The following is a 57,671-nucleotide window of genomic DNA, read 5'->3' on the forward strand; positions in this document are numbered from 1 at the left end:
GCTTTCGTAGACGCCGCGCCCCTTGGCGCCGGCCACCAGCGGACCGATGCGGTCGATGCCCGCGCCGGCGCGCTCCAGCGCCACCACCTCGGCCGACAGCTGGTTGGCCCAGACGCGGCTGGTGTTGCGCAGGCTGCGCAGGATCAGCCGGGTGTCGGTTTCGGTGGAGCGGGTGATGGCTTGCTTGATCGACTCGTGCACCGGCGACTCCCGGGTGCACATGAAGCGCGTGCCCATGTTGATGCCCTCGGCGCCCAGGGCCAGCGCGGCCACCAGGCCGCGCGCGTCGCCGAAGCCGCCCGAGGCGATCACCGGTATCGACACCTGCGCCACCGTGGCCGGAATCAGGATCAGGCCCGGAATGTCGTTCTCGCCCACGTGGCCGGCGCACTCATAGCCGTCGATGGACACGATGTCCACGCCGATCTCCTGCGCCTTGCGGGCATGGCGCGGGGTGGTGCATTTGTGGATCACGCGCACGCCGGCGGCCTTCAGGGCCGGCATGTGTTCGCCGGGATTGTTGCCGGCCGTCTCCACGATCTTGACGCCCGATTCGATGATGGCGTCGCGGTACTCGGCGTACGGCACCGGCTTGAGCGTGGGCAGGAAGGTCAGGTTCACGCCGAAGGGGCGGTCCGTCATCTCGCGCATGCGGGCGATTTCCCGGCGCAGGTGCTCGGGGCTGGGCTGGGTCAGCGCGGTCAGTATGCCCAGCGCGCCGGCGTTGGAGACGGCCGCGGCGAGTTCGGCGCGGGCCACCCACTGCATGCCGCCCTGGACGATGGGATGCTCGATGCCGAGCATGCGGGTTACTGCGGTCTGCACATTGTGCTCCTTGTCTTCTCTATAGGTCGGCGCGGTAGGGCGAGCAGTCCGGCGCCAGCGTCAGCGGGGCGCCGGTAAGCGCCTGCAGCGCCTCCAGCGTCCAGCCTTCGGCCAGGCGGCGCACGACCAGTCCCGCGGCGGTGACGTCGATCACCGCCAGATCGGTGTAGATGCGGTCCACGCAGTCCGGCGCGGTGAGGGGATAGCTGCATTGCTCCAGGATGCGCGGCGCGCCGTCGCGGGTGCAGTGTTCCATCAGCACCCAGACCTGTTCGGCGCCGGCCGCCAGGTCCATGGCCCCGCCCACGCCCGGGATCTGGCCGGGGGCGTCCACGGTCCAGTTGGCCAGGTCGCCATTGGCCGCCACCTGGAACGCGCCCAGGCAGGCGATGTCGATATGGCCGCCGCGGATCATCAGGAACGATTCGCTGTGGCTGAACACCGAGGCGCCGGGCAGCAGCGTCACCGGCAGCTTGCCGGCGTTGATCACGTCGTAGTCTTCCTCGCCCGGGGCCGGCGCCGGCCCCAGGCCCAGCAGGCCCTGTTCGCTGTGCAGCATTAGCTCGCGGCCGGGCGGCACGTGGTCGGCGATCAGGGTCGGCAGGCCGATGCCGAGGTTGACGCAGGCGCCGTCCGGTATGTCCCGGGCGGCGACGCGGGCGATATCCTGGCGGCTAAGCCTTGCGCTCATTGGGCACCTCCACTAAACGATCCACGAAAACGCCCGGCGTGACGATGTGTTCCGGGTCCAGCGCGCCCAGCGGCACGATGCCGCGCACCTGGGCGACGACCAGCCTGGCCGCGCCGGCCATGACCGGGTTGTTGATGCGCGCGCCGCGGTGATAGACCAGATTGCCCCAGCGGTCGCCGTGCAGGCCCTTGAGCAGCGCCACGTCGCCTTTGATGGGGTGCTCCAGCACGTAGGTCTGCCCGTCTATGACGCGGGTTTCCTTGCCCTCGGCCAGGCGGGTGCCGGCCGCGGTGCGCGTGAAGAAACCGCCGATGCCGGCCGCGCCGGCGCGGATGCGCTCGGCCAGCGTGCCCTGCGGCACCAGCTCCAGTTCGATCTTGCCCGCGCCGTACAGCTCGTCGAAGATCGTGCGGCCCTTGAGGCCGCGCGGAAACGAACACACCACCTTGCGGATGCGGCCGGCGGCCATCAGCTCGCTGACGATGTCGTCGCCGACGGTGGCGTTGTTGGCCACGATGGTCAGGCCCCGGACGCCCAGGTCCAGCAGGCCCTCCATCAGATCGGCCGGACGGCCGGAGGAACCGAAGCCGCCGACCAGGATGACCGAGTCATCCTTGATGCCGGCCACGGCTTCGGCTATGGAACTCACTTGCTTGTCGATCACGGCAGGCTCTCCCGGGTCAGTCCAGATCGTGGCCTTTCATATCGACGTTGCGGCGGGCGCGCTGCGCCAGGTCGCGCAGCACCGGCCCGATCCGCGCGGCGTCGTCGACCGGCTCGGCCGCGGGGCCGCGGCGCCAGCCTTCCATCGCCGCCAGATGGCCGCCGCCCAGCTCGAAGATGCGGCCGGTCACGTCGCTGCTCTCGGCGCTGACCAGCCAGGCCACCGCCGGGGCGATCCAGCGCGGATGGCGCGCCTCGATCTCTGCGGCGCTGCGCTCGCGCAGGCCTTCGGTCATGCGGGTCTGGGCATGGGGATTGATCGCGTTGACCGTCACGCCGTAGCGCTTGAGCTCGCGCGCGGCGATGATGGTCATGGCGGCGATGCCCGCCTTGGCCGCGCCGTAGTTGATCTGGCCGATATTGCCGTACAGCCCCGAGGACGAAGAGGTGTTCACGATGCGCCCGCCGACCGGCTCGCCGGTCTTCTTGTACAGGTCGCGCCAGTGGGCGGCCGCGTGGCGCGACGGCGCGAACGTGCCTTTCAGGTGCACCTCGATGACGGCGTCCCATTCCTCTTCGCTCATATTGCACAGCGTGCGGTCGCGCAGGATGCCGGCGTTGTTGACCAGGCCGTGCAGCGCGCCGTAGTGGTCCAGCGCCGCCTCGATCATGCGCCTGGCGCCGGCGAAGTCGGCCACGTTCTCGTGGTTGGCGATGGCCTGGCCGCCGCCTTCGACGATCTCGCGCACGACGGCCGCGGCGGTGCTCTCGCCGGTGTCCTCGCCCGAGCGCGACACGCTCAGGTCGTTGACCACGACGCGCGCGCCCAGCCGCGCCAGCTGCAGCGCGTATTCGCGGCCGATGCCGCGGCCGGCGCCGGTCACGATCACGACCCGGTCTTTGCATAGTGTGGACATCGAAACTCCTTACTTGGATGGTCGGGAAACTTGTTGCGAGGCCGGACGGATCAGGCCGCCCCCTGGAACACGGGCGCGCGCTTCTGCGTGAACGCCAGCACCGCCTCGCGGTGATCGGGGCTGTCGACGCATTCGACGTGGCGCTCGCATTCGCGATCGAGCAGGGCGGCCAGGTCCAGCGCCAGGCCGTCATTGAGGTTTTCCTTCATGCGGGCCACGGCCGGCTGCGGGCCGCGGGCCAGGGCGCCGGCGATGGCGGCCACCTCCGGTTCGAGCCGGTCCGGGTCGTAGACCGCATTGAGCAGGCCCAGGCGCTCGGCCTGCGCGGCCGACAGCATCGGCGAGCGCAGGTAGAGTTCGCGCGCCTTGGCCGGGCCGACGATGCGCGGCAGGAAATAATGGCCGCCGAAATCGCCCGGCACGCCCGCGCCGATAAAGCCGGTGCGCAGCCTGGCGCTGGCATCCCCATAACGCAGGTCGCAGGCCAGCGCCAGCGACAGCCCCGCGCCCACGGCCGCGCCGCGGATCATGGCGATGGCGGGCTTGGGCATGCCGTGCAGGTATTCGACGATGCGGGTGCGCCCGCGCATGGCGGCGATGCGCTGGGCGGGCGAGGGCGGCGCGGACTCGGCCTGGCGGCGCATGCGGTCCATGTCGCCGCCCGCGCAAAAGGCGCCGCCCGCGCCGGCCAGCACCACGGCGCCGACCGCCGGATCGCGCCCGGCGGCCTCCAGCGCGTCCCGCAGCGCCTCATACAGGGCAGGGCTGAGCGCGTTGCGGCGGTCGGGCCGGTTCAGCGTCAGCCACAGCACGCCCGCCTCCAGGCGGACGATCAGTTCTTGCTCCAGTGCCATGGCCTTCCAGTTCGGTTGCGGAGATAACAGGCCCCTATGTTGCGGCGTTTTGGCCCGCGGGCCGCGCCCGGGCCCGGCCGGCCGCCGCAAAAAGAGTCCGTATCGTGAACTCGCGCTTCAACCGGCGCGGGGCAGGGGGCACAATGACGGCAAAACAAGCGTCCGCAATGTAGACCATTAAAAACACGCCCCGCGGCCCGGCCGCGGGCGAGGAGACCATCATGAACCAGGCCAGCACCGGCGGCGCCATCGGCGCCGCGGGCACCCAGTCATTGCAGCGCGCCATCGCATTGCTGCGCATCATCGCGGTCAACAACCGCAGCGGCAGCCGGCTGGTGGAGCTGTATCGGCGCACCGGGCTGGAACGTCCCACCGCGCACCGGCTGCTGCAGGGCATGGTGGCCGAAAAGCTGATCCGCCAGGACCTGCAGAGCAAGCGCTATTACCTGGGCGCGCTGGCCTACGAGCTGGGCCTGGCCGCCGCGCCCAAGCTGGCGGTGCGCGACATCTGCCTGCCTTATGTGGAAGCGGTGGCCGAGCACACCGGCGACACGGTGTTCCTGACCGTGCGCTCGGGTTTCGACGGCATCTGCGTGGCGCGCGCCGACGGCGCTTTCCCCATAAAGATGTTCGTGCACGACGTGGGCCGGCACCGGCCGCTGAACGTCGGCGCCAGCGGCCTGGCGCTGCTGAGCGCGCTGCCCGACGACGAGATCGACCGCATCTGCCGCATCAACGTCGAGCGCACGCGCCGCAAGAGCCCGCGCTTTACCGAGGCGGCCCTGCGGGCCAGTATCGAAAGCACCCGCCGCCGCGGCTACGCCACCAACAAGGTCATGGACGAGCCGCCGGTGCATTCGGTCGGCATGGCGATCCGCGCGCCCGACGGCACGCCGGCCGCCGGCATCAGCGTGTCCACGCTGGCCTCGCGCCTGGGGCACGACCGGCTGGAGATGGTGGTGCGCTGCCTGGACGATACCGTGCGCTCGATCGAGGCCGAGCTGCGCGGCTACGTGGACCGCGACCGCGTCCCGTACGCCATGCCCACGCTGGCGCTGGCCTGAACGGGCGCCGGAATTCCACACAGTGGACCCGAATCTGCGCGGCGCGCGCCAGCGGGCGGCGCACGGCCGCCGCCCGCCTCTTAGACTGCGGACGACGTGAACCGAAGGGCAAGCCGGTTCCGGTATTCCAAAAATCCACGCACAGTCTGAGGAGACACCCTATGCTGAACTTTCGTCCATTCGGATTGCGGCTGGCCGGCCGCATCGGAGCAGGGCTGCTGGCCGCGGGCCTGGCCCTGCCTGCGCTCGCGGAATATCCCGCGGACCGGCCCGTGCAGTTCATTTCGCCCTACGCGGCCGGCGGAGCGAACGATTACCTGACGCGCCTGATGGCCCGCTACATGGGCGAGTCGCTGAAGGCCAATATCGTGGTCGACAACAAAAGCGGCGCCAACGGCATGATAGGCGCGTCGGCCGTGGCCAAGTCCACGCCGGACGGCTACACCATCCTCATGGGCAACAGCGCCACGCACGGCACCAATCCCACGCTGTACAAGAAACAGCCCTACGACGCCAGCAAGGACTTCACGCCCGTGGCCATGGTGGCGTCGGTGCCCATCGTGATGGTGGTCAACGCCGGGCTGGGCATCGACAGCGTGCAGGACCTGCTGGCCTACGGCAAGACCCACCGCCTGTCCTTCGGCAGCAGCGGCGTGGGCGGCACGGGCCACCTCACCGGCGAGGCCTTCAAGGCCGCCACCGGCCTGGACATGGTGCACGTGCCGTACAAGGGCGACAGCCCGGCCGTCACGGACGCGATGGGCGGCCAGGTCGACCTGGCCTTCGTGGGCACGGCCTCGGCCACTACGCAGCAGGCGTCCGGCCGCATCAAGATCCTGGCGGTCGCCCATCCGCAGCGCACGCGCGCGCTGCCCGACGTGCCCACCATGGCCGAGGCCGGCTATCCGGGGCTGGAGTTCTCGCAGTGGTATGCGCTGTTCGCGCCGGCCGGCACGCCCGAGGCCGTGGTGCAGAAACTGAACGCGGCCAACAAGGCCGCGCTGGCCAATCCCGAGGTGCAGAAAAGCCTGGACGCGCAATCGGCCGAAGGCGCCTACCGCACGCCGCAGGAGCTGGGCGCGTTCTACCAGTCGGAAATCGCGCGCTTCGGCGACTGGATCAGGAAACTGAAACTGTCTGCGGAATAAGCGCAGGATGGCGGGCGGCGCTGTCGGCCGCCCGCAAGGCCGTCAGGCCTGGGCTTCGGCGCGGGCGCGCTGCACGGCCGGGCGCGCCTCGACGCGCTCCAGGTAGTCGGTCAGCTTGGGAAACTTGGCCATGTCCACGCCGTCGGCTTCCAGCCAGCTGCCGATGGTGTACAGGTAGCCGTCGGACACGCTGTAGCGCTCGCCGGCGATCCAGGGGCCGGCGATCTGCGTTTCGAGGTAGGCCGCGCAGGCGGTCATGGCCTGCGGCACCTTGGCGCGCATGGCCTCGTGCGCGGCCGGATCGTCGGCCCAGCGCGCCCCGCGCCGCTTGTGCGCGTGCGCCACGTGGGCGGTGGAGGCCAGATAGCTGTTCAGTTCCTGCATGCGCGCGAACGCATACGGATCGTCCAGCGGCGCCAGCCCGGCCTCGGGAAAGCGCTGCGCCACGAAGGCCAGCAGCGCCGGGGTCTCGGTCAGCACGCCGTGTTCGGTGGCCAGCGCGGGCACGCGGCCCTTGGGGTTGACGCGCAGGTACTCGGGGCTTTGCTGCTGCCCGGCGCTGAAATCCAGCTTGACCAGATCGAAGTCGGCGCCGGCTTCATGCAGGGCGATATGGGTGGCAAGCGCGCAAGTGCCAGGGGCGGAGTAAAAGGTCCAGCGGGACATCGGCATCCTCTTTCGGCAGGGTGAAAAAACCATTATCCCCCCATCGCGGCGGCCCTCCAAGACCGCGCCCGCCGACCGGGAATTCAGGCCGCCGGCAGGTTGGACCAGCCCAGCAGGCCCACATAAATGCCCACGGCTATGATCAGCACCCCGGACAGGTACGGCGCCCGCCGCGCCAGCGCGCCCAGCCAGGGCGCATGCCGCGCCGCGTGGCGCACGCCCAGCGCCGCGACCGCGCCCACCGTCACCAGCGTGATGGCCAGCCCGATGGAAAAACACAGCACCAGCACCGCGCCCAGCGTGAACTCCTTCAATTGCAGACACAGCAGCAGCACCGTGATGGCGGCCGGACAGGGAATCAGGCCGCCGGTCAGGCCGAACAGCGCGATCTGCCAGTTGGTGACGCGCCGGTTGGCGAAGCGGCGCTGGATGTCGCTGGCGTGCGCGCGCTGGTGCGCGTCCTGGTATTGCCCATCGTCGTCGTGATGATGGTGGTGGTGATCGTGGTCGTGATGATGGTGGTGGTGATGATGGTGGCCGTGCGCCGCCTGCTGTTCGCGCCAGGTGCGCCAGCACATCCAGATCGCGATCAGCACGATGACCACGCCCGAGGCCAGCTGGAAGTAGGGCTCTATGGCCTCGGCGTCCACGCCTTGCCACAGCAGCATGCCGCCCAGGCCGATGCCCCAGACCACCAGGGTATGCGACACCGTCGCCGTCAGCCCCAGCAGCACCGCCTGCCACACCGTGCCGCGGATCGCGACGATGAAGGCGGCCATCATGGTCTTGGAGTGGCCGGGCTCCAACCCGTGCAGGGCGCCCAGCAGGATGGCGCTGGGAATGAACAGCCAGGCGTGCGCGGCGCCCTGGGCAAGCAATTCGGAGAAGGACAGCATCAGGGGGGGCGCCTACAGTTGCAAGGCGGCAATCTTATTCCCCCCCGGCGGGATTTGCGGACAATACCCATGACGCCCGCCGGGGCGTCATGGGCCCGCTTCAGTCGGCGTGCAGGTTGGTGCCCGGACGGTCCTTGACCAGCGTCACCGCGATGAACGATATCGCCGCCATCACGATGAGGTAGACGCCCACCATCCAGGACAGGCCGGTGGCCGTGATGATGGCCTGGGCGATCATGGCGGCGAAGGCGCCGCCGAAGATGGAGCCCAGCGCATAGCCCGTGGACACGCCCGAATAGCGCACGTCCGCCGGGAACATCTCGGCATACAGCGCCGCCTGCGGGCCGTAGGTCAGGCCCAGCGGCACGGCCAGCACCACCAGGGCGAACGCGAACTTGGTGACGTCGCCCGAGTCGATGAAGCTCCACATCGGAATGGCCCACAGCGCCAGCAGCACGTAGCCCAGCTGGAAGGTGCGCACGCGGCCGATGCGGTCGCCCAGCCAGCCGCCCAGCAGCGTGGAGCCCAGCCAGCAGACCGCCGCCAGCGTGCAGATCATCAGCACTTCCTGGGCCGGCATGTGCAGCGCCCGGCTGCCGTAGCTGATGAAGAAGCCCACCAGCAGGTAACCGCCCGTGCTGTTGCCCACGAAGATCAGCGTCGTCAGCAGGATCTCGCGCGGATGCTTGCGCAGCAGCGTGCCCAGCGGCGCCGAGGAATGGCTGCGGCGCGAGCGCATCTCCAGGAACACCGGCGATTCCTCCACCGCGCGGCGGATGATCACCCCGACGATGATGAGCGCGATGGACAGCAGGAACGAAATGCGCCAGCCCCAGGCCATGAAGTTGTCCGAACCGATCGCCGCCGTGATGCACCACAGCACGCCGGTGGCCACGATCATGCCCAGCGGCACGCCGATCTGCGGAAAGGCGCCGAACAGCGCGCGGCGGTTGCCGGGCGCGTGCTCCACCGCCATCAGGGCCGCGCCGCCCCATTCGCCGCCGGCCGAGAAGCCCTGCAGCACCCGCAGCGCCACCAGCATGATGGGCGCCCAGATGCCGATCTGCGCGTAAGTGGGCAGCACGCCGATCAGCGACGTGGACACGCCCATCAGGATGAGCGTGGCGGCCAGCACCCGCTTGCGGCCGTAGCGGTCGCCCATGTAGCCGCAGAATATCGCGCCCAGCGGCCGGAACAGAAAGGCCACGCCCACCGTCGCGAACGACAGGATCAGCGACAGCTCGGGGTTTTCTTTGGCGAAGGGGGAAAAGAACAGCGACCCCAGCACCAGGCCGGCGGCCTGGACGTAGATGAAATAGTCGTACCACTCGATGGCCGAACCGACCAGCGTGGCCGCCAGCACCTTGCGGTCTTCGGCGCTGACCAGTGCGCCGGGCGCAGCGGGAGCGCCCGCGGCGCCGGCGGCGGAAAGTTCTGTCTGCATGGATGTCTCCTTGGGGGGCTTGCAGCGGGTCCTGTTTTTGTGTGTTCTTCAGAGAGGGCGCCGCCGCGCCGGGTGGGCGCGGCGGCGCAGCTTGCCTTGCCCGTTCAGGCCGTGGCCGTTTCGGCCGCCGGCGCGGTCTGGGGCAGGGGGCGGGTGCCCGGGATACGCACGGCCTGCTCGATGTCGCCGAACAAGCTCTGGCCCGCGTCGTCGCGCATGCCGATGCGGACTCGGTCGCCATGCTTGAGGAAGGGCGTGCTGACCGCGCCGTCGCGCAGCTTTTCGCGCACCTGGGCCTCCACCAGGCAACAGACGCCGGCGGCGTCGCTGGCGTTGGAGATGGTGCCGCTGCCCAGCAGCGTGCCGGCGCCCAGGCGGCGGGTGCGGGCCGCATGCGCGATCAGTTCGCCGAAATGGAACTGCATTTCCTCGCCGGCCTGGGGCTGGCCGATCTGTTTGTCGTTGAGCCAGACGTGCATGGCGCGGTGCAGCTTGCCGCCGCGCCAGTAGGGCGACAGCTCGTCGGGCGTGACCAGCACGGGCGACAGCGCCGAGGCCGGCTTACCCTGCACGAAGCCGAAGCCCTTGGCCAGTTCCGGCAGCACGATGTTGCGCAGCGTCACGTCGTTGATGAGGCCCAGCAGCACCACGTGATCCAGCGCCTTGTCCGCGTCCACGCCCAGCGGCACGTCGTCGGTGACCACGATGACCTCGGCTTCCAGGTCCACGCCCAGGTCCTCGCTGGCGGCCGTGATGTCTTCGCGCGGCCCCATGAAGTCGTCCGAGCCGCCCTGATACATCACCGGATCGGTCAGGAACGAGGGCGGCATTTCGCCGCCGCGGGCGCGGCGCGTCAGGTCCACGTGGTTCAGGTAGGCCGAGGCGTCCAGCCATTGGTAGGCGCGCGGCAGCGGGGCGGCGCAGCGCGCCGGGTCGAAGGACTGGCTGGGGCCGGCGCCGGAATCCAGCGATTCGTATTCGGCCTGCAGCAGCGGGGCCTTGCGGGCCCAGTCGTCCAGCGCCTGCTGCAGGGTCGCGGCGATGTGCGGAACGGCGCGCATGCGCGTCAGGTTGCGGTTCACGACGACCAGTTCGCCATCGCGGGTGCCGTTCGTCAGGGTGGCGAGTTTCATATTCAGATTGCTCCGTAGATAGAGGGCGGCCCCCGCCAGGGGGGCCGCAGGATCAGGCGGTGAGCGCGGCCCACATCTCGCGATCGCGCTCGGCGGTCCAGACGCGCGGCACCGAAATGCCGCTGGCCTCGTCGAAGGCGCGGGAGATGTCGAACGGAATGCAGTGCTCGTAGATGAAGACGTGGCCGAACTTCGGATCCATCACGCGGCGCGTGTCTTCGTAGACCTGCTTCAGGCTCTTGCCCTTGGCCACGCCGTCCTGGGCGCAGCCGTACAGGGTCTGCACCCAGCTGCGCGTGTAGTCGATGGCTTCGCGGCAGCCTTCCGGCGTGGTCAGCGCGGGGCCGCGGCCCGGCACCATCTGGCGCGGCTGCAGCGCCTGCAGCTTGTCCAGCGTGGACGGCCAGTCGGCCAGGTGGGCGTCGCCGGTGTAGACGCCGGCGTTGAACTCCACCAGGTCCCCGGAGAAACAGATGCCCTGCGACGGAATCCACACCACCGAGTCGCCGCGCGTATGGGCGGACCCGAGGTGCAGCATGCGCACTTCCAGGCTGCCCAGGAAGATGGTCAGCTCGCGTTCGAACACCACCGTGGGCCAGGTCAGCCCGGGGATGGTCTCGACGGACTGGAACAGGCGCGGGAAGCGGCCGATCTCCGAATCCATGTCGGCCTGGCCGCGTTCCACGATCAGGTCATGGGTGCCGCGGCTGGCGAACACGTTGACCGCGCCCTCGGCGGCGAAGGCCGAGGCCCCCAGTACGCGCACGGCATGGTAGTGGGTGAGGGCGACGTGGCGGATGGGCTTGTCGGTCACGCCGCGGATCGCGCGGATCAGGCCCTGCGCCATGGCCGGCGTGGCGGTCACGTCGACCACCATCACGCAATCGTCGCCGATGATCACGCCCGAATTGGGATCGCCGTCGGCCACATAGGCGTAGGCGTTCTCGGACAGGCGCTGGAAGGAGACCTTTTTTTCCGTCAGGTCGGCCTGGGAGGCGAAGGGTTTGCTCATGGTGTTCCTTTACTTTTGGATGGGGGGTGGCGGGCGGCCTCAGCCGGCGTGTTCACGGCGGCGCTCGGCGCTGCTGGTGCCGGTGGCGCCGGGCTTGAGGCCGGCGGCCTTGTCCAGGGTCCAGGCGGCCAGCTCGTCATGCGCGCTGCGGCGCTTGCGGCTGACGTATTCGTCCTTGGGCACGCGCACGGTCAGTTCCAGCCGGATGCCGTTGGGGTCGAAGAAATAGATCGAGCGGATGAAGTGGTGGTCCGTCGGGCCCACGACTTCGATGCCGTGTTCGACGAGCCGCCGGCGCATGCGCTCCAGTTCGGCCTCGCTGTCGATCTCCATGGCGAAGTGGTTGACCCAGCGCGGGGTGTCCGGATCGAACTCGCTCAGCCGGTTGTCGCCCAGGTCGAAGAAGGCGATGTAGGAGTGGTCCGCGAACTCGAAGAACAGGTGCACGTAGGGACACAGTTCTCCGGTCGAGGGCACGCGCTCCTCCTTGATGACGTGGACCAGCGGCAGGCCCAGCACGTCTTCGTAGAAGCGGCGGGTCTCCTCGGCGTCGCGGCAGCGCCAGGCGAAGTGGTGCAGGCCCTTGATGGACTGGTTGGACTGCGATGGATTGAGCGTCATTGCGCCGTCTCCTTCAGGGTAGGGTCAGCGCCGGCGCATCCGGATGGTCCGCCAGCGTTTGGTCCAGGATCGCCTGGGCCCGGGGGCCGTCGTCCAGGGCTTCGATCAGGCACAGCGACAGCCGCGCGAGGCGGTCGCGTTGGGCCACGGGGTCGGGCACGTCCGTCAGCGCCACCAGGCGCTCGAGCAGATCGTCAAGCTGTTGCTGAGAAAGCGACATGGCTGGCATCTCCGAATTTGGGGAGGCTGCTGGCCTCCGGGAAGGATTGGAACGAGGAGGAGAGGGCGGAGGCCCGGCCGAGCGCCTCGGCCACCCAGGCCAGCAGCGCGTCGGGGTCCTGCACCTCGGGCGCGCTGGCGGCCATGACGTGCTGGTCGGGACGCAGCAGCCAGGCCTGGCCGTCCATCGCGACGCCGAGCTGGTGCGCCAGCGCGGCGCGCCCGCGTTCGTCGCACAGCGGGCCGACGGCCACCCATTTCACGAGGGCGTCCTCGTCCTGCCCGGCGGGCGCGCCAGCCGGCAGCGCGTCGCCGAACACCAGCACCGTGAACCACGGTCCGGCCACGTCGTACAGCGTCAGGCCATCGGCGCGGCGCAGCACGATGTTGGGCAGCGCGCGCCCGGCATGGGCGTGCGCGCCGCGCACCAGCGACGAGGGGGGATAGACGGCGGGCATGCACAGGCGGCCGGTATTGACCATGCGGGCCACGGTTTCGTGCGTCGGGGCCAGCGCGATGATGGCGTCGCGCCACATGGCGGCCGAGCTGCCCGGGGCCGGATAGACGAAGCGGGCGGAGCGGCGCGCCTGGCGGATGTTTTCCATCGCCGCGTGCCGGCGTTCCACGCTATAGGTGTCCAGCAGCGACTCGTCGGCCTTGCCGGCCAGCACCAGCGCGAGCTTCCAGCCCAGGTTGTCCGCGTCCTGGATGCCGCCGTTGCCGCCGCGCGCGCCGAAGGGCGCGAGCAGGTGGGCCGAGTCGCCGGCGAACAGCACATGGTGGTGGCGCAGGTTGTCCAGGCATTCGTGGCGGTAGGCCCAGACGCCGTGCCAGGCGATGTCGAACTCCACTTTCTCGCCCAGCAGGTCCCAGACGCGCTGGCGCATGGATGCTTCGGTGACCGCCTGCGCGGCGTCCTCTTCGGGACGCAGCTGGAAGTCCAGCCGCCAGGTGTCGTCGGCCATCTTGTGGCGCCAGACCGCGCGGCCGTGGTTGCTCTGGGCGTCCAGCCAGGTCCAGCGCTCTTCGGGCCAGGTGGTGTTGCGCAGGACGATGTCGATGATGACCCAGCGGTCCTCGGTGCGGTCGTGCACCCGCGGGCGCAGGCCCAGCATGCCGCAGATCGGGCTGTTGGCGCCGTCACAGGCAATCACCCATTGCGCGCTGACGCGGTAGGGGCCGTCCGGGGTCTCGACCTCCAGCGTGGCGGGGCCGTTCTTGCCCGGCTCGATGCCGGTGACCCGGTTCAGCCAGCGCAGCTCGGCCAGCGGTTCTTGCACCAGCGCATCGACCAGAAAGGACTCCAGGTAATACTGTTGCAGGTTCACGAAGCCGTTGTGGCGCATGTCGGGCTGGTCCTGCAGCGTGAAAGACGCCACGGCCTGGTCCTTGCACAGCACGCGGCCGACGTTCCAGTGCACGCCGGTGCCGACGATGTCGCCGACCGCGCGCAGCCGGTCCAGGATGTCCAGCGAGCGCTGGGCCCAGACCATGCCGCGCGAGGCCAGGCCGCGCACGCCGACCGTGTTGTCGTCATCCAGCACCACCACGGGCACGCCGCGGCGCGCCAGGTCCAGCGCCATCGTCAGGCCGGTCACGCCGGCCCCCACGACGACCACCGGATGCGGCTCGGCGCAAGGGTGGTCCATCTCCTCGGGTCGCTTGTAAGCGTAGATGGGAAGCTCTTTCATGGTTTTCCCTGATAGTTTGATTAATCTCATGGCACTGCGTTGCGGTTACCACTCTAGGAGCGTGTAATGGCTTCGTCATGTCCTCACGGACGAGGACACGCATCGGTCCTGGATGACCGTAGAATGGGAAAAAACACGCGCAAGCGGGGAATGACAGAACCATGGAAGAGACAAGCAATCCGCTACCCGCGGCGGCGGAGCCGGACCGATGGGTGGAGTCCGCCGTGATGGACCTGGGCGGTCCGATGTTCCATGCCGCGCTGCTGCTGTCCCTGCGCGAGGGCGTCGCCGCCGATCATGTGTCGCACGTGCTGTACGGCCATGACGGGCAGGTGCGGTACTCGTCGTCGGCCAGCCTGCTGAACCAGTCGCTCATCGAATGGACCACCAATGTCTATGTGGACGACGGCTTTTACCGCCGCGACCCCAATTACGCGCTGCTGCGCGACATGGCGTGCCAGCCCGAGCGCCATCCGGAGCCGATCATCCGCCCGGAGTCGCCCGAGCACATTTCGGACACGCAGTACCGGCGCGTGCTCTTCGAGCGGCCGGGATTCGCCAGCAAGATTTCGCTCATCGGCGCGCGCGGCGACGGCATCAGCTACGTGAACCTGTACTTTTCGCGCATGCACAGGCCCGAAGTCACCGAGCTGCTGCGCGTGCGCGCGCCGCTGCTGCTCGCGCTGGCGCGGCGCCACCACCAGTTGTGCGGCGCGCACGCCGAACCGGCGCGCGCGGCGAACTGGGCCTGTGGCCTGTCCTGGCGCGAGATCCAGGTGGCCGAACTGCTGCGCCAGGGCCATACCGCCAAGGAAGTGGGGCGCGAACTGGGCCTGTCGCCCACTACCGTGATCACCTACAAGAACCGCATCTTCAAGAAGAACAACGTGGCCAGCCTGAAGGAATTCCTGGTCAAGGCGCCGGCGGCGGCCGGCGGCATCGAAAAATCGTCCTGAACATTCCGCGCGCCGGCTCCGAACAATATCGGACGGATGGAAGGGGATAGCCCCGCGCTATGATGCCCCCCTCCGAACAGAGGCCCATCCCCCCGATATGCCGTTGGCGCGCTTGAAAGATTTCCTGGAAGAGCGGCAGGTCGCCTGCTATCTGTCCGCAGTCGCGGCCGCAGCGCTCCTGGCCTGGCGCGTGCCGGCATCGACGCAACTGGCGCCCGCCATCGAACCGCTGCTGGGCTTCATGCTGTTCGTGACCTTTCTGCAGGTGCCGCTCACGGAACTGCGGCGCGCGGCCGGCAATCTGCGGTTTTTGGCCGCGCTGCTCGCGGCGAACTTCATCGCCATCCCGCTGCTGGTCGCGGGCCTGCTGCCCTGGCTGCCGGGCGAACCGCTGGCCCGCGCCGGCATGCTGCTGGTGCTGCTCACGCCCTGCATAGACTACGTCGTGACCTTCGCCCACCTGGGCCGGGCCGACGCGCGCGCGCTGCTGGCCGCCACGCCGGCGCTGCTGGGCGCGCAGATGCTGCTGTTGCCTGTCTATCTGGGCGTGTTCCTGGACGGGCAGGGCGCGGCGCTGGTCCAGTGGGAACCGTTCGTGCGCGCCTTCGTCTGGCTGATCGCGCTGCCGCTGGCGCTGGCCGCGGCCTGCCAGGCCGCCGCCGCCCGCAGCCGGCAGGCCGACGCCACGGTGCGCCTGCTGGGCCTGTTGCCGGTTCCAGCCACGGCGCTGCTGCTTTTCGTGGTGGTCGCGGCGGTGGCGCCGCGGCTGGGGCTGGCGCGTGACGCGGTGGTCGCGGCCGTTCCGGTCTACGCGGCATACGCCGTGCTGGCGCCGGCCATCGGCTGGGGCATGGGGCGGCTGTGGCGCCTGCCCGCCGGCCAGGCCCGCGCCATTTCGTTCAGCGCAGCCACCCGCAACTCGCTGGTGGTGCTGCCGCTGGGCCTGGCGATCCCGGGCGCCGTGCCCGTGGTGCCGGCCGTGATCCTGGCGCAGACCCTGGTGGAGCTGCTATGCGAACTGCTCTACGTCCGGCTGCTGCCGCGCCTGGGCGCGGCATCGTCATAGCCGCCGCCCAGCGCGCGATGCAGCGCCACGTCGATCGCGAAGCGTCGGCTGTCCAGCGCCGCCACCGCCCGTTTCTGCGTGGCCAGGCGGTCCTCCACGATCAGCACCGACTGGAAGTCGGCCGCGCCGCCGGCGTAGCGCGCGCGCCAGTTCCCAGGCGCGCTGCTGCATGTCCAGCGCCTCGCGCGCATGGCGGATCTGTTCGTCCAGCGAGCGGCCATTGAGCACGATGCCGGCGATCTCGTTGAGCGCTTGCGCCAGCGCCGCGTCGTAGTTGGCGACCGCGGCGTCGTAATCCGCGCGCGCCACGCCGTAGGCGGCGCGGCGCCGGCCGGCGTCGAATATCGGCAGGCTGAAGGCCGCGCCGACCGAGCCGTAGTCCGCGCCGGACCGGAACAGGTTGCCCACGCCCAGGGCCTGCAGGCCCAGCGCCGCGCTCAGGTTGATATTCGGATAGAAGTCCGCCTCGCGCGCGTCGATCCGGCTGGACAGCGACTCCACGCGCCAACGCGCCGCGGTCAGGTCGGGCCGCCTGCCCAGCAGGTCGGCCGGCAGGTTGGCGGGCATCCCGGCGGCGCGCAGCACCGGTCTGGCCGGCCGCCGGATCTCCAGCGCGGCGTCGGGGCCCAGGCCCAGCAGCGCCGCCAGGCGAAACCGCGCAAGCCCGATCTGTTCGTCCGACGCCGCCAGTTCGGCCTGCACCGCGGGCGGGCCGGCCTGGGCCTGGCGCAGATCGGCCTCGGAATCGTAGCCCGCGCGATAACGCATCCGCACCAGGCGCTCGCTTTCCTGCCGGATGCGCAGCACTTCCTCCAGCATGTCGCGGTCGTTGTACAGGCGCAGCAGGTCCGCGTAGACCGTGGCCACGCCGCCCGTCAGCCCCAGCTGCGGATACAACGCGGCGCCGGCGCCTTGCACGCCGGCCTGCGGCACACCAAAAAAGCCGATTAATACACGGCGTCAATATTTCCGTTCGATATTGTTTCGATATACATATAAGGTTGCATCGTTAAAACCGCCGATATCGCGGCCGGGCGTGATTATCCAGCGCGCTGCAACGCATACCCGGCGGCTGTGACGCGCGCATTACTATTAATCCAACAAACCCTTCCGAACGCCCCCGAGATTTCGCTTTTCGGATAGCGTATTTGCGCGATACGCATTATCTTCTCTACTCGCACGGAAAATACCGCGCTGCGGCGAGCGCCGCTTTCGCACCGCTGCCTGCACGCCATTAAAAGGCGTTTTCTTTCCGGGTTTTCCCTTGCGGGTTTTCCCGGCACTAACAAGAAATAAAAACAGCATTACCGCACCATGCGTGGCATTCGGCTTTGACTTACCAGGATGGAGAAGCAAGTGAAGCAAGGGCTGAAGATCGGTTTGGCAATGGCTGCGATTCTCGGTGCTGCGGCCGCGTTCGGCGCGTATCTGGCGGGCTCCGCGGACGCCTCCGCGCCTCAGGCGCCGGTGGTCAAGCTGGGCGACGGCAAGAACGGCCCGGCCGGCATGGCATGGATACCCGGCAACGCATTCCTCATGGGCAACGACCACAAGATGTCGCAGCCCAACGAACGTCCCGCGCACAAGGTCCGCGTCAGCGGTTTCTGGATGGACGTGAACGACGTGACCAACGCGCAATTCCGGCGTTTCGTCGAAGCCACCGGCTACGTCACCACGGCGGAAAGAAAACCCCGCTGGGAAGACCTGCAGCCGCAGTTGCCCGCCGGCACGCCGCGTCCGCCGGAGAGCGCGCTGGTGCCCGGCGCCATGGTGTTCGTCGGCACCGAAACCGAGGTGTCGCTGCGCGATTATTCGCGCTGGTGGCGTTTCGTGCCGGGCGCCAACTGGCGCCATCCGCAAGGCCCCAACAGCAATATCGACGGCAAGGACGACCATCCCGTGGTCCAGGTGTCGTACGAGGACGCGCAGGCCTACGCCAAGTGGGCCGGCAAGCGCCTGCCCACCGAGGCCGAATGGGAGTACGCCGCCCGCGGCGGCCTGGAGCAGGCCACCTATAGCTGGGGCAACGAATTGCTGCCGCAGGGGCAGGCCATGGCCAACATCTGGGACACCCGGCAGGCGCAGCCGTTCCCGGTGGTGAAGGACGAAAAAGTGCAGGTCGGCACGACGCCGGTGGGCAGCTACACGCCCAATGGCTACGGCCTCTACGACATGGCCGGCAACGTCTGGCAGTGGACGGCCGACTGGTACCGCGCCGACGCCTTCCAGATCCAGTCGCAGTTCCGCCAGCCCCCCAAGGACCCGGCCGGCCCGTCCGACAGCTTCGATCCGGACGACGGCATCGTGCCGCCCTCGGCGCCCAAGCGCGTGACGCGCGGCGGCTCCTTCCTGTGCAGCGACACCTATTGCATCAGCTACCGCGCCAGCGCGCGGCGCGGCACCGATCCGCTCAATCCCATGTCGCACCTCGGCTTCCGGACCGTCATGACGCCGGAGCAATGGAAAACGGCCCAGGCCAGACAGGCAAGCGTCGCAAGCCGCTGAGCAACGCGTTTCAGTTTTGATGTCTACGGGGGAGGGGCATGGCGAACCGCGACGGCATTCTCGCGCTCGAAAAAGCAGTGTCCGGCTCGGTGCTGGGCCAGGAGCGGGTGATCCGCGAAATCATTATCGCGCTGCTGGCCGACGGCCACGTGTTGCTCGAAAGCCTGCCGGGCCTGGCCAAGACGCGCACCGTCAAGACGCTGGCCGCGCACCTGGCGGCGGACATGAGCCGCATCCAGTTCACGCCGGACCTGCTGCCGTCGGACATCACCGGCGCCGACGTGCTGCAGCAGGATGCCGAAGGGCGCAACCGGGTGACGTTCCAGCAAGGACCGCTGTTCGGCAACCTGATCCTGGCCGATGAGGTCAACCGCGCGCCGGCCAAGGTGCAGTCGGCCTTGCTGGAAGCGATGGAGGAACGCCAGATCACGGTGGGCGGCGTGACGCGCGCCATGCCCGAACTGTTCATGGTGCTGGCCACGCAAAACCCCATAGAGCAGGAAGGCACCTATCCCTTGCCGGAGGCGCAGATGGACCGCTTCCTGATGAAGATCTGCTTCGGCTATCCCGCGGCGGCCGACGAGGCGGCGATGCTGGCGCTGCTGCGCCAGCCGTCCGATTCCCATGCGGGCGCCGACAGGCTGTCGCAGGAAGACCTGTTCGCCTGCCGCGCCGAAGCGGCGGCGGTGCACGTGGCCGCCGCGGTCGACCGCTATATCGTGGACCTGGTCAACGCCACGCGCAGCCCGGCCGACACGGAGCTGGCGCGCTGGATACAGGTCGGCGCCAGCCCGCGCGGCGCCATCGCGCTGGACCGGGCCGCGCGCGTGCACGCCTGGCTGGCCGGCGCCGATTTCAGCTCGCCGGACGACGTGCGCGAAGTCGCCCATCCGATCCTGCGCCATCGCCTGCATCTGTCCTACGACGCCGTCGCCGACGGCGTGACCGCCGACGCGGTGATCGACCGGCTGCTCGACAGCGTCGCGGTGCCCGCCTGAGGATGGCCCATGCAGCCGCATCCCGTGCATCCTCCGCTGGCCGAGCTGGTCGCCCTCGAAGGCGCCGTGGCGGGGCTGTCGTTCCTGGCGCGCCAGCCGCTGAGCAGCGTGCTGGCCGGCCTGCATAGCTCGCGGCTGCGCGGACGGGGCCTGGATTTCGCGGAATTGCGCCGCTATGTGGCCGGCGACGACCTGCGCCAGCTGGACCTGCGGGCCTCGCTGCGCTATGGCAAGCCCTACGTGCGCGCCTATACCGAGGAACGCGACCGGCCCACGCTGGTGCTGGCGGACCAGCGCATGAACATGTATTTCGGTTCGGTGCGAGCCTTCAAGTGCGCGGTGGGCGCAAGACTGTCCGCCGCGGCCGCGTGGATGGCGCTGCGCGCCGGCGACCGGGTCGGCGGCATCGTGTTCGACGACGAGGGCCAGCGCGGCGTCAAGCCGCTGCGCAGCCGCGACCGCGTGCGCGGTTTCCTGGCGGAGATCGTGCGCGCCAATCGCGGCCTGTCGGCCGAACGCCCCGGGCCGCCGCGCCCCGAAGGCCTGAACGCTGCGCTGCGCGCGGCCCTGGCCCAGGCGCCGCACGACTGCCTGGTCTGCATCGTCAGCGATTTCGCGGGCGCAGACGACGAGACGCTGCGCCGCCTGCGGCAACTGGCCGCCCACAACGACGTGATCGCGGTGCTGGTGTTCGACCCCATGGCGCAGAACATTCCGCGGCGCGGCCGCCTGCTGGTGACCCAGGGCGAACTGCAGCTGGAGATCGCGGTGGGGCGGCAGCGCGAACGCCAGCCGCTGGCGGATTTCTTCAGCGGCCGGCTGCGCGAAGTGGCCGACCTGCTGCGGCGCAGCCGCGTGCCGCTGCTGACCATAGACACGGCGCAGGACGAGCTGATGCAGCTGCGCCGCGAACTGGGCCGCCTGCGGCCGGGGGGAGGGCGGACATGAGCGCCGCGCCGCCCGGCCTGGACCAATTGCGCGAGCTGCCGCTGCCGCCGCCGGTTTCCTATTGGCCGCAGACCTGGGGCTGGGCCGCGGTGGCCCTGGCCGCCGCCGCCGCGGCCATCTGGTTTGGCGCGCGCGCCTGGCGCCGGCATCGCGACAACCGCTACCGGCGCGAGGCGCTGGCCGAACTCGGACGCCTGGAAACCGCGGCCGCCGCCGATCCGCTGGCGCTGCGCCGCCTGCCGGATCTGCTCAAGCGCACCGCGCTGGCCGCAAGTCCGCGCGACGACGCGCTGCCGTCGCTGGCCGGCCCGGCCTGGCTGGCCTGGATGGGGCGCTGCGGCCCGGCCATGCCGGACGACGGCGCGCGCCTGCTGGCGACGCTGGCCTATGCCCCCGACGCGGCGGTGCGCGGACTCGATCCGGCGGCGCTGCGCGCGCTGCTGGCCGCCAGCCGCCTGTGGATGGAAAAGCACCGGACGGAGCACGGCCATGTGGCGGCTTGAATACCTCTGGCTGCTGGCCGCCGCGCCGCTGGCATGGCTGGCCTACCGCTATCTGCCTCCCTACGTGCAGGCGCGCAGCGCCTTGCGCACGCCGTTCTTCGACGCCATGGCGCGGCTTACCGGCAAATCGCCGTCGCGCCCGGGCGTCCAGGCCGGCCGCGGCCAGCTGTGGCTCAACGTCGCGGTGTGGCTGCTGGTGCTGCTGGCGCTGGCGCGCCCGCAATGGGTGGAGCCGCCGCTGACCCATACGGAACCGGTGCGCGACATCCTGCTGGCCGTGGACATTTCCCAATCCATGGACAGCGCCGACTTCCGCGACGCGCAGGGCCGGCCAGCGACGCGCTGGCAGGCCGTCAAGGCGGTGGTGGCCGACTTCATCGCCAAGCGCAAGAACGACAGGCTGGGCCTGATCGTGTTCGGCACCGGCGCCTATCCGCAGGCCTCGCTGACGCGCGACCACGCCACGCTGCAGCTGCTGCTGGACCAGACCGCCGTCGGCATGGCGGGGCCGAACACCGCCATCGGCGACGCGATCGGGCTGGGCATCCGCATGCTGGACGCGGCCGACGAGCGCGACAAGGTGATGATCCTGCTGACCGACGGTAACGACACCGGCAGCGCCGTGCCGCCGCCGCGCGCGGCCGAGCTGGCCGCCGCGCACCACATCACCGTGCACACCATCGGCATCGGCGATCCCAGGGCCAGCGGCGAGGACCGCGTGGATTTCGGCGCGCTGCAGGCGATCGCGCGCGCCACCGGCGGCAGCTTTTTCCAGGCCGCCGACCTGGCCGCGCTGCAGGCGGTGTACGACACACTCGACCGTCTCACGCCGCAGGAGGTCAAGACGCTGCGCCACCAGCCCACGCGCGAATACTTCTGGGTGCCGCTGCTGGCGGCCATCGGCCTGCTGGCGCTATGGCACGTGGCGGGCGCTTTGCGCGGCTGGCTCGGCGCCCGCGGGGACGCGGGCCGGGAAAAGCGCAGGGAGGACGCATGGACCTGAGCGCCTTCCATTTCCTGCGGCCGTGGTTCCTGCTGGGCGTGGCGCTGGCGGCCGCGCTGTGGTGGGCCGGGCGCGCCGGCCAGGCCGGCATCGGCCGCGGCCACGGCATCGCCCCGCATCTGCTGCCTTACCTGACCGTGCGCGTGGCCGGCGCGCGCGGTCCGCGTCCGCTCGATCTGCTGGCGCTGTTCCTGGCGCTGGCGTCGGTGGCCGCCGCCGGGCCGGCATGGCAGCGCGACGAGCCCGGCTTCCTCGACAACACGGCGCCGCTGGTGGTCGCGGTGGACCTGTCGGCCTCGATGGACGCCACCGACGTGCCGCCGTCGCGGCTGGAGGCCGCCAAGCAGACCGTGCGCGACCTGGCGGCGCGCCGCGCCGGGGCCAGGACCGGGCTGATCGCCTACGCGGGCAGCAGCCACCTGGTGCTGCCGCCCACCGATGACCGCGACCTGCTGGACCTGTTCGTGCAGGCCCTGTCCACCGGACTGATCCAGAGCGAAGGGCGCGACGTGGCCGGCGCCATCGACCAGGCGGCGCAAGTGCTGGCGGCCGAGCGCGCAGGCGGGACGCTGCTGCTGATGACCGACGGCGCCGCGCCCGCGGACGCGGTGCGCCAGCGCGCCCAGGCCGCCGCCAACCTGCAGGTATTGATCATGGCCGTTGGCCGCAGCCAGCCGCAGGGCGGCATCGACGAGGCGGCGCTGCGCGATATGGCCCGCGCCGCCGGCGCGCCGCTGGGCAGCCTGACGGCCAGCGCCGACGATCTGGACTGGATCACGCTGCACGCGCAGCAGCACTTCGAAGCGGTGCAGGACGCGCTTTCCGGACCGCCGCACTGGAAGGACGCCGGCTACTGGCTGTGCTGGCCCCTGGCGCTGCTGGCGCTGGTCGCGGTCCGGCGCGGCTGGCGCGTGAGCTGGCAGGCTTGCCTGGTGGCGGGCGTGCTGGCGCTGGGCGCGCCGCCCGATACGCGCGCCGGCGGCCTGGCCGACGCTTTCCTGACGCCCGACCAGCAGGGCCGGCTCGCATTCGAACGCGGCGATTACCAGGCGGCCGCCGCCCACTACACCGACCCCTACTGGAAGGGACGCGCGGCCTACGCCGCCGGCGACTACGCCGCCGCGCTGAAGGCGTTTTCGCAACTGACCAGCGCCGACGCCTATTTCTACGTGGGCAACACCCAGGTCCGGCTGCGGCGCTACGACGCCGCGCTCGCCGCCTATGACCGCGCGCTGGCGCTCAAGCCCGGCTGGGAGCCGGCCGTGGTCAATCGCGGCATCGTGACGCGGCTGCTGGCGGCCATGAGCCAGGAGCAGCAGGGCGAACAGGCCGAACCGCCGGACCAGACCATCGCCGACCGCAGCGCCAAGGCCGGCCAGCTCGCCACGGTGCAGGTGCAGCAGGCCGCCTCGGCGGAAGTGTGGCTGCGCAATCTGACCCTGTCGCCGGCGCGCTTTTTGCGCGGCAAGTTCGCGGCCCAGGACGCGGGGGTGCGGCCATGATGCGCGCATTGACCCGCTGGCTGCTGTTGCTGCTGCTGATCCTGGCCGCGCCCGCCCGGGCCCAGGACACGCCGCAGCTGTACGTCACGGCGCGCGCGCCCGCGCAGGCGCAGACCGGCGCCACGCTGCAGCTGCAACTGGACGTGATGACCACGACCTGGTTCACCCAGCCGCCGCAACTGCCCACGCTGGAAGTGAACGGCCTGATGGTGACGCCGCCTTCCGGCCAGGCCGAACTGATCCGCGACACCCGCGACGGCGTGCCGCTGAACGGCCTGCGCTACACCTTCCTGCTGAGCGCGGCCGCGCCCGGCACGATCGCCATCCCCGCGCTGAGCGTGAGCGCGCAGCTCGGCCCCTCGGGCGCGGCCGCGACGGCCGCCAGCGCGCCCCTGCAGATCGAGTTCGCCGGGCAGGCGCAGCCCGGTGAAGTCGCGGGCGCACTCACCGTCACCCAGGACTACACGCTCGCCCCCGACCCGCTGGTGCAGGGCGGACGCATCACGCGCAGCATCACCCAGCGCGCCGACGGCGTGCAGGCCATGCTGCTGCAGCCCGCGCCGCTGGACGAGGTGCCGAACTTCAAGCGCTATCCGCGCGAACCCGAGGTCACGACGCTGACCGACGGACGCGGCCGCTTCAAGGGCGGCCAGCGCATCGACCGGGCCGATTACGTGGCCCGGGAGCCTGGCCATTACGCCTTGCCGCCCATCACGCTGCACTGGACCGATGGCGCCAGCGGCGAACCCCGCGCGCAGACGCTGCCCGGCCGCGAAGTCGAAGTGGCCGCCGCGCCTGCGGCCGCGGTGCCGTTCTCGCTGGCCGACGACCTGGCGCAGCTGCGCCATGGCCTGCGCTGGGCGCTGCCCGCCGGCGCCATGCAGGCGCTGCTGGCCGCGGCCGTCGCCGCGCTGGCGCTGTGGCTGGGCTGGCCCTGGTGGCGCCGGCTCGCGCGCGCGCTGCGGGCCGGCCTGCGACGCGCGCAGGCGCGCTGGCGCGCCAGCGAACCCTATTACTGGCGCGCCTGGCGGCGCGAGGCGCGCGGCGCCGAGCCGGGCCTGAGCGCGTGCTATCGCTGGCTGCGGCGCATCCGCGGCGCCGTCGGGCTGCGCGGCGCGCTGGCGCGGATGTCGCCGGCCGATCGCAGCCTGGCGGAAAACGCGCTGCGCCAGGCGTATGGCGCAGGCGCCGGGCATGCCGGCTGGCGCGGGCAGCTCGCCTCCGCCAGCCGCGGCTGGCGCAAGGCCTGGCGCCGCCGCGCCCCGGACCGCCACGCCTTGCCGGCGGAACTGAATTCCGTACAACCGCGACGAGCAACACGCATGGGGAGACAATGATGCGGCGTATCGATCCACTTCAAAGCCTGCGGCGCCTGACCGCCTGGACCTGGCTGCTGGCGCTGGGCCTGCTGGCCGGCTGCGCGGCCACCGAACCGCAATCGCGGCCGCAGGCTGCGCTGCCTTCCTGGAACGACGGGCCTTCGCGCAGCGCCATCGTCGAGTTCGTGCAGGCCGTGGCCACGCCCGGCAGCCCCGACTTCGTCGCGCCGGAGGAGCGCATCGCCGTGTTCGACAACGACGGCACGCTGTGGAGCGAGCAGCCCATGTATTTCGAGCTGCAATTCTCGCTGGACCGGGTGCAGGCCCTGGCGCCATCCCATCCCGAATGGCGCAGCCGCCAGCCGTTCAAGGCCGTGCTGGAGGGCGACCGCGCCGCGCTGGCCAAGAGCGGCCAACGCGGCATGCTGGAGATCGTGGCCGCGACCCACGGCGGCATGACCACGGCCGATTTCACCCAGAGCGTGCAGGACTGGCTCAAGACCGCGCGCCATCCGCGCACCGGCCTGCCGTACACCAGCATGACCTACGCCCCCATGCGCGAACTGCTGGACTATCTGCGCGCGCACGATTTCAAGACCTACATCGTTTCCGGCGGCGAGGTCGAATTCATGCGGCCATGGACGCAGGCCGCCTACGGCATTCCGCCCGAACAGGTGATCGGCAGCAGCGTGACCACGGTCTACCAGCTCGACCAGGGCCAGCCGCGGCTGATGCGCCAGGCCAAGCTGGCGTTCAACGACGACGGCCCCGGCAAGCCGGTGGCGATCCAGCACGGCATCGGGCGCCGCCCGATCCTGGCCTTCGGCAACTCCGACGGCGACCTGCAGATGCTGCAGTGGACCATGGCCGGCCCCGGCAAGCGCTTCGCCGGACTGGTTCATCACACCGACGCCAAGCGCGAATGGGCCTATGACCGGCAGTCGAGCTTCGGCCGCCTGGACAAGGCGCTGGACGAGGCCCGCGCCCGCGGCTGGACGGTCGTCGACATGCAGCAGGAGTGGAAGCAGGTCTACGGCTTCGAGAAGCCTTGATCTTTTTGTTGACCCAGGGGCCCGAGCACGGGCAAGGAGAGCGGTAATGAAAGCAACACGATGGTTGGGAGCGGCGCTCATCGCCGCAGGAGGGCTGGCGATGGCCGGGGCGGCGCATGCCCAGGGCGCGCAGGCCAAGGGCCAGGATTCCGGCAAGAAGCCGAACATACTCGTCATCTTCGGCGACGACATCGGCCAGACGAACATCAGCGCCTACTCCAGGGGCGTGGTCGGCTACACCACGCCGAACATCGACCGGATCGCCAAGGAAGGGCTGATCTTCACCGACTACTACGCCGAAAACAGCTGCACGGCGGGGCGGTCGACCTTCATCACCGGGCAGGTGCCGCGCCGCACCGGCCTGTCCAAGGTCGGCATGCCCGGCGTGCCGGTCGGCCTGCAGGACCGCGACATCACCATCGCCCAGGCGCTGAAGTCGCACGGCTACGTGACCGCGCAGTTCGGCAAGAACCACCTCGGCGACCGTGACGAGTACCTGCCCACCAAGCACGGCTTCGACGAATTCTTCGGCAACCTGTATCACCTGAACGCCGAGGAAGAACCGGAGCGTCCGTACTGGCCCAAGGGCGCCGACGATTCGTTCGTGAAGAACTTCACGCCGCGCGGCGTGATCAAGGCTTCGGCCGACGGCAAGGTGGAAGACACCGGGGCGCTGACGAAAAAGCGCATGGAAACCATCGACGACGAGACGGTCGGCGCGGCGCTCGACTACCTCGACAAGCACGGCAAGGGCGACAAGCCGTTCTTCGTGTGGATGAACACCACGCGCATGCACGTCTACACCCACATCCGCGACGCGCACCGCGGCAAGAGCGGCATGCCGGGCAACGACTACGCCGACGGCATGTGGGAGCATGACCAGGACGTGGGCAAGCTGCTCAAGAAGCTCGACGACCTGGGCATCGCCGACAACACCATCGTGATCTACACCACCGACAACGGTCCCAACCAGTTCAGTTGGCCGGACGCGGCGACCACGCCGTTCCGCAACGAAAAGAACTCCAACTGGGAAGGCGCATACCGCGTGCCGGCGATGGTGCGCTGGCCGGGCCATATCCCGGCGGGCGAGGTCAAGACGGGCATCGTGTCGGGCCTGGACTGGTTCCCCACGCTGCTGGCCGCGGTGGGCGACACGGACGTCAAGCAACGCCTGCTCAAGGGCTGGACGCCGAACGGCGCGAGCAAGAGCTACAAGGTCCACCTGGACGGCTACAACCAGCTCGACTACCTGACCGGCAAGGACCCGGAAAGCGCGCGTAACGACTTCTATTACTTCAACGACGACGGCATGCTGGTGGCCATGCGCTACCAGAACTGGAAGGCCGTGTTCTGCGAACAGCAGGCGCCCGGCGGCTTCGATGTCTGGAAGGATCCGTTCGTGTGCCTGCGCGTGCCCAAGCTGTTCAACCTGCGCATGGACCCGTATGAACGCGCCGACGTGGTTTCCAACCAGTACTACGACTGGCTGGTGAAGAACGACTATCTGGTGCTGATGGCCTCGATGAAGGCCGCGCAGTTCCTGCAGACGTTCATCGAGTATCCGCCCAGCCAGCGCCCGGCCACCTTCAGCGTGGACCAGGTGCAGGCCGAAGTGGACCGCGCGATCGAAAAGCAGTTCGAAGAAGCCGCCAAGAAGCAAGGCAAGTAGGGCAGGGCGGCGGCGGGTCCGGACACCTTCGGCCCGCCGCCTGACTGCGTAAACCCGGGATAGCAGGACTTTATGAATTCAGCGCTGCGAGAAATGCCGGCTTCGGCCACGACCGACGCGCGTGCCGGCGCCGCCGGCGGCCTGTGGGCCGCGGCCGGCCTGCTGGCGCTTTCCGGCACGGCCGCATTGATATTCCAGATCGTGTGGATCAAGCAGCTGTCGCTGATCGTGGGCGTGGAAGTCCACGCCATCGCGATCGCCGTCAGCGGTTTTTTCTTCGGCCTGGCCGTGGGCAGCGCCTGGCTGGGCCGGCTGGCCGACCGCAGCTTGCGGCCCATGCGCCTGTACGCCGGCATCGAGCTCTGCGTGGCTTTGCTGGCCCTGGCGGTGACCTGGGCGCTGGCCCGCGGCGCGCTGCCGTTCGCGCGCGCGGAACAGGCCATGCCGTGGCTGGCCTGGGTGGCGATACTGGCGCTGGTGGCCGTGCCGCCGATGCTGATGGGCGGAACCCTGCCGGTATTGCTGCGGGCCTGCGGCGCCGGCCGGGTCGGACGGGCCGGCGGCGTGCTGTACGCCGCCAACACCGCCGGCGCCATCGCCGGCGCCTTGCTGCCGGCCTTCGTGCTGATCCCGGCCTACGGCGTATTCGGCACGGCCTGCGCGGCGGCGGGCCTGAATCTCGCCGCCGCGGCCGGCGCCTGGGCGCTGCAACGCCGCGCCCAGGCCGCCCCGGTCGGCGAGCAGGCGGCAATCCCGGCCGCGCAGCCGGAAGGCGCATGGCTGGCCATCGGCCTGTACAGCGCCGCCGGCGCGGTCGCGATGGGCTACGAAGTGCTGTGGTCGCAGATGGTGGTTCCTTTCATGAGCACGCGGGCGTTCGCCTTTTCCGTGGTGCTCGCCGTCTATCTTGGCGGGCTGGCCCTGGGCGCGGCGCTGTACGCGCGCTGGGAGCACCGCCTGCGCGACCCGTGGCGCGTATTCGCGCTCCTGATCGCCGGCGCCGGGGTGGCCGCGCTGGTGGCCATGGCGCTGCTGGGCCCCTGGCTGATCCAGGCACAGACGCTCGCCGAGGCCGCGGTGCGGCGCTGGAGCGACAGCGGACTGGCCGGCATGAGCGCGCGCTTCGCCGTGGTGGCCGCGGTGGTGGTGCTGGCGCCGACGCTGCTGTTGGGCGCGGCGTTTCCCGCCGTGCTGCGCATCGCGGTGCCGCCCGCCCGGCGCGGGCAGGGCGCGGGGCTGGTGCTGGCCGGCAATACGCTGGGCGGGATCGCCGGCACGCTGCTGGTCGCTTTCGTGCTGCTGCCGCGCCTGGGCGCCGCGCGCGGCCTGGCGCTGCTGGCCGCGATCGCCTGCGCCATCGGCATTGCGGCGGCCTGGCGCGCGCGCGCGCCGATGACGCGGGCCGTGGCGGCCGCGCTGCTGGGCGCCGTACTGATCGTGGGCTGGGCGCTGCCGGCCGATCACCTGGCGCGGCTGCTGCCGGGCGCCAAGGACAGCACGCTGGTGTTCTACGAGGAAAGCCATGGCGGCACCGTCGCCGTCGTGGAGCGCGGCGCGGGCGAGAAACGCTTCCGCCGGCTCTACATCCAGGGCGTGTCCAATTCCGGCGACGCCATGCCGTCGCTGCGCTACATGCGGCTGCAGGCGCTGCTGCCGCTGATCGTCCATGCCGGCGAGCCGCGCTCGGCCCTGGTGATCGGCTATGGCACCGGCATCACCGCCGGCGCCTTGTCGCGCTATCCCGGCCTGGACCGCCGCGTGGTCGCCGAACTGCTGCCCGGCGTGCTGCGCGCGGGGTCTTTGTTCAAGGGCAGCTACGACGCCGCCGCCGACCCGGGCCTGGAACGCCGCCTGCGCGACGGCCGGCGCGAGCTGCTGACCCGCGACGACCACTACGACCTGATCACCCTGGAACCGCCGCCGCCCTCGGCCGCCGGCGTGGTCAATCTCTATTCGCGCGACTTCTACCAACTGGCGGCGTCGCGCCTGAATCCCAAGGGCGTGGTCGCGCAATGGCTGCCGCTGCCCACGCAGAACCTGGACGACACGCGCGCCCTGGTAGCCAGCTTCATCGCGGTGTTTCCGCACGCCACGCTCTGGACCACCGAAATGCACGAGATGCTGCTGGTGGGCTCCATGCAGCCCATGCCGCTGGGCCATGCCCGCATCGCCGCGCGCATGGCCCAGCCGCAATTGCGCCAGGCCCTGGCGGAAGTGGGCGTGGGCTCGCCGGCGGCGCTGCTGGCCACCTGGGTGACCGACAGGGAAGGGCTGGCGCGCTTCGCCGGCGATGCGGCGCCCGTGACCGACGACCGTCCGGCCATCGAGTACGCCCCCTGGGTCCGGCCGCGCGAAATCGTGCGCACGCTGCCGGCCCTGCTGGCGCTGCGCAGCGACCCGCCGCTGGGGCCGCACGCCCAATCGCTGACCCAGGAGATAGAGAACGAGCGCGGCGCGCTGGACCTGTTCTATCGCAGCGCGCTGGCCGCCTACCGCGGCGACCGGGCCGAATGGAGCGAGAGCGCGGCGGCGCTGGCCCGCTTGGCGCAGGCCAATCCCTATCTGCGCTGGTTCATGGCGGGCGCCGATACGAGATGATGCGCATGGTCATGGCCACGATCCTGTGCGGCCTGATGGCGCATGCCCCGGCTCGCGGCGAAACGCCGTCGTTCACCGATTCGAGCGACGGCGACTTCGACACCAGCGACTTCCTGCTGCGCCACCAGGGCGCCTTGCCCGTGCCCGTCGTGATCACCGAGCCGGCCGTCGGCTATGGCGGCGGCCTGATGCTGCTGTACTTCTCCGAGTCGGCCGGGCAGGCCGAGGCCGCCGACCAGGCCGGCGAGGCGCGCAAGGCCCCGCCCAACATCACCGGCGTCGGCGGACTGGCCACCGAGAACGGCTCGCGCGGCGCCGGGCTGTTCCACTTCCATAGCTGGGACGGCGACCGCTACCGCTACCTGGGCGCGCTGGCCCAGGGGCGCGCCAATCTCGAATACTACGGCGCCTTCAGCCACGGGCGCAGCTACGAAGTGAAGGGCACGTTCCTGGTGCAGCAGGTGCTGGCCAGGGTCGCGGACACGCCCTGGTACGTCGGCCCGCGCTACACCTATTTCCGCTCGGACACGCGCTTTACCGGCGAGGCCGCCAGCGAGCTTTCGGCGGCGGAGATGGCCCAGCGCATCGGCAAGGCCGGGCTGGTGCTGGACTACGACACGCGCGACAACATGTTCTATCCCAACCGCGGCACCTATGCCGAGCTGGAAGCCCAGTTCTCGCGCAGCTGGCTGGGCAGCGACCAATCCTTCGAAAGCTACCGCGCCCGCGGCTATCACTGGACGCCGGTCGCGCCGCGCTGGACCCTGGGCCTGCGCGGCGACGGACAGTTCACGCGCGGCGCCGTGCCGTTCTATGCGCAACCCTATGTCGACCTGCGCGGCGTCTCGCGCGGCCGCTACCAGGACCGCGACGCCCTGGCGCTGGAAGCCGAACTGCGCTGGCACGCCACGCCGCGCTGGTCGCTGCTGGGATTCGGCGGCGTGGGCAAAGCCTACGGCAACTGGACGACTTTTTCCGACGCGACGACCGTGGTCAGCGTGGGCGCGGGCTTTCGCTACCTGATCGCGCGCAAGCTGGGGCTGGCGGTGGGCATAGACGTGGCCCACAGCAAGGACCAGAACGCGTTCTACATCCAGGTGGGGAGCGCCTGGCGATGAAGATTTTCCATCAATAACGACGATACCTAGGGTGATCGAATGAATTACTCGCTACTGCTTGCGGGATTGACCGTCGCGTTCTTCGTGCTGCTGCTGATCGCGATGCAGCTGGGCAAATGGCTGGGGCGCGGGGCCGACGAAAAGTCCGGCTCCGGCGCCGCGGTGATCGAAGGCTCGGTATTCGCGCTGCTGGGCCTGCTGGTGGCCTTCACGTTCTCCGGCGCGGCCCAGCGCATGGCCGACCGCCGCGAGCTCCTGGTGCAGGAGGTCAACGCCATCGGCACCGCCTGGCTGCGCATCGACATGGTCCACGCCGGCGACCAGCCCCAGTTGCGCGACCAGTTCCGCCGCTACGTGGACAAGCGCATCGAGTACTACCGCAACGTGGCCGACCTGGAGCGCCGCGACGCGATCGCCTCCGAGGTCTCGGCGCTGCAGACGCAGATCTGGGCCACCTCGATGCAGGCCGCGCGCGCCAGCGTGCCGCCGTTCGCCGCCTCCTACGTCGGCGCGGTCAACGAAATGTTCGACGTCGCCAGCGCCCAGACCGTGGCGCAGAAGGTGCATCCGCCCATCGCGACCTACGTGTTCCTGGGCTTCCTGACGCTGGTCGCGGCCGGCCTGGTCGGCCTGAACCTGGCCTCGACCAGGCGCAAGACGCTGCTGCACCAGGTGATCTATGCCGTGGTCATGACGGCGGCCCTGTACATCATCATCGACTTCGAGTTCCCGCGCATCGGCACCATACGCATCGACCAGAGCGACGCCTTGCTGGTGGCGCAGCGGCAGTCCATGGTCGATCCGGCCGGCGGCGCCAAATAGGAAGGCTCCCATGGCAAGCAAGCATAGGCGGTTGGGAAAGAAGCGGGCGGCCGCCCGCCTGGGCGCCTGGACACTGCTGGCCGCGGCCTGCGCCGCGCCCGCGGCGGCCTGGAGCCAGGGCCTGCGGCTGAGCAAGGACGACCTGCAAAAGCGCGCCAACGGCGTGCTGGCGCTGATGTCGTTCTCCATCGTTCCCGACATCACCACCAGTTCGCTGAACATCGGCAGCGGCGGCGGTTCGACCACCGGATCGAACGAGTTCTTCATGACCCAGCTGGGCGGCGGCGACACGATCTCCGATTCCTTCCCCGTCTACCTGGAAGGCGTGCTGGCCGGCAGCCGCTACGACCCGACCTTCGTCGCCACCCAGGGCGCCGAAACCCGCCGCATCCCGACCAAATGGAACAGCGTCTCCGCCACCGGCGGCATAGGCTGGGACTTCAAGCTGACCGACGAGCTCAAGCTGCGGCCCATCTTCAACTTCGCGCTGGGCAACGTCACCAGCGACCTGCGCGCGGCCAGCTGGTACGTGGGGCAGCGCACCGGCAAGGACATCGACTTCCTCGACCGCGGCTCGCTCAACGCCTACGGCCTGGGCGGCTCCATCATGCTGGACTACGAGCACTACCGGCCCGGCTATGAAGTGGACGTGGAACTGCGCTATTCCGACATCCGGCTGCAAAGCTTCGACAGCTCGGCAGCGGTCAGCGGCAACGCCGTCGCCCAGTCCGCGAACCTGTGGGCGCGCTACCGCGCGCCGACCGGCGCGATCCTGCTGCAACGGCCGCTGCGCTATGTGCTGGAGCTGACGCACTCCGAATTCCTGGGCGACCAGAAGGGCATACTGGGTTTCGACCGCCTGACCTCGGTGGGCGCCGGCCTGGAACTGGATTCGAGCGCCTACAACGTGTTCATCACCCGCACCCGCGTGGTGGGGCGCTACGTGTTCGGCAATAACGTGTCGGGCTTTTCGGTGGGGCTGGCGGTGAGTTTCTGAGGCCGCGCCCGGGCCTGCCTACGGGCGCACGCCCGTGCGGGCCAGGGTGGCGCTGGGCAGCTCTCCGAACGTCCGCCTGTAGTATTCGGCGAATCTGGACATATGGCGAAAACCCCATTTCATCGCGATGTCGGAAACGGTGGCGCTGCGGCTGCAGGTAAGCAGGTCGCGCAGCGCGCCGTTGAGCCGCGCCGTCATGAACCAGCGCCCCGGCGTCATGCCGACGCTGCGGCGAAAAATCATCTCCAGCGAGCGCAGGGTATAGCCGCTGCGCCGCGCGACTTCGCCGAGCGCGATATCCGCGGCCTCTCCGGAAAGCACCAGGCGCTCGCACGCCATGACCAGGCGCCGATGGCGTTCCGCCACCGGCAAGTCGTCGGCCTTGTCCAGCGGCTCGGCGGACGTCAGCGCGTCCACGTAGCCGGCGACCAGCGACTCGCAGATCGTCTCGACCAGGGCCGGCGCCATGCCGCCGTCGGCGGACAGGCGCCGCGCCATCACCATCGCGTCGCTGGTCAGCGTGCCCAGGACGCCGCGCCCGCCGGCGCGCAGCCGCACCGAATAGGCCGCGCGCCTTTTCATCCGCAACGGCCTGCCGGTGCGCGCAATGGCGACGTTCTGCAGGCGTTCTTCGGGCACGGTGAAGTTGACCCAGCGCGAAAGCCCGGTCGCGTGGTAAAGAAGCTCGACCCCGGGCGGATAGACCTGTATCTCTTCGGCGCCGATGGCCTCGGTGTTGTATCGCGTGACGTCGCTGCCCTCGGCCATGAAGGCGATGCAGATTCCGTCTTTCGGCATGCTGCCGTTGGCGATTACCGGGAATTCGTACCGTCCCATTTCCAGCCGGACGTCGCCGAGGACGAGCCGCTGATGCTCCATGTTCGCCAATTGCGAGGACACCAGCCGATGCTCGAAAGTACTGCCATACACCACATCAAACGCCTGCAGGGGCTCAAGCCCCGAATAAACATGCCGCAAATAGGCAGCTTGAATCGGCATATTAAGAAAAACCCCTCGAATATTTCGCTTTTCGGATAGCGTAATAAACAGCTTGCTATTACTTTTTTTATCGCGAATTCACCATCGGGTTGACTTTATGACGGAAAACTACCGGCAGGTCAAGCAGCGCATACGGTGTCTCGAAGTGGAGGCGAATCGCCTGCGCCGGCAGGAGCTGCAGGTAGTGCTGGCCGACATGCGCCAGAAAATCCGCGAATACGGCATCACCGCCGAACAATTATTCGGTCCCGACCTTTCCGACCTGGTGCGCTATCGCCACCCGGAAACCGGCCAGACCTGGAACGGCATAGGCAGGCCGCCGAACTGGATCAGGGGAGAGGACCGCAGCCGCTTCCGCGTCGATTGAAACTCCTTCCAAATCCGCCCCGGGCGCTTCACGGCATTTTCCGCCTCGTTTCCGATAATCGGCAAGCGCTCAGGCGGCGCGCCTAAGGTAACTACAAGTATCTACAGTAAATCTATTTAACTGTGGCGTGCGCCATGGCAACAATCGGTCCCGAGATTTCGTATTTCGGATAGCGCGGGGCAGGCTTTCGCATTATTTTTTCAATTGCAACGAATTAACCGCCGCGTTTCATGACAAATGATTTCTAAATAGCGTGACGGGCCGCCGCGCCGGAGGGGTGCGGCGCAAGCGCCGCAAGCCGGCGGGTCCGCGTTCGGAATAACGACGACAAACCGGGTTCAACGCCAGATCGTTGAGCCGCCTGTTCAGCAATAGCGGCGCAGCGTCGCGGTCCATGCCGGGACATGCATCGAGGAGGAGCAAGGCCATGAGTACTTTGCCGATCTTTCGCCCCATGACCCGGGCACTGGCTCTCGAACCGCGGCTGCTTTACGACGCCGCCGCCGCGGTTGCCGCCGACCGCCAGCAAAGCGACTCGCAGGCCGATCATCCGGACGCGCAGGCCGCCGACGGCGCCGCGCCGGCGGCCGGCAAGAATCTGCTGGTCATCGACGGACGGCTGGCCGGCGCCCAGGCGCTGGCCGACAGCGCCACGCCCGGCACCAAGGTGCTGGTGGTCAACCCCGCCCAGGACGGCATCGCCGCGGTGCGCCAGGCGCTGCAGGCGCTAGGCTCGGTGGATTCGGTGCAGATCCTCAGCCACGGCGCGCCGGGCCAGTTCACGCTGGGCAGCAGCACGCTGAGCGCGCAGTCGGCCGACACGCTGCGCGCGGCGGGGTGGGGCGCTTACCTGAGCGCCGACGCCGACATCCTGCTCTACGGCTGCGGCACGGGCGGCGGCGACAGCGGCCAGGCGCTCATCGGCGCGCTGGCCGGCGCCACCGGCGCGGACGTGGCCGCCTCGACCAACGACACCGGCAGCCCGACCGCGGGCGGCGACTGGGTGCTGGAGGTGCGCACCGGCGCCATCGAAAGCCGGCTGCAGATCGAGGCGTCGGCCCTGGCCGCGTTCGACGGACTGCTGGCCGACGCTACGCCCACGCTGGCCCTGGACGGCAGCGGCGAGGACATCCTGCTGGGCGACACCGCGCAGATACGCGCCGTGATCAGCAACCCCTCCAGCCAGGAGGGCTACGCGCCGTACGTCGACATCCTGATCCCCGTTACCGGCTACGACGGCGACGACGGCGTGAGCTTCGTGTCGGCCAGCACCATGGGCATCACGCTCAACGGTTATGTGGTCACGTTCGGACCCGATGGAACCGCGCAGCATCCGCTGGCGCGCGACGCCAACGGCAATCCGGTGATCCTGCAGGCCTCGCAGTACGGCTACCGCCCGGGCGATCAGCTGGTGGTGCTGGCCTTGCCCTACGCGGGATTCGGCAAGGACCAGCCCTCGATCGAAGTGGACATCACGTTGCGCATGAGTCCGCTGGCCGACGTGAACAAGGACCATAACGTCAGCCTGCGCGCCGGCTTCCAGTACGGCAACGATCCGCTGGACAATCCGCAGCAGGACCCCGCGCTGTTCGAAAGCGGCTGGCATACCTACGCGTTGCGCTCCACGCCGTTCGAAGTGACGCAAACGCTGGACATGACCGAGGGCGAGACGGCCACCGGCGAGAACTACCCGCACACGCTGACCGTGACCGCCACGCCCGCGCCGGGCCAGACGCTGAACAACGTGGTGATCTCGCAGAACCTGCCCGACAGCATCCGGGTGCTGAGCATCGCGCCCGGCGCCGGCGGCATGCTGACCCGCGTCACGCTGGCCGACGGCCGCGTGCTGACCGACACCGCCGCCATCAACGCCGCGCTGGCGCTCAAGCCCTACGTGGCGTCGTACGAGATCACCTATGCGACCCTGGACGCGCCGGCCGACACGCAGGTGCGCTTCTTCGTCGCGCAGGCCACCGCCGACGGCGACCATGTGCTCGATCCCGACACCGGCGCGCCGCGCACGATCGAGGTGCCGAGCGCGACCTCCGTGGGCCGGTGGACGCCGTTGGACCCACGCGACATACCCGCCAACCTGCCGTGGGTGCCCGTGGCTGGGCGCGGCGAAGACGTCAGCTTCGTCGCCAAGTCGGTGGCGCTGCACAAGAGTTCCGCCATAGACGCCGACAACGGCGTGGCCGGCGTCTCGCCCGGCGACGTGCTGAGCTACCGCTACGACGTCACGCTCTCCGATTACTTCGCCATCGGCAAGTCGGCGCTGGGGCAGGGCAGCCTGACCATCACCGACGTGCTGGGAGACGGCCTGAGCTTCACCGGCACGCCGCTCATGACTTTCACCAAGGACGGCAAGCAGTACACCGTCGCGCTGGTCTACACCCTGGGCGACAAGACCGCGGCGGGCACGCAGATCATCTTCGACCTGGCGGCCTCCATCGCCAAGGCCGGGCTGAGCATGGACGCGCTGATCGGCGACATCGCCAGCGACGGCACGCGCCAGTCGGCCACCCGGGCGGTCATCAGCTACCAGGCCACGGTGGACGAGGCCTACCAGGGCGGCTACACGCAGCCCGAGATCAACGAAGGCGACACGCTGCGCAATAGCGCGCTTTTGGCAGGCACCATCATCCAGAGCCGGCTCAACGTCGGGCCGGTGCAGTCCGACGGCTCCAACGTGACCGTGACGGTTCCGAACGGCAACGTGGACATCGGCGTGTTCCAGGTCAACGGCAACACGGTGCCGCCGTCCTACGAATTGCAGCCCGGCGACGTGGTGACCTTCGTGCTGCGCTACGACCTGCAGACCGGCGACTACGAAAACCTGAAGCTGACCGCCTACCTGCCGGCGCCGGTGTTCGACCCCTCCGGCGCCTGGTCGGCCGGCATCGGCGACCACCGCTGGTCGTATGGCCTGGGCGACAGCCATCCGGGCTCGGCGGTCTCGGTCAGCGCGGGCCCCGGCGGCGCGCTGGTATTCGACTTCGGCAGCTTCGCCATGCAGGGCGATCCCGCGGGCCAGAACCGCATCGAAGTGCTGTTCACGCTGCGCGTCAGCAACCAGCCCTTCGCGGACCAGCGCTCCATCACCGTGCTGGGCCAGTCCACGCAACAGACGACCGTGGACCACGCGCCGCTGGTGGACAACGACAACGTGCTGATCCAGTCCGTGGCCGAACCTTCGCTGGCGATCAAGCACGGCGTGGTCGGCGCCACCGGCGGCACGGTCACCGGCGCGACCGGCAGCTGGAACCCGCCGGGCAGCACCGGCGCGGGCTTTAATGGCAGCATCACGGATCTCGCCAGCCTGGAAGGATCGGTCGCCGGAATGGACGGCGGCGACGTGTTGCGCCTGGCCACCGGCATCGAGAACACCGGCGGCGGCGGCGCTTACGATGTCTCGGTCACGCTGCAGATTCCGCCGGGCCTGGCCTTTCTGGGCGGGTCGCTCGACACCGCCAACCTGCGCATCGCGCGCGGCGACGGCACCGTCCTGGTGCTGGGCCGGGACTACAGCGTGTCGGGCGCCACCATCACTTTCCTGGACGCGAACGGACAGCCGACGCTGCTTGCGGGGCGGGTCGGCACCGCCGCCGACGACAGCGGCCAGAACATGGTGGTCATCACCTACGACGTGGTGGCCAGCAACACGCTTGCCGCGTCCAGCACCCTGCAGAGCACGGCGGCGCTGACGCACTACGCCAGCGAGAAGGGCGGCGCGGACTTCACGCCCACCGACCTGACCGACACGGCGGCCGCGCAATCGGCCGCGCCGACCGTCACCGTGCGCTACGCGGGCGGCAGCCTGGACCCGACCGACTCCAGCGCCGCGCATACCGGCGGCAGCAATCTGGTGATCGGCGAGCGCATGCTCTACGACATCGTCGTGACCCTGCCCGAAGGCGGCACGCAGAACCTGCGCCTGTCCGACCTGATCCCGGACGGCTTCGCGCTGGACACCAGCTTCGGCATCGACGGCTACCAGCTGATCACGCAGCTCGCCGCCAGCGGCAGCCTGACGGCGGACTTCGCCGGCGCGGTGACGGTGGCCAGCGTGTCCGGATCGGGCGCCAACGGCGCCGACCTGGTGCTGAGCTTCAGCGCCAGCAACGCGCTGGCGAACAACAACGCGGCCGACAACAGCTTCGTGATCCGCGTGGGCCTGATCGCCACCAACGTGACGGGCAACCAGGCCGGCCGCACCCTGACCAACAACGCCTCGCTGACCTACAGCGACCCGGACGGCGACACGCCCAACGGCGCCACGCCGGTGGACCGCAACGTGGCCGCGACCGGCGGGCTGCCCTCGGCCACCGTCGTCGAACCGACGCTGTCGGTGTCGCACACCGCGGTCACCACCGGTTCTCCCGTGGGCGTGGACCGGGGCGACGAGATCACCTACACCATCACCGTGGGCAACGGCACCGCCTCGACCGACGTGGACGCCTTCGACGTGCGCCTGTCCGACGTGCTGCCCACCGAGCTGAGCGGCGCGCAGATCGTCGGCGTGACGCTGTACGGTGGAGCCACGCTGACGGGCGGCGACTTCGTGATCCAGAACGGCGTGCTGCAGCTGACCGACGGGGCCAAGCTGGATATTCCGAAGGGCGCCACCCTGGTGCTGCAATTCAAGGGCGTGCTCAACGAAACCACCGGCACCTCCGGCAAGGTCGATAACCTGGTCACCGTCCAATGGAGCAGCCTGGACGGCGCCAACAGCGGAGAACGCACGGGCGCCGACGGCGAGCTCGGCACCGGCGCGCTCAACGACTACCGCGTGACCAGCCTGCACAGCGAAGACGTGGCGGCCTCGGGCACCATCAGCCACGTGGGCGGGCTGCCCGACACCGCGGGCGGCACGCCGTCCACGGCCGACCCGCAGGACGTCGCGGTCGGCGAAATCGTGCACTACCGGGTGGCGCTGCTGGTGCCCGAAGGCACCCAGCCCGACGCGTCGATCCGCGTCTACCTGCCGCCCGGGCTGACCTTCATGAACGACGGATCGGCCTTGCTGGGCCTGCTGGCCGACGCGCTCGCCAACGGCTCGCCGGGCCTGACCACAGATCTCGCGGGCCTGTTCGCCTCGGGCAACGCGTATATCGACGGCGGCGTGATGGACGAGGCCAGCACGCTGCTCAACCCCGATCTGTCGGGCGTGGGCCCGCAGGGCGTGCTGAACACCGGCGCCATCGACACCAGCGATCCACGCGTGATCGTGCTGCGGCTGGGCAACCTGGTGAACCTGAACCAGGACGCGGATTTCGAGGGGCTGTACTTCGAGTTCAACGCGCGGGTGGACAACGCCGCCGGCGTGGCGGCCGGCGGCCAGCTGGCCGTGCGGGCCGATTTCCTGAGCGGCGCGGAAGTGCGCTTCGGAACGAACACCATCGTCGAACGCGTGGTGGAGCCGAAGATAGACAACATGCAGAAGTCGGTCACCGGTTTCGACCCCGGCGCCGGCGGCGCGACGGGCCAGGCCAGCTATGCGGTGAGCTTCGGCAATACCGGCACGGCCACCGCCTACGACGTCGTGCTGACCGACACGTTGCCCGCCGGCGGGCAGAATCTCACCGTCACCGGCCTGACGATCGACGGCGTCACCTATGCGCCTGGCGGCTATCCGCCGGGCGTGTCGGTGGTGGTGGACGGCGCCAGCGTCACCCTCAGGCTGGACGCCCTGGCGGCCGGCTCGACGGTCAGCCTCGCCTATGGCGCGCAGCTGCCCAACAACGTGGCGCTGGCCGACACCTCGGCAAACCTGACCTACACCAGCCTGCCGGACAGCTTCCAGAGCTTCGCCGGCACCCAGGTCGGCGCCGCGGGCTCGGTGGGCGGCGAACGCACGGGCAGCGGCGCCGGACCCAACACCTACCTGGACGGCGACGCCGCGGGCCTGAGCCGCGTCGAAGGCACGCTCTGGAACGACACCGACAGCGCCACCGCGTCCACCACGCCGGACGGCCCGGCATTGGCGGACCAGACCGTCACGCTGACCTGGGGCGGGGCGGACAACGACCTGTCCACCGCCGCCGACAACCGCAGCTGGACCACCACCACCGACGCCAACGGCTATTACTACTTCGGCGTGCTGGGCGCGGGCGTGTTCCGCATCGACGCGCCGGCCACCATCACGGTGGCCGGGCCGACCGGCGTGGTGAACGCGCGCATCGACAGCGACGGCGCCTCGCCGAAAGGCCAGGTGCTGGCCAGCTTCGGCGACCTGGGAACGACCGCGGCCGGCAACGTCGGCTACGTCGAGCGCAACGACGGCCCGGTCAACACCGTGCCCGGCGCGCTGTCCGTGAACGAGGACACCGCGCTGGCGATCGCCGGTCTGTCCATCGACGATCCGGATGCCGGCAACGGCGTCATGCAGGTCACCTTGAGCGTGCAGCATGGCGGCCTCACGCTCACGCTGGGCGAGGTCGAGCTGGTGGCGGGCGCGCTCGGTTCCGGCGTGCTGCAGCTGCGCGGCAGCCAGAACGCGCTGAACGCGGCGCTGGCCACGCTGGTCTACACGCCGGGCGCCAACTACAACGGCGACGAACGCCTGACCATCCTGACCGAAGACCTGGGCCAGCGCGGAGACGCCGACGGAGACGGCACGCCCTTCGAAGCGGGCGACGACAACCTCAGCGACACCGATACGGTGGACATCAGCGTGATCGCGGTCAACGACGCGCCCGTGGGCGTGGACGACGCCGACCGCGCCGAGGAGGCCGGCGGCGTGGACAACGACGTGCCCGGCGTCGATCCGGCCGGCAACGTGCTGGACAACGACCTCGACGTGGACATCCAGACCAACGGCGACGTGCTCAGCGTGACCCAGGCCAGCGGCGCCGGCGGCACGGTGACGGTCGATCCGCTGAGCGGCGAGGCCGCGGTGGCGGGGCTTTACGGCACGCTGTACATCAACGCCGACGGCGGCTACCGCTATGTGGTGAACAACCTGGACCCGACCGTCCAGGCGCTGCTGGCCAATAGCCCGGCCCTGACGGACGCGTTCACGTACAACCTGCGCGACAGCGGCGGCCTGGCCAGTTCGGCCCGGCTCGTCATCACGCTGACCGGCGCCAACGACGCGCCCGAGGCGCGGGACGACGCCGGCTCGGCCGAGGAGAAGGGCGGCACGGCCAACGACACCGGCGGCAGCCCCGCCAGCGGCAATGTGCTGGGCAACGACAGCGACGTGGACGCCGGCGACACGCGCAGCGTCACGCAGGCCCGCAATCACACCGGCCCCAGCCCCGCGCCCGCGCAGCCCATCCCGGCCGGCACCACCTCGGCAAACGGCGCGCTGATTGCCGGCCTCTACGGCACGCTGCGGCTGGGCGCCGACGGCAGCTATGTCTACACGGTCAATGACGACAACGCGGCCGTCCAGGCCCTGAACCAGGGCGACGTGCTGCGCGAAACCTTCGACTACGTCGTCACCGACGCGGGCGGCCTGAACGCGCTGGCCTCGCTGGTCATCACCATCCACGGCGCCAACGACAACCCGGTGGCGGCCGACAACCTGGCGCAAGGCTATACCGCCAGCGTGGATGTGGCCAGCAACACCATCACCGGCGTGCCGCGCAATCCGCAAGGCAACGTCATCACCGACCCGTACACCGTCGACGACCCGGCCCTGCTGGACAGCGACGTGGACAACGCCATGGAGACCGCGGCGGTCAACGCCATCGGCGCCGAAGGCGGCCCGCAGGAAGCCGTGGCCGCCGGCGTCGAGAAGACCATCAACGGGCTGTATGGCGTGCTGCGCATCAACAGCGACGGCAGCTACGTCTATGAGATCGACAGCCTCAACGCCACGCTGATCGCGCTGGGCCCCGACGGCACGGTCGACGAGCGCTTCGTCTATGGCCTGCAGGACGCCGACGGCGGCCAGAGCAGCGCGGTGCTGACCATCCGCATCCACGGCGTGGCCGACCAACCGGTGGCCAGCGACATCGTCGCCGTAGCCCAGGAACGCGGCGGCGTCGACAACGCCACGCCCGGGCGCACCGCCACGGGAGACGTGACCGTCAACGACATCGATCCGGACGGCGACGCCCTGGCGGTCACCCAAGTGCGCGCGGGCGCCGAGGCCGACGGCGGAACGATGAGGCCGGTGGGCGCCCCCATCTCCGGCAAGTACGGCACCCTGACCCTGAACAGCGACGGCACCTTCAGCTATGCCCTGAACGAAACCGATCCGCTGGTGCAGGCCCTGCGCACGGCCGGCGACACGCTGGTGGATGTGTTCACCTACACGGTTTCCGATCCCGACAACCTGAGCGACCAGGCCGAGCTGCGCATACGCATCCTGGGCCAGAACGACGCCCCGGTCGCGGCCGACGACGACGGCGCGGCGGTCGAGGCCGGCGGCGCCGCCAACACCTCCGGCGGCCAGGCCGCGCAGGGCAATGTGCTGGACAACGACGGCGACGTGGACGGCGCGGCCTACGGCGAAAAGCTCAGCGTGACCGGCGCGCGCGCCGGCGGCGCGGGCGGCGGCGCCGTGCCGAACGCGGCCGGTCAGGTCATGGTGGTCACCGGCGCCTACGGCACGCTCACGCTGCTGGCCGACGGCACTTATGTGTACGCGGTCGACGACGACAACCCCGTCGTGCAGGCGCTGCCGGCGGGCGCGTCCCTGTTCGAGGACTTCACCTACAAGATCCGCGACGTGGGCGGGCTGGAATCCAGCGCCGTGCTGCGCATCACCATCGCCGGCGCTGACGACGCCCCCCAGGCCGTGGCGCAGGCGATCACGGCCGAAGAGAAGGGCGGCACAAACAACGGCTCCGGCGGGTTGGACCCCAGCGGCAATCTGCTGCCGGCGGCGGGCGCCGATCCGGATACCGGCGACACCCTGCACATCGCCGGCTTCGCCGCCGGCCAGCCCAGGGACGGCGCAGCCATGCGTGCCGCCGGCACGACCCTGCAGGGCCGCTACGGCACCCTGCGCATCGACGCCGACGGCACGTATTCCTATGTGGTGGACAACGCGCTGGCGGCAGTCCAGGCGCTGCGCCTGCCCACCGACACGCTGGTCGAGTACTTCACTTTCCGGCTCAGCGACGCCGCCGGCCTGACCAGCGACGGCCAGCTCACGGTGACCATACGGGGGGCCGACGACGCGCCGGTCGCGAAGAACGATACCGGCAGCGCCAAGGAGGCCGGCGGCACCGACAACGGCACGCCGGGCTCGCCCGCCATCGGCAACGTGCTGGCCAACGACGCCGACGTGGACGCCGGCGACCGCAGCACCGTTTCGGCCGTGCAGAATTCGCAGGCGGCCGCGGGCGCCGTGGGCGGACCCGCCGCGGGCCTGTACGGAACCCTGTACCTGCAGGCCGACGGCTCGTACCGCTACGAGGTCGACGACACGCTGGCGGCCGTGCAGCAGCTGCGGGCGGGCCAGTCGCTGCAGGAGACCTACACCTATATCGTGCGGGACCTGGCCGGCCTGACGCACACCGCGACGCTGACCATCACCATCGCCGGCAGTTACGACGCCCCCGTGGCCAAGGACGACGCGGACACCGCGGTGCCCGCCACGTCGCTGTCGCCGGCGGTGGACGCGGCCGGCAATGTGCTGCCCAACGATACCGACGTCGACGCAGGCGACACCAAGGCCGTCGACGGCATACGCGTGGGCGCCGGCATCGCCGGCTTCACGGCGGTGACGGGCACGGCGCCGCAGCGCATCGACGGGCTGTACGGCTGGCTGGAAATCGCCGCGGACGGCAGCTACACGTATCACGCCGACGAAACCAACGAGGCCGTGGCCGCGCTGGACGCCGGCCAGACGCTGGTGGAGGTATTCACCTACCGCGTGGTCGATGGCGGCGGACTGACCAGCCATGCCCAGCTGAGCATCACCATCCAGGGCGTGAACGATGCCCCGCTGGCCAACCCGGTGGTCGGGGTCGCGGTGGAGCAGGGCGTGCGCGACAACCAGCCGTTCCCCGGCCGCAATCCCGTGGGCGACGTGACGCTGCGCAACTTCGACGCCGAAGGCGAGCCGGTGACGGTGGTGGGCATCCGCACGGGTCCGGCGGCCGGAGGCGGAACCGCCGGCGCCGTGGGCGCCGTGCTGCGCGGCGCCTATGGCGACCTGATCGTCAACGCCGACGGCACCTATTCCTACGTGCTGGACAATTCGCTGCCCGAGGTGGACCGGCTGCGCCTGGCCCACGACACCCTGCGCGATGTCTTCACCTACACCATATCGGACAGCGGCGGCCTGCAGGACAGCGCCACGCTGGTCATCATGATCGTGGGCCAGAACGACGCTCCCGTCGCGCATGACGACGTGGCCGCGGCGGTGGAGGCCGGAGGGCTGAACAACGGCGTGCCCGGCGTGAACCCGGCCGGCAACGTGCTGGCCAACGATACGGACGTGGACGCCGGCGATACCAAGACGGTGATTGGCGTCGGCCTGGGGCCGGCCGCGCCCGGCGCGCTCGGCCCGATCGCCGGCCGGTACGGAACGCTGGTCATGGGCGCCAACGGCCAATACCAGTACGTGGTCGACAACGACAATCCCGTGGTGCAGGCCTTGAGAACCGCCTCCGATACGCTGACGGAGGTGTTCACCTACACCATGCGCGACGCCGACGGCGCGCTGGCCCAGGCCCGGCTGACGGTCACGATCTCGGGCCGCGACGACACGCCGCAGGCGCGCGACGACACGGCCTATGTGGACGACGTTTCCGGCCCGCCGGTGGTGCAGGGCAACGTGCTGCCCAACGACAGCGACGTGGACGGCGGCGACGCGCTTTCCGTGACCGGCATCCGGCCGCAGCAGGAAGGGGCCGCGGCCGGGCAGGTCGGTCAAGCGCTGGCGGGCCGCTACGGCGTGCTCGTCATGAACGCCGACGGCAGCTACCGCTACGAAGTCGACCTGAGCAACCCGGAAGTACAGGCGGCCCGGGGCCGCGGGCCCATCCTGCAGGACCCGTTCATCTACACGATCTCGGACCTGGCCGGCCTGCAATCCGAGGCGCGCCTGACCATCGTCCTGAAGCTCGAAGCCGACTACTTCGCGCCGCCCGCCCCGTATGCGCTGTTCGGCCGCGAAACCGAGCCGGCGTTCCGTTCGGACCTGCAGGTAGACCCCGTGGTCTACGTCACGCCGGCCGTGCGCGACACGCTGGCGTTCGAGCGCTATCTCGACGCCAGCGTGCGCGGGCAGCGGCCGGAGCTGGCCATGCCGCCCGAGATCATGCTGCAGTCGCTGGCCGCGGACCTGGGCCAGGACCACGAGACGCCGCTGACCCGGACCATCCAGGCGCTGCAATGGCAGGCGCGCTACCAGGATGCCTGCCTGCAGACGCGTTACGCCAACGTGTTCCTGTCGGCCGACGGCCTGCTGCGCGACGATTCGGTGTTTACCTACAAGGAGTTGCGCATGCCCGAGGCAGGCAGAAGCGCCGGCGCCCAGGCGCGGCCCGAGCCGCCCGCGCGCGCGGCCCAGTCCTTCAGCGGCCAGATCCGCGCCAACGCCAGCGACGCATGGCGCGAGCGCTGGCTGGCGGCGGAACAACAGAATTCGGTGAAGACGGAAGGGGGAGCGGTATGAAGCGCAAGCTCGTGGTTCGCGCGAATGTGCTGGCGTTGGCCGTGATGGGCCTGAGCGCCTGTTCATCCAGCCAGTTGGCCAGCCCGTATACGCACGATGAAGTCCTGGCGCGTATCGAGCAGGATCGCAAGATGATGTATTCGGACCAGGAACCGATCACGCATCCGATCACTTTCTACGAGGCCTCGGCGCGCGCGCTGAAATACAACCTCGATTACCGCCTCAAGCTGATGGAAAGCGCGCTGTCGCGCAACCTCGTGGACGTGACCCGCCACGAGATGCTGCCCAAGCTGATCGCCTCGGCCGGCTATACCGACCGGTCCAACGACTCCGGCGGCACCTCCATCGGCATCGAGGACGGCGAGGTCAGCCTGCGTCCGTCCACCTCGGAGCAGCGCTACCACCGGCTGGCGGACCTGGAGCTGAGCTGGAGCACCCTGGACTTCGTGGTCGCCTACGAGCGCTCGCAGCAGAAGATGGACCAGGTGCTGATGGCCGAGGAACGCCGCCGCAAAGTGGTGCAGAACGTGCTGCAGGACGTGCGCAACGCCTACTGGCGCGCGGTCGGCGCGCAGCGCCTGATCGCCTCGGTGGACGACCTGCTGGCGCGCGTGCGCACCGGGCTGGACAACGCGCGCGAAGCCGAGCGCCGCGGCCTGCTGCCGCGCCAGGAGGCGCTGGCCTACCAGCGCGCGCTGCTGGACGCCGTCAGCCTGCTGTCCACCCGGCGCCAGGACCTGGAGCTGGCGCGCGCCGAGCTGGCCGCCCTGATGTCGCTGCCGCCCGGCACGGACTTCCAGGTGGCCGACGAGAATCCGCCGCCCATTCCCATGCCCACCATGAACGTTCCCGCGCTGGAGCAGCTGGCGCTGGAGAACCGTCCGGAAATCATGGAAGAGTGGTATCGCAAGCGGGTCACGGACAACGACATCCGCATCGCCAAGGCCGAGCTGTGGCCGCACATCAGCTTCAATGCCGGCGCGCACTACGACTCCAACGAATACCTCTACAACAACAGCTGGTCCTCCGTGGGCGTGCGGGTGTCGTGGAACCTGCTGAGCCTGCTCAAGGGGCCGGCGCTGCAGGCGGCCGGCGAAAACCAGAGCAAGGTCGCCGACCTGCGCCGCCTGGCGCTGTCCATGGCGGTGCTGACGCAGGTGCGCGTGGCCGCCCAGCGCTACTACCTGGCGCGCGAACAGTTCGAGTTCGCCGACCAGAGCTCGCAGGTCGACGGCAGGCTGCGCGACTACGCCGAGGCCAGCGCCAGCATCTCCGCCGATTCCAAGCTGGAATACATCCGCGCCGACGCGCGCTGGCTGCTGTCGCAATACCAGCGCTACGCCGCCTACTCGGATGCGCAGGCGGCCTGGGGACGGCTCTACAACTCCGTCGGCCTGGACGTGATGCCCGACGTCATCGCCAACCACGACGTCGCCACGCTGGCCGCGGAGATCCAGAAGACCATGAACGGCTGGGAGCGCACCACGCTGCTGGCCCAAGGCGAGGCGAAATGATGAAGCTGCCCGTGCCGCGGCCGCGCGCGTTTCTTGCCCTGGTCCTGGCGGCGGCCGGCCTGCCGGCGCAGGCCCAGGACCTGGCGCCGGCCGCCTTGCCCGAACTGTCCAGCGATCCGAACGCCATCCGGGTGTTGCTGGCGGCCGACCCCGAGAGCACGCTGGCCGCGCCGATGGCGGGCCGCCTGCAATCGACGCAGGCGCAGCTGGGCCGCCACGTGGAGAAGGGCGAGGTCGTGTTCCGCCTGGATTGCGAGGAGCCCCAGGCGCGGCTGCGCATGGCCTCGGCCGAACTGGCCGGCGCGCGCGAGAACCTGCGCGCCAAAACCGGGCTGCGCAAACTGGACGCCGCCGGCGACACCGAGGTCGCGCTGGCGCGCGCCGCCGCCGAGCGCGCCGCGGCCGCCCAGGCGCTGGCCCAGGCCCAGGTCGATTACTGCACCGTGGCCGCGCCGTTCTCGGGCCGCATCGCCAAGGTGTACGTGCGTCCCTTCGAAACCGTCAACGCCGGCGCGCCGCTGATCGACCTGGTCGGCGACGGGCCGCCGCGCCTGCGGCTGAACCTGCCGTCGCGCCAGCTGGGCCGGGTCCAGGCCGGCACGGCGTTCCAGCTCAACGTGGTCGAGACCGGCAAGCAATACCAGGCGCGCGTCACCGCGGTCAACGCGCGGGTCGACGCCGTGGCGCAGTCGATCGAACTGGAGGGCAGGGCGGAAGACCCCGGGCGCGAACTGCTGCCGGGCATGAGCGGCATCGCCGATTTCGGCTTTCCCCGGTGAGGCCCATGCAGGACGACATCCTCCTGTTGCTGCAGCTGACGGAAATCGAAGGCCTGGCGCGCCAGGCCGACGACGTGCAGCAGCTGAGCTTTCACGTCGCCAACGACGCGCATCCGCTGCTGAACTACCGGCAGGCCCTGGTCTACGAGGACACGGGCGCCGATTGGCGCCTGCTGAACGTCTCGGGGCTGGTGTCGGCCGACCATGATTCTCCTTACCTGGTGTGGCTGGGGCAGGCGCGCAAATGGCTGCGCGCCCAGGCCCGCGAGGGCCGGGACTGGCTGGAGCCGCCGCCCGCCACGGCGCCCGGCGCCGAACTGGTGGCGCAGGGCTGGCGGGAATGGTGGCCGGCCGGCGCGTGGCTGCTGCCGCTCAAGCGCCGCGACGGCACGCCGCTGGGCTGGGCGGTATACCTGCTGGAACAGCCGCCCACGGCGGCGCACCGCGCCGTCATGGGCCGCCTGGCCCAGAGCTGGTCCTACAGCTGGGAGCTGCTGGCCGGGCGCGCCGGGCGCCGGCCGCGGCGCCGCCGCGCCTGGATGCTGCGGCTGGCGCTGGTGCTGCTGGCGGCCTTGTGCTTTCTGCCGGTGCGCCAGCGCGCGCTGGCCCCGGCCGAAGTCACCTCGCTGGACCTGGAGATGATCAGCGCGCCGCTGGACGGCGTGGTCAAGGCCGTGCACGTGCGCCCCAACCAGGAAGTGCAGGCCGGCCAGTTGCTGTTCTCGCTGGACGACACCACGCTCAGCCACCGCCTGCAGGTCGCCGCGCGCGCGGTGGCCGTGGCCGACGCCGAGTACCTGGCCGCCAGCCAGACGGCGTTTCGCAACGAGGACAGCCGCGCCAGGCTGACCCTGCTGCAAAGCCGGGCCGAAGAGCGGCGCGCCGAGCTGGCCTCGATACGCTCGCAGCTGCAACGGCTGGAGACGCGCGCGCCGCGCGCCGGCGTGGCGGTGTTCGGCGACGCCAACGACTGGATCGGCAAGCCGGTGGCGACGGGCGAACGCATCATGCAGCTGGCCGACCCGGCCAAACCGGCGATGCTGATCCAGCTGCCGGCCTCCGACGCCATCGCGCTGGAAGTCGGCGCGCCGGTCGACCTGTACCTGACCGTGCGGCCGATGCAGCCGCTGCGCGGCAAGATCATCGAAACCAGCTACCAGGCGGCGCTCACGCCCGAGGGCGTGGCCAGCTACCGGCTGCGCGCCAGCGTCGACGCCGGCGAGGAAGCGCGCATCGGCCTCAAAGGCACCGCGCGCCTGGCGGGCGGCCAGTCGGTGCTGGGCTTCGAGCTGATCCGCCGGCCGCTGGCCGCGCTGCGCGCGTTCCTGGGATTGTGAGAGGCCGCCCATGATGCCGTCGTCCGTCATGGAACCCCTGCCGCGCCTGCGCGAGGACCTGCGCCTGTTCGCCGCCGGCCCCCATCCGGACGGCAGCCCGGCCTGGGTCATCGAAGACCCGGTGCGCAACCGCCATTTCCGCATCGGCTGGCTGGAATTCGAATTCCTGTCGCGCTGGCGCATGATGCCGCAGGACATGCTGGCCGATATCGGCCGGCGCACCGCGCTGCGGCCCGAAGCCGGCCAGCTGCGCCAGTTCGCCGACTTCCTGCGCGCCAACGACCTGCTGCGTCCGGCGCCGTCGCAAAGCCAGGCCATGGCGCAGGCGCAGCCGCGCAGGCCCTGGAGCCGGCCGCAATGGTGGCTGCACAACTACCTGTTCTTCCGCATCCCGCTGATCCACCCGACCTACAGGCTGGGCCGACTGTATCGCGTCCTGCGCTTTCTGTTCCATCCGGCCACGCCGTGGATCATCGTCGCGCTGTCGCTGGCGGGCATCGCGCTGACGCTGCGCCAGTGGGATACCTTCCAGCACACGCTGTTCGAATCGGTGTCGTGGCAGGGCGCGCTGGGCTTCGCGCTGGCGCTGCTGACCGCCAAGACCCTGCACGAGGTCGGCCATGCCCTCATGGCCACGCATTTCGGCGTGCGGGTCGGGCACATGGGCGTGGCCTTCCTGGTGATGTGGCCCATGCTGTACACCGACACCAGCGAATCGTGGCGCCTGGCGTCGTCGAGCAAGCGCCTGTTGATCGCCGCCGCCGGCATCTGCACCGAGCTGGCCATCGCCGGCCTCGCGACCCTGGCCTGGGCCTTGCTGCCGCCCGGCATCCTGCGCCAGGCCTGCTTCTACCTCGCGACCACGAGCTGGGTCCTGTCGCTGCTGCTGAACGCCAGCCCGTTCATGCGTTTCGACGGTTATTTCATCCTGTCGGACCTGCTGGACATGCCCAACCTGCACGAACGCGCCGGGGCGCTGGCGCGCACGGCGCTGCGGCGCGGGCTGCTGGGCTGGCGCGAACCGTGGCCGGAACCGTTCGCCGCGCCGCTGCGCCGCCGGCTCATCGCGTTCGCCTGGGTGACCTGGATCTATCGCCTGACCGTCTATCTCGGGATCGCAGTGGCGGTCTATCACTTCTTCTTCAAGGCGCTGGGCGTGTTCCTGTTCCTGGTCGAGGTCGGCTTCTTCATCGTGCGTCCGTGCTGGCGCGAGATGCGCACCTGGTCGCAGCGCCGCCGCGAAACCCGCGGCTGGCGGCGCGGCCTGCTGTGGCTGGCCCCCTTGCTGCTGCTGGCCTGGCTTGCCGTGCCCGCGCCGACCTCGGTGCGCGCCCCGGCGCTGGCGCGCCCGGCGCAGCAGTGGGCCGCCTATGCGCCGACGGCCGCGCGCGTGGAGCTGCGCGCCGAGCCGGGCAGGGTGGCGGCCGGCGCCGTGCTGGTGCGCCTGGACAATCCGGAACTGGCGAGCCAGGCCGAAGCGGCGCAGGCCGCCATCCGCGGCGGCTCGGCCCGCCTCGCGGGGCTGCTGGACCAGTCCGGCGGGCTGGACCAGCAGGCCGCCACCATCGAATCGCTGGCGCTCAGCCGCGCCAACGCCGAGTCCGTGGCCGCCGAAAAATCCCGGCTGACCCTGCGCGCGCCGTTCGACGGCGTATGGCTGGACGTGGCGCCGGAAGTGCGCGCGGGCACCTGGGTCGATCTGCGCCTGGCGCTGGGACGCCTGGTGAACCCCCACGACTGGATCGTCGAGGCCTACGTGGCCGAAGACGACATCCATGCGCTGCGGCCCGGCGACGCCGGCTGCTTCTATTTCGAGTCCACGCCCGGGCGGCAGTGCGGGCGCATCGACGCCATCGCGCCGGCCCGCCTGGCGCAACTGCCCGCGCCGATGCTGGCGACCGTGCACGACGGCCCGATTCCCGCGTTCCAGAAGCACGACGCGCTGATTCCCGAATATGCGCTCTACGCCGTGCGCGTGTCGCTGGACCAGCCCTTGGCGCTGTTGCGCGAGCAGCGCGGCAAGGCCTATTTCACCGGCGCGCCGCGCAGCCGCCTGCTGGCGGGCTGGCGCTACCTGGCCAGCCTGGCCATCCGCGAAAGCGGCTTCTGAGGCGCGACGCCCATGCCGACCATTGCGCCAGCGTCAGGGGCCCGCGGTTTCGACCGGCGGCGCGGGCATGGCCGCGGGCGGCGGCTCCTTGTCGGCCAGCCTGCGCGCATAGCGCTGCGTCAGGAGCGGCGCGACCAGCGAGGTCAGCACCACCAGCATCAGCACCACGTTGAGCACCGGCGTATCGATCAGCGGCTCGCCCTGCGCATTGAGCGTGCGGTAGGCCACCGTCGCGGCGGCCAGGGTGGCCGCCACCTGGGGCAGGGTCAGGCTCCACACCAGGCCTGCTTCGGCGGCCGGATAGCGGAACAGCAGCCCCAGCGCGGCCGCGGCCACGGCCTTGCCGATCACCAGCGCGAACAGCAGCCCGAACGCCAGCACCGGCTGGTTCACGAACGTCATCAAGGCGTCGACCGGGTGCAGCATCATTCCGGTCGTCATGAAGAACGCCGGAATCAGGAAGGTGTCGCTGATCAGCTTCATCACGCCGGCGTTGCGCGATTGCGGCACCGCCTGGCGCACGGCGATGCCGGCCAGGAACGCGCCCACGATGCCGTCCAGGCCGAAGAGCTTGGCCATCTGCGTCGCGCACGCGACCGCCAGGAAGAACACGATGATGCGCGACTCGTCGCGCCGCATGCGCTGCAGCACGTGACGCAGGATCCACGGCCCGCCGACCACGACCAGCGGGATGAACACGGCGATCTGCAGCAGCTGGAGTTCGATGGCGGCCACCGAGAAACCGTTTTCATGGGTCACCAGACAGACCGCCAGCACCAGCATGGCGGCCACGTCGGTGATCACCGTGGCGCCCGAGGCCACCGTGACGCTGACGCGCTGGGTCAGCCCGAACTGCTTGACGACGGGGTAGGCCAGCAGCGTGTGCGAGGCGATCAGCGAGCCGATGAGCAGCGACGCGTTGGCGCCGTAGCCGCAGGCCCGCGCCACGCCGAATCCCAGCGCGAAGGCGCCGCCGAAGGTGAGCACGCCGAACACCAGCACCTGGACCCGGGCGCGTTTGAGCAGGGCGAAATCGATTTCGTAGCCGATGAAAAACAGCAGCAGCGCCACGCCCAGCTCGGAAGCGAGTTCGGCGATCGGCATCTCGGGCTGCAGCAGATTGAAGCCGGCCGGCCCCAGCAGAAAGCCCACCACCAGGAATCCCAGCACGCCCGGAATGCGGCAGCGCTCGCAGATGAGCGGCAGCAGCAGGAAGAACAACAGCCACAGGACGAAACGCGTGAAGGGCGCCAGATGAACGAAAAAATCGACCGCGATCTGAGTCCAGGACATGAGGCCTCTCCAATAAGCGTGAGATCGGAAAACCCATTGAACTTCCCAGCAACGCGGCGAGTGTCCGGCCAAACGCGCCAACCGTCAAGCGCGCTCGAACCTCATCGCCATACCAACCCCGACCGAGGTGCACCATGAATGCGGATGTCCCCAAGCGGCCGACCGACGAGCCGTTTCTCCTGGTCCAGGGCGACGCGCTGTCGCGCCTGGAAAGCCGCATCGGCCTTGCGCCCCGCGGCGGCGGCATCAAGCGGCGCGCGCTCATCTACGCCCTGGTGGCGTGGCTGCCGCTGGTGGTCGCATCCTGGCTGAGCGGGCCGGCCGACGCGCAGGCCACCGAATCCCTGCTGGGCCATTTCGGCATCCACATCCGGTGCCTGGTCGCCATCCCGCTGCTGGTGCTGGCCGAGGCCGTCGCGCAGAAGAACCTGCTCATCTGCCTGCGCGAATTCAAGCGCTCCGGGCTGGTGGACGACGCGCTGGCCGCGCGTTTCGACGGCATCGTCGAAGACGTCATCCGGCTCAAGCGGCGGGTATCGCCGTGGCTCGTGATCGGCGTGCTGGCCGCCGCCTGGACGGCCGCCTTCCTGGTATCGCCCAACCCGGACGAGCTGCGCTGGACGCCGGCCGACGGCGAACGCATGGCGTTCGGCGCCTGGTGGTTCCTGCTGGTGACGCGGCCGCTGTTCTCCGTGCTGCTGCTGGCTTGGATGTGGCGGCTGACGCTGGTCGGCATCCTGCTGCTGCGCATCGCGCGCCTGCCGCTGAAGCTGGTGGTGATGCATCCCGACCGCATGGGCGGGCTGGGCTTCCTGGACCGGCTGCCCATGGTCTATGCGCCGTTCCTGTTCTCGGTGTCGGCCGTGGTCGCCGGCGCGTGGGCGCACACCGTGTTCTATCACGGCGTGGCCGTCCCGACGCTGTACGCCCAGGTCGCCACCTTGCTGCTGGTGCTGATACTGATCGGACTGGCGCCGCTGCTGGTGTTCTCTTCGATGCTGGCGCACGCCAAGCGCCAGGCGCTGCTGGACTACGGCGCCTTGCTGAGCGAGCACGGCAGGCTGGTCGACGCCCGCTGGATACACAAGGCGCAGATCGCGGAACAGCCCATACTCGACGCGCCCGAGCTCGGCCCGGTCGCGGACGTGCAGGCCATGTACCAATCCGTGGCGGCCATGCGGCCGGCGGTGATCAGCAAATCCATTCTGCTCAGGATTGCGCTGCCCGCGGCGCTGCCCTTGCTGCTGCTGGTCGCCACGCAGTGGCCCTTGAAGAGCACGCTTTCCAAACTTCTCTTCACGCTTCTGTAGGAGGCCATGCACCGAAAACGTTGAGCGCTCTGGCGCGCCCAGAGCATTTCCCGGTCCGGCAACGCCCGAGGGGGCTTGCGGCGGTATCCGGGTGTCCCAGTTGGAGAGGTCCATGAGACGGCTATTACGGCATTTCTTCATCACATTGGCGCTGCTGTGCGCAAGCACGGCGGCCCACGCGCAATCGTCATTCGGCAAGGAACAGCTCGACCAGATGCTGGCGCCGGTGGCGCTCTATCCGGACGCGCTGCTGTCGCAGCTGCTGATGGCGTCGACCTATCCCGACGACGTCGCGGCGGCCGCGGCCTGGTCGGCCGGGCACACCAGCCTGAGCGGCGACGCCGCCGTCAAGGCGGTGCAGGACCAGCCCTGGGACCCCAGCGTCATGTCGCTGGCGGCCTTTCCCTCGGTGCTGGACATGATGGGCCGCCAGCCCGACTGGGTGCGCAACGTCGGCGACGCCTTCCTGGACCAGCCCGAGGACGTCATGTCCTCGGTCCAGCGCCTGCGGGCCCAGGCCCAGGCCGCCGGCACGCTCAACAGCGACGCGCAGCAGAAGGTCTCCACCCAGACCGAAAGCGGCGCCACCGTCGTGACCATCGAGCCCGCGTCTCCCGATGTGGTCTACGTGCCGTCCTACAACCCCGCCACCACCTACGGCACCTGGCCCTATCCCTCGTACCCGCCGGCCTACTACCCGCCGCCGCCCGGGTCCATGTTCGCCTCGGCCATGGTCAGCGGGCTGGCCTTCGGCGCCGGCATCGCCATCACCGACTCGCTGTGGGGCGGCTTCGACTGGGGCCACAACGACGTGGACATCGACGTCAACCGCTACAACCACATCAACGTCAACCGCCGGCTGGACGCGCGCAGCAACAACGTGACCTGGAACCACGACCCCGCGCGGCGCGGCGCCACGCCTTATCGCAACTCCGCGACCCGCCAGCGCTACGACGCCCAGCGCCGCGTCGGCGCCACCGCGCACCGTCCGTCGGCCGACCAGGCGCGCCGCGATCACGCCCAACAGGTCATGCACGACCGCCGGCCCGCGGCCGACGGCGCAAGGGCAGGGGCAGGGGCGCGGACCGCGCAGCATCGCCCCGAAGCCGCGCGGCCCGCCGCGCACAACGCGCCGCGGCAACGCAACGACGCGCGCAACGCGGCCATCGAACGCTCGCGCAGCGCCAACCGCGACAATGCGCTGCGCGGCGTGGACCGCCCGGCGCCCACGCGCCACGCCAGCGCCCGCGGCAATGACAGGCCGGCGGCGCACTCCGCAGGCCGGGCCGGGCCCGGCGCCGGCGCACACTCCTCGGGCCGGGCCGGACGCTCGGGCGGCGCACATATCGAAAGGGGGCATGGAAGACGATGAATACCGCACAACACACTCTGGGCCGCCTCGCAGCGGCGGCCATCCTGGCCCTGGCGGCCACTCAGGGCCACGCGGCCCAGGCCGCCTTCGCCACGCCGCAGGCGGCCGCCGACGCCCTGGTGCAGGCTGTGGCGACCGGCGACGACGACGGCCTCAGGCAGGTGCTGGGCAGCGACTTCCGCCGCTTCGTCCCGCGCGACAGCATCGACCGCGACGACATCTACGCCTTCCTCGCGGCCTGGTCCAGGCAGCACAAGATCGTCGACACCAGCCCCGCCACCGCCGAATTCGTGGTCGGCGAACACGATTGGTCGTTCCCCGCGCCGCTGGTCAAGCAAAACAACGGCTGGCGTTTCGACCTGCGCGCCGGCGTGCAGGAAATGCAGCACCGCCGCATCGCCCGCAACGAAGAAGCCGCCATCGACACCCTGCGACGGCTCTGCGCCGCCCAGGACAGCTACCGCAAAACGGCCGGCAACGGCCAGCCGGCGCAGCGCATCGTCAGCACGCAGGGCCGGCAGGACGGCCTGTACTGGGACGCCGCCTCGGCCTCGGCCGCCAGCCCGCTGGACGACGACGCGCTGGTGATGGGCCCGGACGTGCCTGCCGACGCCGCCTTGCACGGCTATCGCTACGCCTACCTGCCGACCGCGGACGCCTCGGGCTGCTCCTTCGTCGCATGGCCCGCCAGCCACGGCAGCTCGGGCCTGCACAGTTTCACCATCGGGCCTGACGGCAAGGTCCGGGAGCGGGACTATGGCCGCGCAGTGACCGAAAGCGAACTGAAGCGCGCCGCCGCGGCGCAGGGCGGCTGGCAGGCGGTGGCGCAGTAGGGGGAGTATTGCGGGGCGGCGCCGGACGTCACGTAGCTCGCCACGCATCGCCGGGCATGATGCGCTTCATGAAGTCATCGAAAAGCGGAACGGTAAAAGCCGTATCGCCATGTGTAGGACTCCAGATCATGCCCTTCGCGATCAGGGCGCCGCGTACCGGCCCGAAGGACGCGACGGTCCGGCCGAGCTGCTGGGCGATATCGCCCGAACGGTGCGGACCCGGGCCGAGCTCCGCCATACCGCGCAGGTACTTCTTTTCCGACTGTGTAAGCCGATCGAAGCGAACCCGAAAGAAACTCTCGTCCAATGCCGCGACGGCTTCACGCGAAGCCGTCGCGACATCGTCGGCCGTTATCGGGCTCGCATCGGCGACGTCCCAGGCGCATTTTCCCCACTCCTGCAGGAAGTAAGGGTAGCCCTGGGTTTGCGCGACGATCAGATCCACCGCTGCCGGCTCGACCACGACGCCTTCCTCGTTTGCGGGCACGGTGATGGCCAACTTGGCGTCTTCCTGACTCAATGCGCCGATCTCCGAAAAATCGAACAACCGTTCGGCATAGGATTTCGCCTCACCCATTCGGCCGCGCAATTGCGGCAGCCCTGCGCCCACCACAGTGACCGGCAGCTTCTGCTGGGCGCATCGATGCAGCGCCGAAATCAATGCGGCAAGCTGGTCCGACTCCACATACTGGAGTTCATCGATGAATAGCACCGCCACCGTGTCCGCGGCCCTGGCAGCGTGGCCAACCTGCTCCAGCAGGGCCGAAAGATCGCCCTCCAGGTCGCCATTGTCGGCAAGGCCGGGCTCGGCATCGTAATCGATGCCCACCTCGATATCTCCGAACACGACCTTGAGCTTGCCCGCAAAACCCGCCAATGCGCGCAATCCCCGCACCGCGAACTCCTTGGCCGCGTCCATCCGGCTCAGCCGCAGCAACGCCAGGCGAAGCTGAGGCGCCAAAAGGGCAGGCAGGGATTTGTGCTCCGGCGCTTCGATACGGACGGTCTGGGCGCCCGAGGCCTCCGCTTCGTTACGCATCTGATCCAGCAGCACCGTTTTCCCGACGCCCCGCAGGCCGAGCAGCAATACGCTTTTGGCGGGCCGGCCCAGGCGCAGCCGCGCCAGGCAAATGCGTACCTTTTCACGAACATCGTCGCGGCCGGCCAGTTCAGGGGGAGGGCTGCCGGCGCCAGGCGCATAGGGGTTGCGGACAGGGTCCATGTTTATAGAAATTAGGGAAATTATTGATTTCTGATAATTTCACTAAATTCACTA

43 protein-coding genes (1 of these 43 cut by a window edge) are annotated in these 57,671 nt (G+C 69.9%); 26 read left to right on the plus strand and 17 right to left on the minus strand.

Annotated features, from left to right (window positions below):
• The 5 genes in view from A6B37_RS05545 to A6B37_RS05565 are tightly spaced (at most 50 nt apart) and all read right to left on the minus strand, a layout consistent with a single transcriptional unit that may run on beyond the window.
• A protein-coding gene (locus tag A6B37_RS05545; protein WP_111825155.1) for a nitronate monooxygenase family protein crosses the window boundary here: on the minus strand, positions 1-825 show its 5' portion. Its footprint begins 141 nt before the window's first position; the window shows 825 of its 966 coding nt (coding positions 1-825); its start codon is at positions 823-825; its stop codon lies beyond the left edge, outside the window.
• Between the two features lie 19 nt (positions 826-844).
• Positions 845-1,516, minus strand: a complete 672-nt coding sequence (locus A6B37_RS05550; protein WP_102771166.1) for a 3-oxoacid CoA-transferase subunit B — start codon at positions 1,514-1,516, stop codon at positions 845-847.
• Entirely contained in the window at positions 1,500-2,180 is a 681-nt protein-coding gene (locus A6B37_RS05555) for a 3-oxoacid CoA-transferase subunit A (protein WP_111825156.1), read from the minus strand. The genes A6B37_RS05550 and A6B37_RS05555 overlap by 17 nt, the downstream gene beginning before the upstream one ends.
• 16 nt (positions 2,181-2,196) lie before the next feature.
• Entirely contained in the window at positions 2,197-3,096 is a 900-nt protein-coding gene (locus A6B37_RS05560) for an SDR family NAD(P)-dependent oxidoreductase (RefSeq protein ID WP_111825157.1), read from the minus strand.
• 50 nt (positions 3,097-3,146) lie between these two features.
• A complete protein-coding gene (locus A6B37_RS05565; RefSeq protein WP_102771163.1) occupies positions 3,147-3,950 on the minus strand; it encodes an enoyl-CoA hydratase-related protein in 804 nt (267 codons plus the stop codon).
• A 221-nt stretch (positions 3,951-4,171) separates the two neighbouring features.
• On the opposite strand from A6B37_RS05565, the gene A6B37_RS05570 reads away from it, so the two are divergent.
• Together A6B37_RS05570 and A6B37_RS05575 are read left to right on the plus strand one after the other, a co-directional pair.
• A complete protein-coding gene (locus A6B37_RS05570; RefSeq protein WP_102771161.1) occupies positions 4,172-5,014 on the plus strand; it encodes an IclR family transcriptional regulator in 843 nt (280 codons plus the stop codon).
• Between the two features lie 161 nt (positions 5,015-5,175).
• On the plus strand, positions 5,176-6,162 hold the full coding sequence (locus tag A6B37_RS05575; protein WP_102771160.1) for a tripartite tricarboxylate transporter substrate binding protein: 987 nt from the start codon (positions 5,176-5,178) through the stop codon (positions 6,160-6,162).
• 42 nt (positions 6,163-6,204) lie between these two features.
• Here A6B37_RS05575 and A6B37_RS05580 read toward each other — a convergent pair whose 3' ends face one another.
• From A6B37_RS05580 to A6B37_RS05615, 8 genes are all read right to left on the minus strand, one after another.
• The gene (locus A6B37_RS05580; RefSeq protein WP_111825158.1) at positions 6,205-6,828 is read right to left on the minus strand and encodes a glutathione S-transferase N-terminal domain-containing protein; all 624 of its coding nucleotides are present in this window, start codon (positions 6,826-6,828) and stop codon (positions 6,205-6,207) included.
• A gap of 83 nt (positions 6,829-6,911) precedes the next feature.
• The gene (locus tag A6B37_RS05585; RefSeq protein ID WP_111825159.1) at positions 6,912-7,724 is read right to left on the minus strand and encodes a nickel/cobalt efflux transporter; all 813 of its coding nucleotides are present in this window, start codon (positions 7,722-7,724) and stop codon (positions 6,912-6,914) included.
• A 100-nt stretch (positions 7,725-7,824) separates the two neighbouring features.
• Positions 7,825-9,168 (minus strand): MFS transporter, encoded by a 1,344-nt coding sequence (locus tag A6B37_RS05590; RefSeq protein WP_111825160.1) that lies wholly within the window; start codon positions 9,166-9,168, stop codon positions 7,825-7,827.
• Between the two features lie 104 nt (positions 9,169-9,272).
• A complete protein-coding gene (locus A6B37_RS05595) occupies positions 9,273-10,301 on the minus strand; it encodes a fumarylacetoacetate hydrolase family protein (RefSeq protein WP_111825161.1) in 1,029 nt (342 codons plus the stop codon).
• Between the two features lie 52 nt (positions 10,302-10,353).
• Positions 10,354-11,313 (minus strand): MBL fold metallo-hydrolase, encoded by a 960-nt coding sequence (locus A6B37_RS05600; protein WP_111825162.1) that lies wholly within the window; start codon positions 11,311-11,313, stop codon positions 10,354-10,356.
• A 39-nt stretch (positions 11,314-11,352) separates the two neighbouring features.
• Positions 11,353-11,934 carry a VOC family protein gene (locus tag A6B37_RS05605; protein WP_111825163.1) on the minus strand — a complete coding sequence of 194 codons (582 nt, stop codon included), beginning with the start codon at positions 11,932-11,934 and terminating at the stop codon, positions 11,353-11,355.
• A 13-nt stretch (positions 11,935-11,947) separates the two neighbouring features.
• Positions 11,948-12,154, minus strand: a complete 207-nt coding sequence (locus tag A6B37_RS05610; protein ID WP_111825164.1) for a DUF2783 domain-containing protein — start codon at positions 12,152-12,154, stop codon at positions 11,948-11,950.
• Positions 12,129-13,844: an FAD-dependent oxidoreductase gene (locus A6B37_RS05615; protein ID WP_111825165.1), complete on the minus strand. Its 1,716-nt coding sequence runs from the start codon at positions 13,842-13,844 to the stop codon at positions 12,129-12,131. The genes A6B37_RS05610 and A6B37_RS05615 overlap by 26 nt, the downstream gene beginning before the upstream one ends.
• A gap of 161 nt (positions 13,845-14,005) precedes the next feature.
• Here A6B37_RS05615 and A6B37_RS05620 point away from each other — a divergent pair, with 161 nt between their 5' ends.
• Both A6B37_RS05620 and A6B37_RS05625 read left to right on the plus strand, forming a co-directional pair.
• Positions 14,006-14,800, plus strand: a complete 795-nt coding sequence (locus A6B37_RS05620; protein ID WP_111825166.1) for a helix-turn-helix transcriptional regulator — start codon at positions 14,006-14,008, stop codon at positions 14,798-14,800.
• 103 nt (positions 14,801-14,903) lie between these two features.
• Positions 14,904-15,866, plus strand: coding sequence for an arsenic resistance protein (locus A6B37_RS05625; protein WP_111825548.1), 963 nt, complete (start codon positions 14,904-14,906; stop codon positions 15,864-15,866).
• Here the strand turns inward: A6B37_RS05625 and A6B37_RS05630 are convergent.
• On the minus strand, positions 15,861-16,799 hold the full coding sequence (locus tag A6B37_RS05630) for a TolC family protein (RefSeq protein WP_111825167.1): 939 nt from the start codon (positions 16,797-16,799) through the stop codon (positions 15,861-15,863). The two genes, A6B37_RS05625 and A6B37_RS05630, sit on opposite strands and share 6 nt — an antisense overlap.
• Before the next feature lie 423 nt (positions 16,800-17,222).
• On the opposite strand from A6B37_RS05630, the gene A6B37_RS05635 reads away from it, so the two are divergent.
• From A6B37_RS05635 to A6B37_RS05695, 13 genes are all read left to right on the plus strand, one after another.
• A complete protein-coding gene (locus A6B37_RS05635; protein ID WP_102771821.1) occupies positions 17,223-18,371 on the plus strand; it encodes a formylglycine-generating enzyme family protein in 1,149 nt (382 codons plus the stop codon).
• 38 nt (positions 18,372-18,409) lie between these two features.
• A complete protein-coding gene (locus tag A6B37_RS05640; protein ID WP_102771140.1) occupies positions 18,410-19,369 on the plus strand; it encodes an AAA family ATPase in 960 nt (319 codons plus the stop codon).
• Positions 19,370-19,378: 9 nt separating this feature from the next.
• A complete protein-coding gene (locus A6B37_RS05645) occupies positions 19,379-20,317 on the plus strand; it encodes a DUF58 domain-containing protein (protein ID WP_102771139.1) in 939 nt (312 codons plus the stop codon).
• Complete coding sequence (locus A6B37_RS05650; protein WP_111825168.1) at positions 20,314-20,820, plus strand: DUF4381 domain-containing protein; 507 nt, start codon at positions 20,314-20,316, stop codon at positions 20,818-20,820. Before A6B37_RS05645 ends, A6B37_RS05650 begins: the two co-directional genes overlap by 4 nt.
• The gene (locus tag A6B37_RS05655; RefSeq protein WP_102771137.1) at positions 20,807-21,823 is read left to right on the plus strand and encodes a VWA domain-containing protein; all 1,017 of its coding nucleotides are present in this window, start codon (positions 20,807-20,809) and stop codon (positions 21,821-21,823) included. Before A6B37_RS05650 ends, A6B37_RS05655 begins: the two co-directional genes overlap by 14 nt.
• A complete protein-coding gene (locus A6B37_RS05660) occupies positions 21,814-23,325 on the plus strand; it encodes a VWA domain-containing protein (protein ID WP_111825169.1) in 1,512 nt (503 codons plus the stop codon). Before A6B37_RS05655 ends, A6B37_RS05660 begins: the two co-directional genes overlap by 10 nt.
• The gene (locus A6B37_RS05665) at positions 23,322-24,662 is read left to right on the plus strand and encodes a hypothetical protein (protein WP_246842376.1); all 1,341 of its coding nucleotides are present in this window, start codon (positions 23,322-23,324) and stop codon (positions 24,660-24,662) included. The genes A6B37_RS05660 and A6B37_RS05665 overlap by 4 nt, the downstream gene beginning before the upstream one ends.
• Complete coding sequence (locus A6B37_RS05670; protein ID WP_111825170.1) at positions 24,662-25,696, plus strand: HAD family hydrolase; 1,035 nt, start codon at positions 24,662-24,664, stop codon at positions 25,694-25,696. Before A6B37_RS05665 ends, A6B37_RS05670 begins: the two co-directional genes overlap by 1 nt.
• A 46-nt stretch (positions 25,697-25,742) precedes the next feature.
• Positions 25,743-27,365 carry an arylsulfatase gene (locus tag A6B37_RS05675; protein WP_102771134.1) on the plus strand — a complete coding sequence of 541 codons (1,623 nt, stop codon included), beginning with the start codon at positions 25,743-25,745 and terminating at the stop codon, positions 27,363-27,365.
• A 72-nt stretch (positions 27,366-27,437) separates the two neighbouring features.
• The gene (locus A6B37_RS05680) at positions 27,438-29,963 is read left to right on the plus strand and encodes a fused MFS/spermidine synthase (protein WP_111825171.1); all 2,526 of its coding nucleotides are present in this window, start codon (positions 27,438-27,440) and stop codon (positions 29,961-29,963) included.
• Between the two features lie 35 nt (positions 29,964-29,998).
• Positions 29,999-31,081: a BamA/TamA family outer membrane protein gene (locus A6B37_RS05685; RefSeq protein WP_111825550.1), complete on the plus strand. Its 1,083-nt coding sequence runs from the start codon at positions 29,999-30,001 to the stop codon at positions 31,079-31,081.
• A 39-nt stretch (positions 31,082-31,120) separates the two neighbouring features.
• On the plus strand, positions 31,121-31,903 hold the full coding sequence (locus A6B37_RS05690) for a hypothetical protein (RefSeq protein WP_111825172.1): 783 nt from the start codon (positions 31,121-31,123) through the stop codon (positions 31,901-31,903).
• A 10-nt stretch (positions 31,904-31,913) separates the two neighbouring features.
• Positions 31,914-32,900 (plus strand): hypothetical protein, encoded by a 987-nt coding sequence (locus tag A6B37_RS05695; protein WP_246842377.1) that lies wholly within the window; start codon positions 31,914-31,916, stop codon positions 32,898-32,900.
• Between the two features lie 18 nt (positions 32,901-32,918).
• On the opposite strand, the gene A6B37_RS05700 is transcribed toward A6B37_RS05695, so the two are convergent.
• Positions 32,919-33,899, minus strand: a complete 981-nt coding sequence (locus tag A6B37_RS05700; RefSeq protein ID WP_102771131.1) for a helix-turn-helix domain-containing protein — start codon at positions 33,897-33,899, stop codon at positions 32,919-32,921.
• Positions 33,900-33,996: 97 nt separating this feature from the next.
• On the opposite strand from A6B37_RS05700, the gene A6B37_RS05705 reads away from it, so the two are divergent.
• The 6 genes from A6B37_RS05705 to A6B37_RS26285 all read left to right on the plus strand — a co-directional run bounded on the left by A6B37_RS05705 (position 33,997) and on the right by A6B37_RS26285 (position 51,587).
• Positions 33,997-34,266: an H-NS histone family protein gene (locus A6B37_RS05705; RefSeq protein WP_102771130.1), complete on the plus strand. Its 270-nt coding sequence runs from the start codon at positions 33,997-33,999 to the stop codon at positions 34,264-34,266.
• A gap of 427 nt (positions 34,267-34,693) precedes the next feature.
• Positions 34,694-45,847, plus strand: coding sequence for a VCBS domain-containing protein (locus A6B37_RS05710; protein ID WP_111825173.1), 11,154 nt, complete (start codon positions 34,694-34,696; stop codon positions 45,845-45,847).
• Positions 45,844-47,361 (plus strand): TolC family protein, encoded by a 1,518-nt coding sequence (locus A6B37_RS05715; RefSeq protein WP_102771128.1) that lies wholly within the window; start codon positions 45,844-45,846, stop codon positions 47,359-47,361. The genes A6B37_RS05710 and A6B37_RS05715 overlap by 4 nt, the downstream gene beginning before the upstream one ends.
• Positions 47,358-48,140 (plus strand): efflux RND transporter periplasmic adaptor subunit, encoded by a 783-nt coding sequence (locus tag A6B37_RS05720; RefSeq protein ID WP_246842378.1) that lies wholly within the window; start codon positions 47,358-47,360, stop codon positions 48,138-48,140. Before A6B37_RS05715 ends, A6B37_RS05720 begins: the two co-directional genes overlap by 4 nt.
• A 5-nt stretch (positions 48,141-48,145) precedes the next feature.
• Complete coding sequence (locus tag A6B37_RS05725; protein WP_111825174.1) at positions 48,146-49,477, plus strand: HlyD family efflux transporter periplasmic adaptor subunit; 1,332 nt, start codon at positions 48,146-48,148, stop codon at positions 49,475-49,477.
• A gap of 10 nt (positions 49,478-49,487) precedes the next feature.
• Entirely contained in the window at positions 49,488-51,587 is a 2,100-nt protein-coding gene (locus tag A6B37_RS26285; protein ID WP_111825175.1) for a site-2 protease family protein, read from the plus strand.
• Between the two features lie 33 nt (positions 51,588-51,620).
• Here A6B37_RS26285 and A6B37_RS05735 read toward each other — a convergent pair whose 3' ends face one another.
• Positions 51,621-52,880, minus strand: a complete 1,260-nt coding sequence (locus tag A6B37_RS05735) for a cation:proton antiporter (protein ID WP_102771125.1) — start codon at positions 52,878-52,880, stop codon at positions 51,621-51,623.
• 134 nt (positions 52,881-53,014) lie between these two features.
• On the opposite strand from A6B37_RS05735, the gene A6B37_RS05740 reads away from it, so the two are divergent.
• The 3 genes from A6B37_RS05740 (at position 53,015) to A6B37_RS05750 (ending at position 56,395) form a co-directional block, all read left to right on the plus strand.
• The gene (locus A6B37_RS05740) at positions 53,015-54,190 is read left to right on the plus strand and encodes a hypothetical protein (protein WP_111825176.1); all 1,176 of its coding nucleotides are present in this window, start codon (positions 53,015-53,017) and stop codon (positions 54,188-54,190) included.
• Between the two features lie 112 nt (positions 54,191-54,302).
• Positions 54,303-55,562 carry a DUF3300 domain-containing protein gene (locus A6B37_RS05745; protein ID WP_111825177.1) on the plus strand — a complete coding sequence of 420 codons (1,260 nt, stop codon included), beginning with the start codon at positions 54,303-54,305 and terminating at the stop codon, positions 55,560-55,562.
• Positions 55,559-56,395 (plus strand): DUF2950 family protein, encoded by an 837-nt coding sequence (locus A6B37_RS05750; RefSeq protein WP_111825178.1) that lies wholly within the window; start codon positions 55,559-55,561, stop codon positions 56,393-56,395. The genes A6B37_RS05745 and A6B37_RS05750 overlap by 4 nt, the downstream gene beginning before the upstream one ends.
• 28 nt (positions 56,396-56,423) lie before the next feature.
• Here the strand turns inward: A6B37_RS05750 and A6B37_RS05755 are convergent, their stop codons facing one another.
• Positions 56,424-57,617, minus strand: a complete 1,194-nt coding sequence (locus tag A6B37_RS05755; RefSeq protein ID WP_111825179.1) for an ATP-binding protein — start codon at positions 57,615-57,617, stop codon at positions 56,424-56,426.
• Between the last annotated feature and the right edge of the window lie 54 nt (positions 57,618-57,671).

The sequence above is a fragment of the Achromobacter sp. HZ01 genome (assembly GCF_003267925.1).
Classification (GTDB): domain Bacteria; phylum Pseudomonadota; class Gammaproteobacteria; order Burkholderiales; family Burkholderiaceae_B; genus Achromobacter; species Achromobacter pulmonis_A.

Bases quoted from the DNA above. Each gene is read 5' to 3' on its own strand.
- A6B37_RS05550 (WP_102771166.1), bottom strand. From the start codon at position 1,516: ATGAGCGCAAGGCTTAGCCGCCAGGATATCGCCCGCGTCGCCGCCCGG.
- A6B37_RS05560 (WP_111825157.1), bottom strand. From the start codon at position 3,096: ATGTCCACACTATGCAAAGACCGGGTCGTGATCGTGACCGGCGCCGGC.
- A6B37_RS05565 (WP_102771163.1), bottom strand. From the start codon at position 3,950: ATGGCACTGGAGCAAGAACTGATCGTCCGCCTGGAGGCGGGCGTGCTG.
- A6B37_RS05570 (WP_102771161.1), top strand. From the start codon at position 4,172: ATGAACCAGGCCAGCACCGGCGGCGCCATCGGCGCCGCGGGCACCCAG.
- A6B37_RS05575 (WP_102771160.1), top strand. From the start codon at position 5,176: ATGCTGAACTTTCGTCCATTCGGATTGCGGCTGGCCGGCCGCATCGGA.
- A6B37_RS05580 (WP_111825158.1), bottom strand. From the start codon at position 6,828: ATGTCCCGCTGGACCTTTTACTCCGCCCCTGGCACTTGCGCGCTTGCC.
- A6B37_RS05585 (WP_111825159.1), bottom strand. From the start codon at position 7,724: ATGCTGTCCTTCTCCGAATTGCTTGCCCAGGGCGCCGCGCACGCCTGG.
- A6B37_RS05590 (WP_111825160.1), bottom strand. From the start codon at position 9,168: ATGCAGACAGAACTTTCCGCCGCCGGCGCCGCGGGCGCTCCCGCTGCG.
- A6B37_RS05595 (WP_111825161.1), bottom strand. From the start codon at position 10,301: ATGAAACTCGCCACCCTGACGAACGGCACCCGCGATGGCGAACTGGTC.
- A6B37_RS05600 (WP_111825162.1), bottom strand. From the start codon at position 11,313: ATGAGCAAACCCTTCGCCTCCCAGGCCGACCTGACGGAAAAAAAGGTC.
- A6B37_RS05605 (WP_111825163.1), bottom strand. From the start codon at position 11,934: ATGACGCTCAATCCATCGCAGTCCAACCAGTCCATCAAGGGCCTGCAC.
- A6B37_RS05610 (WP_111825164.1), bottom strand. From the start codon at position 12,154: ATGTCGCTTTCTCAGCAACAGCTTGACGATCTGCTCGAGCGCCTGGTG.
- A6B37_RS05615 (WP_111825165.1), bottom strand. From the start codon at position 13,844: ATGAAAGAGCTTCCCATCTACGCTTACAAGCGACCCGAGGAGATGGAC.
- A6B37_RS05620 (WP_111825166.1), top strand. From the start codon at position 14,006: ATGGAAGAGACAAGCAATCCGCTACCCGCGGCGGCGGAGCCGGACCGA.
- A6B37_RS05640 (WP_102771140.1), top strand. From the start codon at position 18,410: ATGGCGAACCGCGACGGCATTCTCGCGCTCGAAAAAGCAGTGTCCGGC.
- A6B37_RS05645 (WP_102771139.1), top strand. From the start codon at position 19,379: ATGCAGCCGCATCCCGTGCATCCTCCGCTGGCCGAGCTGGTCGCCCTC.
- A6B37_RS05650 (WP_111825168.1), top strand. From the start codon at position 20,314: ATGAGCGCCGCGCCGCCCGGCCTGGACCAATTGCGCGAGCTGCCGCTG.
- A6B37_RS05655 (WP_102771137.1), top strand. From the start codon at position 20,807: ATGTGGCGGCTTGAATACCTCTGGCTGCTGGCCGCCGCGCCGCTGGCA.
- A6B37_RS05660 (WP_111825169.1), top strand. From the start codon at position 21,814: ATGGACCTGAGCGCCTTCCATTTCCTGCGGCCGTGGTTCCTGCTGGGC.
- A6B37_RS05665 (WP_246842376.1), top strand. From the start codon at position 23,322: ATGATGCGCGCATTGACCCGCTGGCTGCTGTTGCTGCTGCTGATCCTG.
- A6B37_RS05670 (WP_111825170.1), top strand. From the start codon at position 24,662: ATGCGGCGTATCGATCCACTTCAAAGCCTGCGGCGCCTGACCGCCTGG.
- A6B37_RS05675 (WP_102771134.1), top strand. From the start codon at position 25,743: ATGAAAGCAACACGATGGTTGGGAGCGGCGCTCATCGCCGCAGGAGGG.
- A6B37_RS05680 (WP_111825171.1), top strand. From the start codon at position 27,438: ATGAATTCAGCGCTGCGAGAAATGCCGGCTTCGGCCACGACCGACGCG.
- A6B37_RS05685 (WP_111825550.1), top strand. From the start codon at position 29,999: ATGGCGCATGCCCCGGCTCGCGGCGAAACGCCGTCGTTCACCGATTCG.
- A6B37_RS05690 (WP_111825172.1), top strand. From the start codon at position 31,121: ATGAATTACTCGCTACTGCTTGCGGGATTGACCGTCGCGTTCTTCGTG.
- A6B37_RS05695 (WP_246842377.1), top strand. From the start codon at position 31,914: ATGGCAAGCAAGCATAGGCGGTTGGGAAAGAAGCGGGCGGCCGCCCGC.
- A6B37_RS05700 (WP_102771131.1), bottom strand. From the start codon at position 33,899: ATGCCGATTCAAGCTGCCTATTTGCGGCATGTTTATTCGGGGCTTGAG.
- A6B37_RS05705 (WP_102771130.1), top strand. From the start codon at position 33,997: ATGACGGAAAACTACCGGCAGGTCAAGCAGCGCATACGGTGTCTCGAA.
- A6B37_RS05710 (WP_111825173.1), top strand. From the start codon at position 34,694: ATGAGTACTTTGCCGATCTTTCGCCCCATGACCCGGGCACTGGCTCTC.
- A6B37_RS05715 (WP_102771128.1), top strand. From the start codon at position 45,844: ATGAAGCGCAAGCTCGTGGTTCGCGCGAATGTGCTGGCGTTGGCCGTG.
- A6B37_RS05720 (WP_246842378.1), top strand. From the start codon at position 47,358: ATGATGAAGCTGCCCGTGCCGCGGCCGCGCGCGTTTCTTGCCCTGGTC.
- A6B37_RS05725 (WP_111825174.1), top strand. From the start codon at position 48,146: ATGCAGGACGACATCCTCCTGTTGCTGCAGCTGACGGAAATCGAAGGC.
- A6B37_RS26285 (WP_111825175.1), top strand. From the start codon at position 49,488: ATGATGCCGTCGTCCGTCATGGAACCCCTGCCGCGCCTGCGCGAGGAC.
- A6B37_RS05735 (WP_102771125.1), bottom strand. From the start codon at position 52,880: ATGTCCTGGACTCAGATCGCGGTCGATTTTTTCGTTCATCTGGCGCCC.
- A6B37_RS05740 (WP_111825176.1), top strand. From the start codon at position 53,015: ATGAATGCGGATGTCCCCAAGCGGCCGACCGACGAGCCGTTTCTCCTG.
- A6B37_RS05745 (WP_111825177.1), top strand. From the start codon at position 54,303: ATGAGACGGCTATTACGGCATTTCTTCATCACATTGGCGCTGCTGTGC.
- A6B37_RS05750 (WP_111825178.1), top strand. From the start codon at position 55,559: ATGAATACCGCACAACACACTCTGGGCCGCCTCGCAGCGGCGGCCATC.
- A6B37_RS05755 (WP_111825179.1), bottom strand. From the start codon at position 57,617: ATGGACCCTGTCCGCAACCCCTATGCGCCTGGCGCCGGCAGCCCTCCC.